Raw genomic sequence first — 45,222 nt, 5'->3', positions numbered from 1 at the left:
ACACTGGACGTCCGGAAGGCGTCCTTCCACGCCTGTCAAGCGGCCGCGGCCTGCGTGGCGAACTGGGTCCGGTACAGGTCTGCGTAGCGCCCCTCGGCGGCCAGCAGCGACTCGTGGTCGCCCCGCTCGACGATCCGCCCGCCCTCCACCACCAGGATCTGGTCCGCGGCCCGGACCGTGGACAACCGGTGGGCGATCACGATCGCCGTGCGGCCGGCCAGCGCCGAGGCCAGGGCCTCCTGGACCGCGACCTCCGACTCCGAGTCCAGGTGCGCCGTCGCCTCGTCGAGGATGACCACGCGGGGCTGCGCGATCAGCAGCCGCGCGATCGTCAGCCGCTGCCGCTCGCCGCCGGACAGGCGGTAGCCGCGCTCCCCCACCACGGTCTCCAGCCCGTCGGGTAACGACTCGACCAGGTCCGCCAGCCGCGCCTGCCGCAACGCCGCCCAGATCTCCTCGTCCGTGGCCGATGGCCGCGGGTAGGCGACGTTCGCCCGGATCGTGTCATGGAACAGGTGGCCGTCCTGGGTCACCACGCCCACGATGTCCCGCACCGAGTCGAACGACAGCTCCTGAACGTCTACATCGGACAGACGGACCGTGCCGGAGTCCACGTCGTACAGCCGCGGCACCAGGGACGCGATCGTCGACTTGCCCGCACCCGACGGACCGACGAGCGCGACCATCTGCCCTGCCTCCGCGCGAAACGACACGCCGTGCAGCACCTCCTCGCCGCCCCGCTGGTCGAGCACGGCCACCTCCTCCAGCGACGCCAGCGACACCTTGTCCGCCGCCGGGTACCCGAAGCGCACGTCCTCGAGCGAGACCGACACCCCGCCGCCGGGCACCGACCGGGGCGACGGCGACTCGCTGATCATCGGCTTCAGGTCGAGCACCTCGAAGACCCGCTCGAACGACACCAGCGCGGTCATCACGTCCACCCGCGCGTTCGCGAGCGCGGTCAGCGGCGTGTACAGCCGGGTCAGCAGCAACGCCAGCGCCACCACGGTGCCCGCCGCCAGCTGACCGGTGAGCGCGAGGTACCCGCCGAGGCCGTACACCAGCGCCTGCGCCAGCGCCGACACCAGCGTCAGGCTCGTCATGAACCACCGGGTCAGCATCGCCGTGCGCACGCCGATGTCGCGCACCCGCGCCGCGCGCCCGCCGAACTCGTCCGCCTCCTCGCGCGGGTGGCCGAACAGCTTCACCAGCGTCGCGCCGGGCGCGGAGAACCGCTCCGCCATCTGGTTGGTCATGGACGCGTTCAGCGTCGCCGACTCCCGCTGCAGGTCGGCCATCTTCCGGCCCATCCGCCGCGCGGGCAGCACGAAGACCGGCAGCAGGACCAGCGCCAGTGCGGTCACCTGCCAGGACAGCGTGAGCATCACCCCGACCGACAGCACCAGCTGGATCACGTTGGTCACCAGGCCCGCGAGCGTCGAGGTGAACGCCCGCTGAGCCCCCATCACGTCGTTGTTGAGCCGCGAGACCAGAGCACCGGTCCGCGTGCGCGTGAAGAACGCCACCGGCATCCGCTGTACATGCTCGAACACCGCGCGGCGCAGGTCGTGGATCAGCCCCTCCCCGATCCGCGACGACTGCCAGCGCTCGGCCAGCCCCAGCCCGGCGTCGAGGATGGCCACCCCGGCGATCGCCAGCGCCAGCCACACCACCATCGACGCGTCGTGCCCGCCGACGATCGTGTCCACCACCTGCCCGGCGAGCAGCGGCGTGGACACCGCGAGCACCGCCGAGATCATCGTCAGCAGCAGGAACACGACGAGCTTGCCCCGGTGCGTCCCCGTGAAGCCGAACACCCGCCGGATGGTGCCCTTGTGCAGGCCCTTGGGCACATTCGCGGCACGCATGGCGCCGTGCATGACCATCCAGGCGTTCTCGACCACGACCCACCTCTTCCTCACCCCGCCCACCGGCTCAACACCGGCCGGCGCGGCGGCCCTTCCCGGTTACCCGCAGAGCGAACACGCCGCCCTAGTAGCCTGTGCCCGCGTGGAGCAGACCGGGCAGCGCGCACGCCGCTTCGACCTGCTCTTCTACCTGGTGAGCCTCCTGTTCGCGGCCGCGAGCGCGCTGTTCTCCGAGTTCTACGGCTACCGCGTCTGGGGCAACTTCGCCTCGATCGGCTACCTGCTCGCCACCGGTCTCACCGGGCTCGCCCTATTGTCGCGGACACCCCCGACAGTCTCGTCGAGACTCTCCTCGAGACTGCTGCGCTCGCGCTGGACCCCGGTCGCGGTCACGGGTCTGTTCGCCGGTGTCGTGCCGTTGCTCGTGCTGATCTTCCGCCGCTCGCCGGCGTTCGTGTGGGGACAGTGGCCGTGGGCGTTCCCGTCCCAGCCGGAGGTATGGGTGGTCGAGCGGTCCGCGGACCTCCTACTCGCGGACGGCACCCCCTATCCGGACCTGAGCCAGCTCGACCGGCCGCCGCACCCGGACGACTACACGCCCTACGGCCCGTCGATGACCGTGTTCGGCCTGCCTCGCGCGCTGCTCGGCGACGGGGCGTTCACCGACGCCCGGGTGGCCTTCGCCGTCGCGACCGTGCTGATCATCGTGCTGGCGTTCGCCGTGCTGGGCTGGCCGCGGGTGCCGGTCCTCGCCGCGCAGTTCGCCGCGGTCAGCCCGCTCACGCTGCTGACGATCACGGTGGCGGGAGACGACATTCCGGTGATCGCCCTGATCGTGCTCGCGACCGCGCTCGTCCACCGCGCGCACCCGGCCTGGGCCGGCGGGGTGTGCGCGCTGGTGATCACGATGAAGCTGACCGCCCTGCCGGCACTCGCGGTCCTCGCGGTGGCCGTGCTCGTCCGCCGCGGCGGCCGGGGTCACCAGGACCTGGCGATCTTCCTCGGCACGACCGTCGCGGTGAGTGCGGTCGTCGTGCTGCCCGTGCTGCTCGTCAACCCGGCGTCGTTCGTCGAGCACGTGATTCTGTACCCGGCCGGACTCGGCCAGGCCGGCTCACCGGCGGAGAGCCCGCTGCCAGGGCATCTGATCGCCCGGCTGGGACCGGTCGGCCACGCCGTGTCGCTGGCCCTGCTCGCCACGGCGGCCTGCGCGATCATCGCCTGGCTCGTGCTTCGCCCACCGCGAGATCCCGCGGCCGCGACGCTGCGGATCGCCACCGGCCTCGGGATGGCGATCATCCTCGCGCCGGCCACGCGCTGGGGGTACCTGGTCTACCCGCTGGCGCTGCTCGGCGCGATGATCGGGTTCGCTTCCGTCGGCGGAGCGCACGTACGACGCCGGACGGTCCGGCCAACCGCGGGACCGACCGATGATCTGGTCGCGAACCCCGACACCCGCGGCAGCCAAGCCTGAGACGGAAAACCTACTTCTTTTTGGTACGGGTGGCTCCGCCGCGGCCCCGCAGCGTGACACCGGACTCCGACAGCACCCGGTGCACGAACCCGTAGGAGCGACCCGTAGACTCCGCGAGAGCGCGAATGCTCGCGCCCTTCTCGTACTTCTTCTTGAGGTCAGCGGCCAGCTTGTCGCGCGTGCTGCCCGTGATGCGCGCGCCCTTCTTCAGATCAGCCACGTCGTCCGCCTTCCATAGCGTGTGACGGAGGTCCTGGATATACCTGCCGACGCAATGATCGAACACGACCGCGTGGAATGCCAGACGAGATCGAAAATACCTGTGAACTCACTTGCACCCCGGACGAGGGATTAGGCCAGTTGAACGAGTTCCAGGTAGTCGGCAGACCAGTGATCTTCGGTACCATCAGGTAGCAAGATCACCCGTTCGGGCGCAAGCGCTTCGACCGCACCAGGATCGTGCGTGACGAGAACTACCGCGCCCGCGTAGTTGTGCAGCGCCTCGAGAACCCGCTCCCGGCTCGCCGGGTCGAGGTTGTTGGTCGGCTCGTCGAGCAGCAGCACGTTGGCCGCGCTGGAGACCAGTCCGGCGAGCGCGAGCCGAGTCTTCTCCCCGCCCGACAGCGTGCCGGCCGGCTGCTCGAGCTGCTCGCCGCTGAACAGGAACGTCCCGAGCAGCGAGCGCAGTTGCTGCTCGGGCGTGTCCGGCGCGGCGTGCCGCACGTTGGCCCAGACACTCGCCTGGTGGTCGAGCGTCTCGTGCTCCTGCGCGTAGTAGCCGATCCGCAGCCCGTGACCGGGCACGACCGAGCCCGAGTCCGGCGTCTCCATACCGCCGAGCAGGCGCAGCAGCGTGGTCTTGCCGGCGCCGTTGAGGCCCAGCACGACCACCCGGCTGCCGCGGTCGATCGCGAGGTCGACCCCGGTGAAGACCTCCAGCGAGCCGTAGCTCTTCGACAGACCCGCCGCGGTGAGCGGGGTCTTGCCGCACGGCGCGGGCTCCGGGAAGCGGATCTTGGCGACCTTGTCCGCCTGGCGGACCTCCTCGAGCCCGGACAACAGGCGCTCGGCGCGCCGAGCCATGTTCTGCGCGGCCACCGCCTTGGTCGCCTTGGCGCGCATCTTGTCCGCCTGCGCCTGCAGCGCGGACGCCTTCTTCTCCGCGTTGGCCCGCTCGCGGCGGCGGCGCTTCTCGTCGGCGGCGCGCGCGTCGAGGTAGCGCTGCCAGCCCATGTTGTAGAGGTCGACCTGGCCGCGCATGGCGTCGAGGAACCAGACCTTGTTGACCACGTCGGCGAGCAGCTCCACGTCATGGCTGATCACGACGAGGCCGCCGTGGTGTGACTTGAGGAAGCCGCGCAGCCAGGTGATCGAGTCGGCGTCGAGGTGGTTGGTCGGCTCGTCGAGCAGCAGCGTCGTGCCCGATCCGTTGCCGCCACCGGACTCCGCGGCGGCGAACAGGATCCGGGACAGCTCGACGCGGCGGCGCTGGCCGCCCGAGAGCGTCGCGAGCGGCTGGCCGAGCACGCGGTCGGCGAGCCCGAGGTTGGCGCAGATCCGGGCGGCCTCGCTCTCCGCCGCGTAGCCGCCGAGCGCGGCGAACCGCTCCTCGAGCCGGCCGTAGCGGCGGACCTCGCGGTCGCGGCGGCCCTCGTCGGCGTGCTCGGACATCGCCGACTGCGCCTTCTCCATGTCACGCAGCAGCTGGTCGAGGCCGCGCGCGGAGAGCACCCGGTCCTTGGCGGTGACCGAGAGGTTGCCCTCGCGCGGATCCTGGGGAAGGTAGCCGAGCGCGCCCGCACGGCGCAGGTCGCCCGCGTACGGATCGGCCTCACCGGCGAGCACCCGCAGGGTCGTGGTCTTGCCGGCGCCGTTGCGGCCGACGAGGCCGATCCGGTCACCGGGCTGAATGCGCAGGGTCGCGTCGGAGAGCAGGATGCGCGTGCCGGCGCGCAGTTCGAGATCGGTGACGGTGATCATGCGGAGACTCCGTGAGATGGTGATGGCAGGCCTCGTCGGCTCGCCGGTCATGACCGGCGAGCACGCCTGCGGCCTAGTCCGTACGAATCACCACGTCGCCGAGTCTACGGGTAGCCGGCAACCGAGATTGGTGACCCTGGCCTCGCGCCGATGCGCGCTAAGCATCCGCTTAGCTAGAGTCTTGGCCCATGACACCGCCTACGACACCGGACTTCCACGGCAAGGTCGCGCTGGTCACTGGTGCCAGCCGCGGCATCGGACATGCGATCGCGGCCGAGCTGGCCCGCGGTGGGGCGGCGGTGACGATCTCGTCCCGCAAGCCGGACCAGATCGAGGCGGCGGCCGGTGAGCTGCGCGCCGAGGTACCGGACGCGAAGGTGCTCGCGGTCCCCGCGAACACCGGCCGCGACGAGGACCGCGAGGAGGTCGTGCGGCGCACGATGGAGGAGTTCGGCCGGCTCGACATACTGATCAACAACACCGGCATCAACCCCACCTACGGTCCGCTGGCGGAGGCCGACCTGGCGGCGGTGCGCAAGATCTTCGACGTGAACGTGGTCGGCGCTCTCGGCTTCGTGCAGCTGGTGCTGAAGGCGTGGATGGCCGAGCACGGCGGCTCGATCGTCAACATCGCGTCTGTGGCCGGGCTGCGCTCGTCCGGGGTGATCTCCGCGTACGGCGCGAGCAAGGCCGCGCTGATCCGGCTGACCGAGGAGCTGGCCTGGCAGCTCGGGCCCGGCGTGCGGGTCAACGCCGTGGCACCGGCGGTGGTGAAGACCAAGTTCGCCGAGATGCTCTACAACGAGCGCGAGGAGCAGGCGGCGAGCGCCTACCCGATGAAGCGCCTCGGCCACCCGGAGGACGTGGCCCGGATCGTCGCGTTCCTGGCGTCGGACCGGGCGCAGTGGATCACCGGCGAGACCGTCCGGGTCGACGGCGGCCTGCTCGCCACCGGCACGCTCGGCTGACTCAGACCAGTGCGGCGAGCGCCGCGACCGACCTGTGCAGGTCCGCGCGAACGGCCCGCCCGATCACCCTGCCCACCGGCCCGAAGACGGGCGGCCCGGTGACCTCCGCGTCGATCGTGACCGTCGACTCGCCACCGTCGCCGCGGACGCGGAGCTCCAACGCGATCCGCACGCCACCCACGCCGCGGCCGGAGATCGTCAGGCCGTGGGGCGGCGCGTAGCGATCGACGTGCCATCGGACGCGGTTGCGCAGACCCAGCACCGTCACCACCGACGTCAGGTCCGTCCCCGCGGTGATCTCCGCCGGCACGTCGCCGCGCCAGCCCTCGTGCAGGGTCAGCCACTCGCCGAAGCGGGACAGGTCGGCCGCGGTGGCCCAGGTCCGGTCCGGCGGCGCCGGCACCGGCCCGGACGCGTGCACCTTGGCCACGACGCCCTCCTACGGGTCCCGCACCACGATCTCGACGCAGCGCGCCCGCCGGGCCGCGTCGTCGAGGACCGTGCGCCGTGGCTCGGGCACGTCGAGCACCCGCGGCTCGGCGAGCGCGAACAGCCGCCCGAGTCGAGAATCGGCGCGTAGGCCCTCGAGCGCCCGCTGGTCGCCGCCGAGCACCACGGCGTCCAGTTCGGACAGTCGGGGCACCAGCACCTCCGCCGCGTCGTCGGCGGCCGCCCGCAGCGCCACCCGCGCCTGCCCCTCGCGCCGCCGGGCGAACCGGTGCTGCGACCACCCGCCCGCGGCGCTGCGCCCGTGCACCAGCCGCCGGTCGGTTCGCGACGCCTCCACCACGCCGTCGCGCGCCACGCCGACGCTGTGCCCACCCAGCCGCACGAGCAGCAGCCCGATCCGCCGCGGCGCGTGCAGGTGCTCGACGAGCGCCTCGACGGCGAGCCCGTCGAACGAACCGGTGGACGCGAGCGGCCCGAACGGCACCGCGCACGTCGCGGTCGCGCCGTCGACCGCGGTGACGAGCACCGAGCTCGGCTCGCGGACGGTGCCGGCCACTCCCCCGTGCCGGGCGGCGAACCGGTCGTACCAGCCGGCCACCCGCTCCGGCTCGACCTCGACCGCGCGCCCACCGCCGGCCACCGTCCTCGCTCTGCCCACCCGCAGACCGTAACGCGAGCGCCGCGCTGTGAGCGGGAGCGACGGAGCGTTCGCCGTCTGGACTGAGGAGCGCGCGCAGGCGCGCCAGCGCCGAGCACGTGAGGAGGGAAGACGGCGAGTAGCGCAGGAACGAAGCGAACCATTCAACACCGTGAGCGGGAGCGACGCAGCGTTCGCCGTCTGGACCGACGATCGCGCGCAGGCGCGCCAGCGCCGAGCACGTGAGGAGGGAAGACGGCGAGTAGCGCAGGAACGAAGCGAACCATTCAACACCGTGAGCGGGAGCGACGGAGCGTTCGCCGTCTGGACTGAGGAGCGCGCGCAGGCGCGCCAGCGCCGAGCACGTGAGGAGGGAAGACGGCGAGTAGCGCAGGAACGAAGCGAACCATCAGCACGGTCCGGCCGCCACCGGCGACTACGGCGGCGGCCGGACCGTCAGGACGTCACGGCGTGACGTACCCGTTGATGTGCAGGGAAACCGCCCGGATCGAGCCGGTGTCGGCGCCGACGAGGTCGAACGCGCGCAACGTCCAGTCGCCGTCCGCCGGGCCGCGCAGGCCGCCCAGCGGGTCGTTCGGCTGCCAGGTTCCGGTGAACGGCGCCTGGCTGGACGTCACCGACGTGAACGGGTTCTCCGCCGCGTCGGCGAACACGACCTGGCACATGTTGTTCCCGCCGCCGCCGGAGCCGCTGAACACGGTCGCGCTGGCACCGGTCGGCGAGGTCAGGATGCCGACCAGGTCACCGACGAACGTGTGGTCCAGGCCGACCGTGGTCGACCCCGCCGTCGTGTCGCACGTCGCCCCGTCGACCGAGAACGTGACCTTCGACGCCGGCCCCATGCCGCTGACCGGGATCGTCACGCTCGCGCCCACGGTGCTGGCGTCGGGGATCGCCACCGGTGCACCCGCATACGCGAAGTCCACAGTGGTCGGTGACGGCTCGCCCACGTCGACCGAGAAGCTCGCGGTGCTCGGCGAGTAGGCCCCGGCGAACGTGACCCGGCTGTTCAGCACCAGCGGGACGCCCACCTGGTGCGTGGCCGGCACGGTGACCTGGAAGGTCCGGACCGCCGTGTCGCCCTTCTCGATCGTGCCGTACGACTGCGCCCGCGGGCTGACGGTCACGCCCGACGTCGGGCTGGTCAGCACCACGCTCGTCGACACCGAGGTGGCGTCGCCGAGGTTGGTCACCGGCAGCGCGACCGTCGCGGTGTCACCCGGGTTCAGGAACTCGCCGCCGCCCGGCGGCGTGATCTTGGGCGACTGCGCCCGTGCCAGCGGCTGCGGGCTCGCCCCGGTGAACCCCAGCACCCGGTCGGCCAGCACCACGCCGTGCCCGCTGCGCCCGTCCACGCCCGGCTCGGCGATGTCGATCGCCGTGCTGGTCAGCGCCTCACGCACCTCGGCCGGGTCGATGCCGGGGTTGCCGGACAGGACCAGACCGGCGATCGCCGCCGCGTGCGGGGCGGCCGCCGAGGTGCCGAAGAACGGTTCGAAACCGGGCACGCTGGTGAACACGCCGTCCGCGGCGGTGATGTCCGGCTTCTGCCGCACCTCGCCACCGGTAGAGCTGACGTCGCCCGGCGTGATCGGCGTGCCGTCCGCCTCGTAGAAGACCTTGCGCGGACCGTCGGAGGTGAACCGCTCGAGCGCCGAATCGGCGTCGAAGGCGTCCGGGAACGGGCCCCGCGGGTTCGGCGGGTCGCCCGGCTCGAGGTCGAACGGCAGTGGGTCGTTCGCCGGCGCCGCGGCCACGCTGAACGCGCCTCGCGCGGCCGAGTGGCCGAACGTGACACCCGGGGTGTTGAACGCCTTGAGCCCGTCGGCCGAGTCGGAGAACCGGCCGCGCAGCGCCGAGAGCGACAGGTACCGGTCGGCACCGGCGAACTTCACGACCGCCAGCCGCAGCCCGCTGCCGCCGAACAGCGGCGTGTCCACCCGCTCATGGGCGTCCTGGGTGCCGGTCTGGAAGTCCTGGCTCATCGAGACCACGTTTCCGTTGCGGTCCAACAGGTACAGGTCGTAGTCGTTACCCGATCCGCCGATCGGGTCCGACCAGTTCAGCAGGACCGGCACGCCCGCGGACGAGGCGTCCGAGATCGGCTGGAACACCTGGGTGCGCTCAGACGGGTCGAAGTCGTGCGCGTACCCGGCGAACTTGCCGATCACCTGGCCGGAGTTGACGAAGTCGCCCTCCCAGTGCGCGGCGGTGCCGTCGACGGTGTTGCCTTCGTTGCCCGCCGAGGAGAAGTACAGCGCCCCGTCGGCGATCACGTCGTTCACGGCCTGGGCGATGATCCAGTCCTGGAACGGCGCCTCCCGGAAGTAGATGATGTCGTCGACGATGATGTCGCAGTCCAGTTCGAAGCGCAGCGCACGGATGTTGTCCGCGAAGCTGGCGTCGCCGTTGAACGCGGTCGCGAACCCGAGCGACGCGCTGGGCGCCACGTCGTGGATGATCTCCAGCATCGCGGTGCCCTCGTCGCCACCGCCCGCCTGCGTGGGCAGCACGTCGACGTCCGGCAGCTCACCGGCGGCCTGCGACGCGGCCAGCGAGTCGACCCCGTCGGACAGCGCGCAGATCTTCACGCCCACACCGGTGACGCCGACCTGCTCGCGCGAGGTGTCCGCGTTGTGCGTGCGGTCGCCCTCGCTGTTGACCGGCCCGGCGCGGTCCTCCAGCGCCGCCCGGGTGCTCGCCGCGATCCGGGCTGCCTTGTCCTGTTTGGACTCGGGCTTCGCCGGCGCGGCGCCGCGGTCGAGCTCGCGCGCGGTCATGGCGCCGCCCGCCACCTCGATCTTCCGGACGTCCTTGCGCGCGGCGATCGTGTTGATCGCCGACAGCGGCAGGTCGGCCCGGATCGTTCCGTACCGAGTGGACACCGACTTGAGCGTGGCGCCCGCGTTGGTGAGCGCCTTGCGCAGGTCGTTCGACACCGTGGCACGAATGTCGACCATGGTCTCGCCGCCGCTGACCTTGACGCCGCTCTGCAGCCGCGGCACCGCGCTCGTCGCCGCCGCGCCGGCGCGCGCGGTCAGCTCGACGAGTAGCTTGCTGTCCACTTTGGTCTGATTCTTGCTGGCGCGCTTCTTGATGTCCTGCAGGGCGCCGATCTGCCTGGCGGCGTTGTCCGCGGCCGATACCTTCTGGTCCTCGGGCGCTGGCGCGGCGGCCGCCGGACTCGCCAGCCCGACGACGGTGAGCAGGCAGGCCGCTGATGTCAACAGGACTCGGGATCTTCGTGATGCGTGTGCAGGTTTACGCACGGATCGTCCTCCGCGAATCGGCCGTGCCCCGACACACGGACAGCCCAACCGGGTACTCCCGGCCGGGCCAACCTATGGTTCGGTGCTTTCCGACACAGCGGCCATTTGGCTCAACCGCGCCAGGATCGTGTTACCAATTGCCGGCTGTTAACGACTCACAGGACGAACGCGTCCGACCACGGTTGTGCGCTGCGCCCGGCGAGGGCGTCGAGGAGCGTGGCCGCCTGACTGTCCGTGAGCGACGCGACGAAGTCGATCACCGCCCGTCCCCGAGCCAGTTCCCGGATGCCGGCCGCGCCCTGCGGCGGCTCGCCTACCGCACCGACCAAAGTGGACACATCCGTGGCGGCGAGCGTGCCGTACTCGTGCTCGGCGAGCATGACCAGGTCCTGCAGCCTGCGCGGCAACCGGTTCGACTCGTACCGGTCGGTCAGCCACTGCTCGAGGGCCTGGACGAGCGAGGCGAGCAGCAGCGCCTGGCCGCGCTGGTGCAGGGCGAGGTCCGGGCGGAGCAGCACGAACCGCCGGTGCACGAACTTGAGCACCTGCACCTCGTGCCACTGCGCGGGTGCCAGCTGCACGTGCCCGGAGCGGGTCGGCGGCTCGGGCACGACGCGCATGTCGGTGGCGAACCGCACGGTCCACCCGGCGGAGAACGTGCCGACGGCCTGCTCGGACTCGACCGAGCCGTCGAACGGGGTGGCGAGCAGGGTGTCGACGAGCTCGGTGCGCACCCGGGACACGGCGGCGACGAACGCGTCGTCGTCGACGATCCACGAGTCACGGCGGTGCAGGCGGCGGCGCAGGATTTCCAGCGAGTAGCCGGGCCGTCTCGAGTGCCTGGTCAGCAGCTCGTCGTCCAGCTCCGCGAGCTCGAGCGCGCCGGTGAGCCAGCGGCCGAGCTCGGCGGCGACCGGGGCGTGCTGCAGGACGCCGATGCGGTGGAAGTCCTCGAGGTCGTGGATGGCGTAGGCGATGTCGTCGGCGGTGTCCATGATCGACGCCTCGACGGTCTGCTGCCAGCTCGCGAGCCGGCCGAACGGCTCGCGCGCCTGGACCAGGTCGTCGAGCTCGGTGACGTAGACGGAGAACTTGCTCGACCCGGTGTGTGGCTCGTCGGCCGGCTCGGACGCGCCGCGCGGCGGGTCGGGCAGGTCGCGCGGGTGCGGCACGGGGTGTGAACGGCGGGTCCACGGGTACTTCAGCATCGCGGCGCGCACCGCGGCGGTGAGGTCGAGCCCGACCGCGCCGGGCCCGCCGGTGTCGGTGGTGGTGACGATGCGCAGGCTCTGGGCGTTGCCCTCGAACCCGTCGGGCAGGCCGAACCGGTGCCGTGCGAGCCGGTCGAGCTCCTGCTCGCCGAGGTGGCCGAACGGCGGGTGGCCGAGGTCGTGGGCGAGCGCGGCGGCCTCGACGACGTCAGGGTCACAGCCGCCGAGCTCGTCGAGCAGCGGGCCGTGGCGCGGGTCGGTGGCGATCCGCTCGGCGATGGCACGCGCGACCTGAGCGACCTTGAGACTGTGGGTGAGCCGGTTGTGCAGCAGCCCGGAGCCGCTGACGCTGACGACCTGGGTGACGCCGCCGAGGCGGGCGAAGAAGGGCGACGCCACGATCCGGTCGCGGTCGGCGCGGAACGGGCTGGCGGCGAGGTCGCCGGACTCGCTCGCCGATCGCCGTGCCTCGCGCCCCTCGCCCATGCCCGTTGACCCTACTGTGCTGGGATCTTTCCCGTGACGAGCGGCGAGGCGGATGTCGTGGTGGCCGGGGCGGGTCCGGCGGGCCGGGCGGTCGCGCGGGCGTGCGCGCTGCGCGGCCTGCGCACGGTGCTCGTGGCGCCGCGACCGTCCGCGCCCTGGCCGGCGACGTACGGCATGTGGCTCGACGAGGCGGCGCTGCTGCCGCCGGGGGCCGGGTACGTGGTGGCCCGGGCCCGGGTGGTCGCCGGCTCGGCGCGGTGGCTGGCTCGGGAGTACGCGGTGCTGGACAACCCGTCGGTGCGGGCCGCGCTCACGCACCCGGACGTCGAGGTGCGCACGGGCCGGCTGGGGGACGTCGACGCCCCCGTGCTGATCGACGCGACCGGCGCCCGCCCCACCGGTGGGGCCGAGCAGACGGCGTTCGGGGTCCGGGTGCCGGCGCACGTCGCCTCGCCGATCGTCGGGCAGGGTGAGGCGGTGTTCATGGACTGGCGGCAGCCGCTGCCAGGTCCCGCGACGTTCCTCTACGCCGTCCCGCTGCCAGACGGCCGCGTGCTGTTGGAGGAGACCTCGCTCGCGAGCCGGCCGGGCCTGCCGTTCGCGGAGCTGCGCCGGCGCCTGCTGGCCCGCCTGGCCGGACACGGCATCGACCCCGATGACGCCGAGGTGGAGCGGGTACGCATCCCCCTGGACTCGCCGCCCGCCGCCCCGGACCTGCCCGGGCCACCGCTGCCGCCGGGCTCGCGCGCGCACGTGCGGTGCCCCACCCCCACCCGTTCCCGGGGGGCGCCCCTGAGGCCATTCTATCGGGGGTGGGGGACCAAATCGGGGCGTGCGGGCGGGTTGTGGACAACTTCGGGCCGCGAGTGGCGCGTCGTGCCGTTCGGGGCGGCGGCCGGACTCACACATCCCGCCACCGGGTACGGCATCGCCGACGCGTTGCGGCTCGCGCCCGGGGTGGCCGAGGCGATCGCCACCGGAGGCGCCGCGGCGGCCCGGCGGGTGGTGTGGTCGGCCCGGGCCCGGGCGGTACACCGGCTGCGCCGCACGGGGCTGCGTACGCTGCTCGCCCTCGCGCCGGAGCAGGCCGAGGAGTTCTTCACGCTGTTCTTCGCGCTCCCGCCCGGACTTCAGCACGCGTACCTGTCCGGCCGTGCGGATCTCGCCGCCACCACGGCGGCGATGGCCCGCCTCTTCCGCGCGGCCCCGTGGCCGCTGCGCCGGACGATGCTCGGCGTTCCGGCGCGCCGGACCCCGGCGGCGAAACGAACAGTGCGATGAGCACGCCGGCATAGACTCGGCCAATGCAGCGCTACTCACCCGGCCAGGTCGCCGAACGGACGGGGTTCAGCATCGACACCCTGCGCTACTACGAGCGGATCGGCCTGCTCGACGACATCGAACGCAACCCGGGCGGCCAGCGGGTGTTCACCGAGGACGACGTGTCCTGGCTGATGATCCTGCGCTGCCTGCGCGAGACCGGGATGCCGATCCAGCGCATGGTCCGCTTCGCCGAGCTGGCGCGCGACGGCGAGTCGACCATCCCGGACCGGATCGAGCTGCTGGAGGAACACGACCGCGACGTCGACGCGAAGATCGCGCAGCTGCGCGAGGAGCAGGAGCACATCCGCGGGAAGATCGGGTACTACCGGGGCGTGCTACGCGACCGGAGCGCCAGCCCGGCGTGACGAGCTGGTGCGGTGGCGCTAGATCGTGAAGCCGAGCGCGCGCAGCTGCTCGCGGCCGTCGTCGGTGATCTTCTCCGGGCCCCACGGAGGCATCCAGACCCAGTTGATCCGGAAGTCACCCACGAGGCCGCCGCCGGGGCCGGCGGTCAGCGCCGCGCGCGTCTGGTCCTCGATCACGTCGGTCAGCGGGCAGGCCGCGGACGTCAGCGTCATGTCCAGAGTCGCGGTGTTGTCCTCCTCGATCCTGATGTCGTACACCAGGCCGAGATCCACGACGTTGATGCCGAGCTCGGGGTCGACGACGTCCCGCATGGCCTCCTCGACGTCCTCGATCGCGGCCACGTCCGCATTGGGCGCGGGTGGCTCGGGCAGCGACTCCACGCCCCGCTCCATGTTCTCGACCTCACTCATGATGCTCCCTCGCAGGCTCGGTCGCGCTCGCCCTGTATTTGATGATTCGCTCCGCAAGCTCCGCTCATCGGACAGCACCTCCATCGGCCCGGGCCACGGCGTCCTTGAACGCCATCCATCCGAGCAGCGCACACTTCACACGGGCCGGGTACTTCGCGACGCCGGCGAACGCGACGCCGTCCTCCAGCATGTCCTCGTCCGGCTCGACCTGGCCGCGGCCCTGCACCATGGTCACGAAAGCGTCCATCGTGGACAGTGCCTCCCCGACCGACCGGCCGGTCACCAGGTCGGTGAGCACCGACGTCGACGCCTGGCTGATCGAGCAACCCTGCCCCTCGTAGGACACGTCCTTGACCTTGTCATCGGTGAGGGCGACCCGCAGCGTCACCTCGTCCCCGCAGGTCGGGTTGACCTGGAAGGACTCGGCGTCGTACGGCTCACGCAGGCCGCGCCCGTGCGGGTTCTTGTAGTGGTCCAGGATGATCTCCTGGTACATCGACTCGAGGTTCACCCGGCCCGCCTCTCCGGCTTCATCCGAAGACCTTCTTCACGTGCGCCAGTCCCGCCACCAACGCGTCCACCTCGGCGGTGGTGTTGTACAGGTAGAACGACGCCCTCGTGGTCGCCGCAATTCCGTAGCGCACGACGGCCGGCCGCGCGCAGTGGTGGCCGACCCGCACGGCGACGCCCAGGTCGTCCAGGACCTGGCCGACATCGTGCGGGTGGATGCCCTCGACGGAGAACGACACCTCCGCGACGCGCCCCTCGGCGGTGTTCGGCCCGATGATCCGCACGCCATCCACGTCGGCCAGCGCGGCCAGCACGTACGTCGTCAGCTCGTGCTCGTGCGCGGCGATGGCCGGCATGCCGACCGCGGTGAGGTAGTCGACCGCGGCGCCGAGCCCGACCGCCTCCGCGATCGGCGGGGTGCCGGCCTCGAACTTGTGCGGCGGCGGGGCGAACGTCGACCCCTCCATCGTCACCAGCTCGATCATCTCGCCGCCGCCGAGGAACGGGGGCAGCTCGGCCAACAGCGGCAGCCGGCCCCACAGCACGCCGATCCCGGTCGGGCCGAGCATCTTGTGCCCGGTGAAGGCGACGAAGTCCGCACCGAGCGCGTCGACGTCGAGCGGCAGGTGCGGCGCGGACTGCGACGCGTCCAGCAGCACCAGGGCACCGACCTCGCGGGCGCGGGCGATGACCCGCTCGACCGGGTTGATGGTGCCGAGCAGGTTCGACACGTGCACCATCGACACGATCTTCGTCCGCTCGGTGACCACGGAGTCCAGAGTGGACAGATCGAGCCGGCCGTCGTCGGTGATCCGGAACCACTTCAGGGACGCGCCGGTCCGCTGCGCGAGCTGGTGCCACGGCACGATGTTCGAGTGGTGCTCCATCTCGGTGATGACGATCTCGTCGCCAGGGCCGACCCGGTAGCCGGGCCCGGCGTCGCCGAGCACCCGGGCCACCAGGTTCATGGCCTCGGAGGAGTTCTTGGTGAACACCACCTCGTCACGGCTGGGCGCGCCGATGAACTGCGCGACCTTGTCCCGGGCGCCCTCGTACAGCGCCGTGGCCTCCTCGGCCAGCGTGTGGATGCCGCGGTGCACGTTGGCGTTGTGCTTCTCGTAGTACTCGACCAGCGCGTCGAGCACCTGGCGCGGCTTCTGCGAGGTGGCCGCGTTGTCCAGGTACACCAGCGGCTTGTCGCCGTGCACGAGCCGGGACAGGATCGGGAAGTCCTTGCGGATCGTCTCGACATCCAGTGGCGTGGTGGTGGTCATCCGGGAACCCTCGATTCTCAGCCGATGCCGGCCGGCTCCTGCTTGCCGGTGAACCGCACGTAGCCGTGCTCCTCGAGCTGCTCGGCCAGCTCGGAGCCACCGGACTCGACGATCCTTCCCCCACTGAAGACGTGCACGACATCAGGGGTGATGTGGCGCAGGATTCGGGTGTAGTGGGTGATCAGCATGATGCCGACCTCGCCGCCCGCCTTGACCCGGCCGATGCCCTCGGACACGACGCGCAGGGCATCCACGTCGAGGCCGGAGTCGGTCTCGTCGAGGATCGCGATCTTGGGCTTGAGCAGCGCCAGCTGCAGGATCTCGTGCCGCTTCTTCTCGCCTCCCGAGAAGCCCTCGTTCACGCTGCGGTCGGCGAAGGCGGGGTCGATGTCGAGGTCGGACATCGCCGTCTTGACCTCCTTGACCCAGTGCCGCAGCTTCGGCGCCTCGCCGCGCACTGCGGTGGCCGCGGTGCGCAGGAAGTTCGACATGGACACGCCGGGCACCTCGACGGGGTACTGCATGGCGAGGAACAGGCCGGCCCGGGCGCGCTCGTCGACGGTCATCGACAGCACGTCCTCGCCGTCCAACAGCACCTCGCCGGAGGTCACCTCGTACTTGGGGTGCCCGGCGACCGCGTAGGACAGCGTGGACTTGCCGGACCCGTTCGGGCCCATGATGGCGTGCGTCTCGCCCGCCCTGATGGTCAGGTCGACCCCGGACAGGATCTCCTTCTTCGTCTCGTCGGTGTTGACCGAAACGTGCAGACCCTTGATCTCCAGCGTGGCCATCTCTCGTGTTGCTCCTCAGTAGTTCTTGGTGGTGGTGACGTCCACGTGGACCTCACCGTCGCGGATCTCGACGGCGAACACGTCGACGGGCTCGGTGGCCGGAGGCGACGACGGCGCGCCGGTGCGCAGGTCGAAGCAGGAACCGTGCAGCCAGCACTCGATGCCCTTGGGCGTCACCTCGCCCTCGGACAGCGCCAGCTCCGCGTGCGAGCACTCGTCGCGCAGCGCGTGCACCGTGTCGCCCTGGCGCACCAGCACGAGCTCCACGTCGTCGACCTCGACGGCGAACGGCTTGCCGTCGTCGAGGTCGGACAGTGCACACGCGCGCATCATGCGCCGACCGCCTCGAGCTCTTCCTCGATGGCCGCCTCAAGGCGGTCCCGGATCTCCGGGACGGCAATCTTCATCAGCAGCTCGTGGAAGAAGCCCCGCACGACCAGCCGGCGCGCGGCGTCCTCCGGGATGCCGCGGGCCTGCAGGTAGAACAGCTGCTCGTCGTCGAACCGGCCGGTGGCGCTGGCGTGCCCGGCGCCGGCGATCTCGCCGGTCTCGATCTCCAGGTTCGGCACCGAGTCGGCGCGCGCGCCCTCGGTGAGCACCAGGTTCCGGTTCAGCTCGAAGGTCTCGGTGCCCTCGGCGGCCGCCCGGATGAGCACGTCGCCGATCCACACGGTCCGGGCGCCGTCTCCCTGCAGCGCGCCCTTGTAGACCACGTCGGACTTGCAGTTCGGCTCGGCGTGGTCGGCGAACGTGCGCAGCTCGATGTGCTGCCCAGCGTCGGCGAAGTACAGCCCGTTGAGCTGGGCGTCGCCGCCCGGCCCCGCGAACACGACGGTCGGGCTGACCCGGACCAGGTCGCCGCCGAGTGCCACGAGGTGGTGCTTGAGCGTCGCGTCCCGGCCGAGCCTGGCGTGGTGCGCGCAGACCTGCACCGCGTCATCGGCCCAGTCGTGCACGCTGACCACGGTGAGCCGCGCGCCGTGGCCGACGACGAGCTCGACGTTGTCCGCGACGGTGCCGCTGCCCCGGTGATCGACCACGACCACGGCCTCGGCGAACGGCTCGGCGCGAACCTGCAGGTGCCCGTAGGCGACCTGGCCCTCTCCCGGCCCGGTGACCGTCACCGTCGTGGTGGCCGACGTCCGGGTCTCCTTGGGCACGGTCACGACCGTGGCCTTCGGGAACGAGCTGTAGGCCTGTGCGGCGATCCGGTCACCGGGGGTGCCCGCGGCGCCGAGCCGCTCATCGTCCCGGCCGACCGTCTCGACGATGACCTCGGGCGCGGCGTCGACGTCGACCGTCAGCTCGCCGGTGGCGATCGCGGTGCCGTCGTGCAGTCCGCGGAGGCGCTTCATCGGCGTGAAGCGCCAGATCTCCTCCCGGCCACCCGGGACCTCGAACGCCTCGACGTCGAAGGCGGAGAACCGCTCGGCGCGGGACGCCTCCGGGACCACCGCACCATGGGAGTGCGGTGTCTGTGCGACGGTTGTCATCTAGCCGACGGCCCCTTCCATCTGCAGCTCGATGAGCCGGTTGAGCTCGAGCGCGTACTCCATCGGCAGCTCACGCGCGATCGGCTCGACGAAGCCGCGGACCACCATCGCCATCGCCTCGTCCTCGGTCAGGCCCCGGGACATGAGGTAGAACAGCTGGTTCTCGCTGACCTTGGACACCGTCGCCTCGTGGCCCATCGACACGTCGTCCGTGCGGATGTCCACGTACGGGTAGGTGTCGCTGCGGCTGATCTGGTCGACCAGCAGCGCGTCGCACTTCACCGTGGACTTCGAGTGGTGGGCGCGTTTCGCGACCTTCACCAGACCCCGGTAGGAAGTCCGGCCGCCGCCGCGGGCCACCGACTTGGACACGATCGTCGAGGACGTGTGCGGCGCCAGGTGCTCCATCTTCGCGCCCGCGTCCTGGTGCTGGCCCTCGCCCGCGAACGCGATCGAGAGGACCTCGCCCTTGGCGTGCTCGCCCATCAGGAACACCGACGGGTACTTCATCGTGACCTTGGAGCCGATGTTGCCGTCGATCCACTCCATGGTCGCGCCCTCTTCGGCCTTCGCGCGCTTGGTGACCAGGTTGTAGACGTTGTTCGACCAGTTCTGGATGGTCGTGTACCGGCAGCGGCCGCCCTTCTTCACGATGATCTCGACGACCGCCGAGTGCAGCGAGTCCGACGAGTAGATCGGTGCGGTGCAGCCCTCGACGTAGTGCACGTAGGCGCCCTCGTCGACGATGATCAGCGTCCGCTCGAACTGGCCCATGTTCTCGGTGTTGATCCGGAAGTAGGCCTGCAGCGGGATCTCGACGTGCACGCCCGGCGGCACGTAGATGAACGAGCCGCCGGACCACACGGCGCCGTTGAGCGCGGAGAACTTGTTGTCCCCGTGCGGGATGACCGAGCCGTAGTACTCCTCGAACAGCTCCGGGTGCTCCCGCAGCGCCGTGTCGGTGTCGAGGAAGATCACGCCCTGCTTCTCGAGCTCCTCGTTGATCTTGTGATAAACCACCTCGGACTCATACTGCGCGGCGACGCCCGCGACGAGGCGCTGCTTCTCCGCCTCCGGGATGCCGAGCTTGTCGTAGGTGTTCTTGATGTCCTCGGGGAGGTCCTCCCAGCTCGCGGCCTGCTGCTCGGTCGAGCGCACGAAGTACTTGATCGTGTCGAAGTGGATGCCGGACAGGTCCGCGCCCCAGTTGGGCATCGGCTTGCGGTCGAACAGTCGCAGCGCCTTGAGTCGGGACTCACGCATCCACTCCGGCTCGCCCTTCTTATCGGAGATGTCCCTGACGACGGCTTCGGACAGGCCGCGCTGGGCGCTCGCGCCGGCGACGTCGGAGTCGGCCCAGCCGAACTGGTACTTGCCCATGGAGGCAAGCGTCTCCTCCTGGGTCAGCGGCGGCGAACCCGCGCGTTCCGGGGCGGTGGTCATGAAGGCGTCCCTTCGGTCGTGGTGGGAGCGGTCTGGTTCGGGTCGGTCGGATTCGACCCGGTCGCGCCCGGCCCGGCGGGTTCGGTGCCGCCGAGCGGTACGTGTGTGGTGCACACGGCGTCGCCGCGTGCGATGGTCGCGAGCCGCTGCACGTGGGTGCCGAGCAGGTCGGCGAACGCCGCCGTCTCGACCTCGCACAGCTGGGGGAACTCCGCCGCGACGTGGGCGACCGGGCAGTGGTGCTGGCAGAGCTGCTCCCCTGTCCCGACGCGCCGCGTCGACGCAGCGTATCCCTCCCGCGTGAGCGCGGCCGCGAGAGCCTTGGTCCGGTCCGCGACCTCGTGTTGTGCGGCCACCGCGGCGCGGTGCCGGTCGACCAGCGTGGCCGCCCGGCGCTGCGCGAAGGCACGCACGGCGGTCTCGCCGCCGCCCTCGGCGACGAACCGGATGGCCGCGATGGCCAAGTCGTCGTAGGCGTGGCCGAAGCGTGCCCGGCCGGTCTCGGTGAGCAGCCAGAGCTTGGCCGGCCGCCCGCGCCCGCGCTGGCCGCGGCGGGGGGCGTCGCGGAACTCGGCCTCCCCGTTGGCGACCAGCACGTCGAGGTGCCGGCGCACGGCGGCGGGACTCAGCCCGAGGGTCTCGGCGACAGCGGCCGTCGTGATCGGCCCTTCCTCCAGCAGCAACCGCGCCACACCATGCCTGGTGCGACCCTCGGCGTGCTGCTCGTTTTTCACAACATCAGTGTGTCGTATTTCGTCGCGGCACGCAAAGACGGGGTCCCGGTGAGGTGAGCGGGGTCACTGCCGGCGCCACTCGATAGTCTTCCCAGCGTGGCGGCGGGTAGCGCGGTGCGTGGGGACGTGGACGAGCAGTCCGGCGCGCCGGCGGCCTCAACCGGCCCACTAGACGAACGCGAGCGCAAGCAGCTCGACGTGGTCCGCCGGTTCGGCACGGTCGGCTCGCTGCTGCTCGCGGTGGGGTCGCTCGGGGCGGGGGCGGCACCGGTGTTCAACCCGGTGTGGAGCCTGCCGCTCTTCAGCCTGTTCAGTCGCATGCCCACGGTGTCCATCGCGCTCGCGTTCACCGGCGTGTTCATGATCGTGCTGGCCTGGCTGGGTCTGGGCCGGCTGTCGCTGCCCGGCCGCGAGCGGATGGTGTCCTCGCCGCAGATGGCTCGCACACTGATCATGTGGACCGCGCCGCTGGTGTTCACGGTCCCGATGTTCTCCAAGGACGTCTACAGCTACCTCGCGCAGAGCGAGATCGCCGCGCGCGGCCTGGACCCGTACACGATCGGCCCGGCCGAGGCGCTCGGCAACGCGGACCCGCTCACCCGCGCGGTGCCGACGATGTGGCGGGACACGCCGTCGCCGTACGGGCCGCTGTTCATCACGATCAGCAAGGGCATCACGTGGGTCACCGGTGACCACGTGGTGATGGGTGTGGGGTTCCACCGGCTGCTGGCGCTCATCGGCTTCGCGATGATCGTGTGGTCGCTGCCGCGGTTGGCCCGGCGGTTCGGCATCAACCCGGTCAGCGCGCTGTGGCTCGGCGCGGCCAACCCCCTCGTGCTGTTCCACCTGGTCGTGGGCGTGCACAACGAGGCGCTCGCGATCGGTCTGATGCTGGTCGGCGTGGAGCTGGCGCTGAAGCGGATGCCCCGGGTCACACCGGACGGGCCGTTCCCGCCGTGGCAGCAGGGCGAGCTGCTCTGGTACGGCATCGGCGCCACGGTGATCACGCTGGGCGCCGCGGTGAAGATCCCGGCGGCGCTGGCGCTGGGCTTCCTCGGCGTGATGATCGCGCGCCGCTGGGGCGGCCGCTGGACGCACCTGCTCAACACGGCCGCGGTCCTGATGGTGCTGTTCCTCTCGGTGCTCACGATCGCGTCGCTGGGCAGCGGGCTGGGCTACGGCTGGGCGACGACGCTGACCACGGCCAACTCCATCAAGAGCTGGATGGCGCCGATGACCGCGCTCGGGTTCGGCGCCGGCGGCCTGGGCATCCTGCTCGGCCTGGGCAACCACATCGACGCGGCGATCATGGTGAGCCGGATGGTCGGCACGCTGATCGGCCCGTTGCTGGCGGCGAAGCTGCTGCTGGACGGCTTCCGGTGGCGGCTGCGCCCGATGATCGGCCTGGGCGCCGCACTCGGCGCGGTGCTGGTGTTCGGCGCGACGGTGCAGCCGTGGTACCTGCTGTGGGCCGCGCTGCCGCTGGCGGTGGCGGCCGGCAACATCCGGTTCCGGACGATGGCCACGGCGATCAGCGCGGCGTTCGCCGTGGCCCTGCCGCCGACCGGGACCACGTTCGACGGGCGTACGTACCAGCTGCCGTACACGTACGTGGCCGCGGCGCTCATCGTCCTGCTCGCGCTGTTCCTGGTCAGACACCACATCCCGGGCCGGCCGCCCAGGGTCGCGTCGTGGTGACGGACGAGAAGAGCACCCGGCGGAGTCGTCTTTCGCTGGGCCTGGCGCTGACGATGGGGCTCTACGTGCTCGTCTCGCCGTTCGTGTTCATCATGGGCGGACTGATGGTGATGGCGAGCGACGCGTGCAGCAGCGACTCCGACCGGCCGATCTGCTCCCCGGCGACACAACAACTGGTCTGGCAGTTGCCCGCTGGCTGCCTGGTCGTCGGGCTGATCATCGGCTGCGTGCTCGGCGGCCGGGCCATCAAACGTGATCGCACCCCGTACCCGTGGATCGTGCTGGCGTGGGCCCTGCCGTTGGTGGCGCTGGTCGTCTCCGCCAACATCGCGAACGCCGAATAGCCGGACAGGAACCTCGGCGACCCGGAATTGTCGGTGCCCTCGCCTAACGTGCGGTGCATGGTCACCTTCACCGAGTCCGACATCCGCTACGTGCTCAGCGAGTACCGGACGCTGGACGAGCTCTGCGAGGGCCGCGCCGAGAGCGTCGCCGAGATCCGTGCGCTGATCGCCGGTGGCCGCTTACCGAAGGCCACCTACGAGCTGCCCTCCGGTGAGGCCCGCTACCCGCCCGACTACTTCGCGCTGGTCGACGAGGCGGGCGGGGTCGACGCGCTGCCCGCGCGTTTCCGTGCCCGGTACCTGGCCGCCGCGGGACCGCCGGCGACCGCCGATGCCGACGAGGACTGGGCGGGCTACCTGAGCGGCCAGTTCGGCGTGTGCCTGCGCTCGGTCACGCCGGAGTCGATGGCGGGGAAGAACAGGCTGGTCCGCCGGATCGAGCAGCTGGTCACCGCGCCCCACGAGGACGATCCCGCGTGGCGCTCGGAGTTACGCACCACGGTGGACGCCCTCGACTCACTCGAGCGGCCGTTCACCGAGTTCGACCGGCAGCGCTGGGGCGATACCAGCCGGATCCGGCACATCGACCGCGTGCGGGAACGGTTCCCGGCCGCGTTCGAGGAGGCTCGCGAGCCGATGGTGGACGCCACGTCATAGCCTTACCGTCGTGAGCGCCAGCACCCCTGTTCCCGCCGTTGACGTGTCGGGACTGGTCAGGCGCTTCGGGGCGACCGTCGCGGTGGACGGGCTGGACCTTCGCCTCGAATCCGGCCAGGTGCTCGCGTTGCTGGGCCCGAACGGCGCGGGGAAGACCACGACGATCGAGATCTGCGAGGGTTTCCGGCGCCGCGACGCGGGTTCGGTGCGCGTGCTCGGCCTCGATCCGGCCACGGACGGCGAGCGGCTGCGCCCACGGATCGGCGTGATGCCGCAGGGCGGTGGCGCGTACCCGGGCGTGCGGGCCGAGGAGATGCTGGCCCTGGTCGCGGCGTGCGCGGCGAACCCGATCGACCCGGCGTGGCTGATCGACGTGCTCGGCCTCGGCTCCGCGCGGCGCACGCCGTACAAGCGGTTGTCGGGCGGCCAGCAGCAGCGGCTGTCGCTGGCGTGCGCGCTGGTGGGCCGCCCGGAGCTGATGTTCCTGGACGAGCCGACGGCTGGCCTGGATCCGCAGGCACGCCGGCTGGTGTGGGAGCTGGTGACCGCGCTGCGGGCGGACGGCGTCTCGGTGCTGCTCACGACGCACGCGATGGAGGAGGCCGAGGAGCTGGCCGACCACGTGGTGATCATCGACCGCGGCCGCGTGGTGGCCGAGGGCAGCCCGCGCCAGCTCACGACCGAGCAGCCGGACGTGGCGCAGCTGCGGTTCCGTGCCCGGCCGGGCATGGACACGAGCAAGCTCTGTGCCGCACTGCCGGCCGGCAGCCGGATCGACGAGCCGACACCGGGCGCGTACCTGCTGTCGGGCAAGGTGGACCCCGAGGTGGTGTCGGCGGTGACCGCGTGGTGCGCGCAGGAGGGCGTGCTGGCCGAGGAGCTGCACGTGGGCCGCCGCAGCCTGGAGGACGTCTTCCTCGACCTGACGGGACGGGAACTGCGCTGATGACCACGTTCCCGGCCGGCACGTTCACCCCGGCACCCGGCCGCGGCCGGGTCGGCCGCATGCTCGCCGTCCACGCGCGGACCGAGGCGCTGCTGACCCTGCGCAACGGCGAGCAGGTCCTGCTGACACTGCTGATCCCGCTCGCGCTCCTGGTCGGCCTGACCGTGCTCGACGTCTTCCCCGTGCCGCAGCCGCGCATCGACTCGGTGGCGCCCCGGATCTTCGCGCTCGCGGTGATGTCGTCCGCGTTCACCGGCCAGGCCATCGCACTCGGGTTCGACCGCCGCTACGGCGTCCTCAAGCGTCTCGCCGCGACCGCGCTCCCCCGCTGGCTGCTGGTCGGCGGCCGCGTGATCGCCGGTGTCGTGATCGTGGCCGTGCAGCTCGTGGTGCTCGGCGTGGTGGCGGTGCTCCTCGGCTGGTCCCCGTCGGCGGCGGGGGTCGGCTGGGCGGTCCTGCTCGTGGTCCTGGGCACCCTCGCCTTCGGCGCGCTGGGCGTCCTGCTCGGCGGCGCCCTGAAGGCCGAGGTCGTGCTGGCGCTGGCGAACATCGTGTGGTTCGTCCTGCTGCTGGCCGGTGGCATCGCGGTCCCGGCGGCCTCGATGCCCGACGCGCTCGGGACCGTCATCGGCCTGCTGCCGTCGGGTGCGCTCGCCGAGGGCCTGCGCGTGGCGCTCGTGGACGGAGAAGCGCCAGGCTGGTCTGCCGTCGCGGTTCTGGCCGGTTGGGGCGCGGTCGCCGCGCTCGTGGCCACGCGCACCACGAAGCTGTCCTGACCGGCACGGGCCGGCACGGGTCCGACCAGGGCCCTCGACCCGGGTTGCCTACGATCGGACGGTGCCGTTCGATTCCGTGAAGGCTCGCGTCGACCGCCTGCCCAGTCCCGGCCGCCGGCTGCAGCTGGGGGTCGCGATCACGGTCGTCGCCACGCAGGCGCTCATCGCGATGACCGGCGCTATCGTGCGGGTCACCGGGTCCGGGCTCGGCTGCCCCACCTGGCCCGAGTGCTTCCCCGGCAGCATGGTGCCGGTCTCGCACCCCGAGTACGCCACGCTCAACCAGTGGATCGAGTACGGCAACCGCCTCTTCACGGGCATCGTCGGGATCGTCGCGGGCGTCGCGCTCGTCCTCGCCGTGCTGAACAAGCCGCGCGACCGGCGCTACCTCCGCCTCGCGGTCGCGATGCCCGTCGGTGTCGTGATCCAGGCCGGGCTCGGCGGGATCACCGTCCGCCTGGACCTCGTCTGGTGGACCGTCGCCATCCATCTCCTCGCGTCCACGGTGATGGTGTGGCTCGCGACGCTGCTCGTGCACGCCGTGCCGCGCGCGGACGCCCGCCCGGGTGCGCGCAGCCGGACCGTCGAGACCTGGCTCTACGTCCAGACCGCGCTCCTCGCCGGGATCCTCGTCACCGGCACCATGGTCACCGGCGCCGGCCCGCACGGCGGCGACCCGCAGACCCCGCGGCTCGGCATCCCGGTCGAGACCCTGGCCCACGTGCACGCGGCGGCCCTCTACACGTTCCTCGGCTCCCTCGTGCTGCTCGGCTTCTGGCTGCGCGGCGTCACGAACCCGCCCTGGCGCCGCTACCAGGTGCTGGTCGGCGTGGTGCTCGCGCAGGGCACCATCGGGTTGGTGCAGTTCTGGACCGGCGTGCCGGAGCTGCTCGTGTCACTGCACGTGCTCGGCGCCATGGCGGTCATCGTCGCCACGGCCTCGCTGTGGTGCGGGGTCCGCGGTGACGGCCGGACGGCGCATCCGCGTACGGACCGGACCGCGACAGTAGCGCCGGAGCCCCAGACGACTTAACGTGGACCACGAGCCTACGGCTACGTAACCGTAGGTTGCGTTGACAGGCCGCGTCCCGGCCAAGTTACGAGGTCGAACACCATCACCGCCACTCTGTCGCCGACGCGCGAAGAACCCCGTCCCCAGTCGAAACCCCTGATCGGTCGCCGGCGCTCGCTGCCGGAGGCGTTCGTCGTCAAGTTGTTCATCCTCATCCCGTTCCTCGCGTTGGTCGCGGCCGTTCCGATGCTGTGGGGGTGGGGGCTCGGCTGGACCGATGTCGGTCTCGCCGCCGCCTTCTACGTGGTCTCCGCTCTCGGCGTGACCGTCGGCTACCACCGCCACTTCACCCACGGCTCCTTCAAGGCGAAGCGCCCGCTGAAGATCGCGCTGGCCGTCGCCGGCGGGCTGGCCTCGCAGGGCTCGGTCATCGCCTGGGTCGCCGACCACCGCCGCCACCACGCCTTCTCCGACCGCGAGGGCGACCCGCACTCCCCCTGGTTGTTCGGCACGTCCGCACGCGCCATCGCGAAGGGCTTCTGGCACTCGCACATGGGCTGGCTCTTCGAACGCGACCAGACCAACGTCGACCGCTTCGCCCCCGACCTGCTCGCCGACCGCGACATCCGCGTGCTGGACCGGCTTTTCATGCCCCTGACCGTGGTCACCCTGGCGCTGCCGGGCGTTCTCGGCGGGCTCATCACGTGGTCGGTGTGGGGTGGGGTCACCGCGCTGTTCTGGGCCGGGTTCGTGCGGGTGGCCTTCCTGCACCACGTGACCTGGTCGGTCAACTCGATCTGCCACATGGTCGGATCGCGGCCGTTCGCGAGCCGGGACAAGGCGGCGAACTTCTGGCCGCTCGCGATCCTTTCCATGGGCGAGTCCTGGCACAACTCCCACCACGCGGACCCGACCGGTGCCCGGCACGGCGTGCTGCGTGGACAGCTCGACATCTCCGCGCGGCTCATCTGGATCTTCGAGAAGCTCGGCTGGGCCACCGCGGTCCGCTGGCCGAGGCCCGAACGGCTCGCCGCGAAAAGGGTGACCGCAGCGGGATAAGGTCCCGTACAGGCCTGGACGAACGCTGGACCAACGCGGAGGACAACGTGGTAGACGCGGTCGTGGTACGCGCCACCGGCGGGCCGGAGATGCTGGAGTTCACGCAGGTCGACGTGCCGGCGCCTGGCCCCGGGGCGCTGCTGGTCGACGTCGCCGCGGCCGGCGTCAACTACCTCGACACCTACCACCGGCGTGGGCTCTACCCGAAGGATCTGCCGTTCACGCCGGGCAACGAGGGCGCGGGCGTGGTGCGCGCGGTCGGCCCGGACGTCACCGACTTCTCGGTCGGCGACCGCGTCGCCTGGGCCGACGTGGCGGGCTCCTACGCGCAGCAGGCCGTGGTGCCGGTCGACAAGGCGTTCGCCGTTCCCGCCGGGATCGACGACGAGGTCGCCGCGGCCGCGATGCTGCAGGGGTTGACCGCCCACTACCTCGTGACGTCGACCTACCCGGTGAAGCCCGGCGACACCGTGCTCGTCCACGCGGCTGCGGGCGGGGTGGGGCTGCTGCTCGTCCAGGCCGCGAAGTCCCGTGGCGGCAAGGTGATCGGCACGGTGTCCACCGCGGAGAAGGAGGAGCTCGCCCGGTCCGCCGGCGCGGACGAGGTCATCCGCTACACCGAGACCGACTTCGCGGCGGAGATCGACCGGATCACCGGCGGCGTGGGCGTCGCCGCGGTCTACGACGGCGTCGGCAAGGACACGTTCGACCGCAGCATGGACTGCCTCGCCACGCGCGGCATGCTGGTGCTGTTCGGCCAGGCCAGTGGCCCGGTGCAACCGGTCGACCCGCAGCGGCTCAACACCGGCGGCTCGCTGTTCCTCACCCGGCCGATGCTCGCCCACCACCTCGCGACGACCGAGGAGTACCGCTGGCGCTGCGACGAGCTGTTCTCCGCGATCTCCGCCGGCCGCATCGACATCCGGATCGGCGCCCGCTACCCACTCGCGGACGCCCGCAAGGCCCATGAGGATCTCGAAGGCCGGCGGACCACCGGGAAGCTCCTGCTCATCCCGTGATCCGCCGGCTCACTCGGTCTAAGCCGCCGGCGTGACCTTCACGGCGTCGATGACGAACACCAGCGTCTCGTTCTCCAGCTCGTTGCCGGACCCCGCGTAGGCCAGCTCCGGCGGCGCGACGATCAGCCGCCGGCCGCCCTGCTTCATGCCCACCAGCCCCTGGTTCCACGCCTCGATGAGCCCGGACCCCACGGTCGGCACGTCCAGCGGCCCCTGGCCGGACGGCGGGTACGAGGTCTCCACCTCCTGGCCGGTGGACCAGGCGGTCAGCGCGTAGTGAGCCTGCAGCTGGGCACCCTCGGCGGCCGCCGGACCGGTGCCCGGTGTCAGGTCCTCCACGACCAGCTTGGTCGGCGCGGAGCAGTTCTGCGGCACGGTGATCCGCGGGTGCTGGCCGGCCGCACCGGTGACCTCGATGTCGTCCGCCGTGCACTCCACCGCCGTGCTGACGCCCGAGCTCCGCGGCGCGCTGGTCGTCGACTCTGGTGGCGCCGTCGTCTCTTCCGTCTCCTCCGGCGAGCTCGGTGGTGGGAAGCTCACGGTGTCCCCGGGCGGTTCGGTGGACGCTTGGTCGCTGCTGACGCACCCGGCGAGGGTCGCGACCGACGCCACCACCGCGACGAGGATCTTGCTCACGTTGCGCATGGTTCGCGAGCTTAAAGGGCGCGTTCCGGCGGCGGGCGGCGGCTATCGGCAACTGTGCCGGTCACTCGTTTCGCCTATTTCTCGCGACCATCCGGCAAAGGTAGAGTAACTCCCCGCGCTCGTTCAAATACACAGAGCATTCGTCCGATCGGGCGCCCGCCAAGGAGGTGAATACCTTGCCCGCGGAAGCCAAGGGCCTCCGCAAGAACCCGATTCAAGAGATCTTCTGGACGAGAACCGGCCTCCTACTCCTGATCTTGTTGGTGACTTCGGGCGTGGCGATGATCGCCACCAGCGGCATGGCTCCCGGTTTGGGAAAGAACCTGCTCACCGCCGTGGCCACCGGCACCCTGGTATCGGCGATCGTCGGTTTCGGCCAAACACTCATCACGGCGAGCGCCACCCAGCGCGCGATGCTCACCCCGCTCATCGACGAGAGCCGCCAAGCGCTCCACGACCTCTCCGCCGAATACCGCTCGATGAACCAGGAGTTCTTCCCCACCCACATCTTCGAGCCGACCGCGGAGCCGAACCCGGCGCTGAACCGGCTGCTGATGCAGGACCTCCACCACGCCCGGCAGTACCTGTTCCGCGGCTTCTCCGGCCGGCACGCGGCCGCGCGGCTACTGCTGTCGAAGGCCGAGTGGGAGTTCCGGGCCGTGATCGCCGACCCGCGCAACGCCAGCGGGATCAGTGGCCGGGCCCGGTACCTGCTGCGGCACTCCGCGACCGACGCCGACTACGACACGGTCTACGACCGGTTGCACGAGGAGATCCACATCGGGCTCGTCGGCCTGTACCTCGCCCGCAGCCGGTGCAGCAGGCTCGAGGTCACCGTGATCTCCGACCCGCCGATCGACCGGCTGGAGATCTTCGACGACAGCGTCTGGGTGACCCTCTACAGCGACGTCCGGGCCACCGCCGAGTTCCCGCGCACGCTGCGCTTCTCCGAGGGCTCGTTCATCTACAACATGGAACGCGCCGAGTTCGCCCGGATCTCCGCGTCACAGCACGCGCACCACCTGGAGATCACGCCGAACACCTCGCGTGAGGACTTCATCGAGCAGTTCCAGAAGATCACCGGCACGCCGCTGTCCGAGGAGAAGTTCCTCGAGCTGAACGGCGAGTTCTACAACCTCCTCCGGGAGTTCTCCGTCACCGCCGAGTTGGGGAGCTGATGTCTCGTGCCTCACCGGGTCGACGCGCTGGGCGAACTGGCCGAGCAGCTGAGCGCGGCCGAGTTCGACCTGTCAAACCGCTGGGACACCGTGGACGAGTGGTTCGAGCCCTGGGCCGACCAGCCGGGGCTGCGTGCCAACCTGCGGCACCACCTGCTCGAGTTACCCGACGAGAAGGCCGCGGCCGTCATCAGCCGCTCGCGCGAGACGACGACCCACTTCGCCTGGTGCCTGCGCGACGTGCCGGGTGAGCCGTTCACGTTCTGGCTGCACGAGTACAAGGAGCAGCGGGACTGGCGGCAGGGCTACGCCGACTCCGTGCACAACCACCGCTACCACTTCTGCACGACGATCCTGCGCGGTGGCTACCTGCACGAACGCTACGCGGCGACGATGACCCCCGGCAGCAAGCTGATCAACTCGGCCGAGCTGGTGACCAGGACGCCGTGCCCGGTCGGCGCGACCGCCTTCCTGCTCGCGTCGGACTTCCACCGCATCCCGCGTGCGGCCGAGGGCACCATGACGTTCCTCGTGAAGTCCCGCGAGGTCACGCCGTGGAGCCTGTCCTACGACCCCGACACCCACGAGAGCCACCGGCACGTGCCGGTCGAGGCCCGGCTGGGAAACCTGGCCAGCCGGCTCTGACACGGCTCTGAAACGGCACTGACACGATCTTGACCCGGCCTACATCAGACATCTGGAGGCTTCCCGAGAGCAGACACGGGCCGCGTGCGGCGTTTACCATCAGCCGGGCAACCATGCCAACTGGCACGGTCGCTGGGGAGGCTCGATGCACACGGAGGACATCGCACCGGTACGCACGGCCGCGCCGGCCGTACCGCCGGGGGCGTTGGCCAGCGTCGACGCGCAGGTTCGGCGCCTGTGTGTGCGCTACGCCGGACGGCTGCCGTTCCACGGCTGGCACCACGTGAGCTTCGTCCGCTCCAAGGCCGTGCAGTTCGCCCGGTCCAACGGCGCCGAGGTCAGCGTCGTGGAGACCGCGGCCCTGGTGCACGACGTGAACTACCTCGTACGGCGCAACTCGGCCGCGGCCGCCGGCGCGCCGCTGCGGATGGACATGCTGGCCCGTGCCGGCGTGGTGCCGGGGACCGCGCGGTGGATCGACGACATCGTGGTCGAGGCGGAGATGGCCAACCGCGGTCCGGACATCTCCGTGGAGGCGCAGGCCCTCTCCGACGCCGACACGCTGTTCAAGGCGTTGCCCGTGACGCCGGTGATGCTGTCGCACCGCTACCTCGCGGAGAACGGCATCACCCTGCGCGAGCTGGCCGACAAGATCCTCGGCGAGCAGCAGACCGCGCACGACGCCGGCTACTACTTCTACAACCCGGACGCGGCGGCCGCCTACTCGACCTGGGCGACGACGAACCTGATGCTGTGGCAGCACATCCGCGAGTCGCTGGACGACCACGACGTGGCGCAGCTGCTGGACGCGGTGACCGCGCTCGGCATCATCGGCCTGCCCGGACCGCCCGCGCCTTCCCGGCCGGGTCACTGAGTACGACCAGCAGGTCGGCGAGGCGCTCGAAGCCCTCGGCGACGCCGTGTTCCATACCGGAGGCGAGGACGGCGTCGCGGATCTCCCGTGTGGGGAAGCGGACGGTGTTGGTCAGCGTGGTGCGCCCCGCGTGCTCGGTGAGCACGACGGTGGCGAGCGTCTCGTGGTCGGCACGGGCCTCGCAGTCCACATTGGACTCCGTGGTGACGATCCGCTCCGGCGCGGCGATCTCGACGTATGTGCCGCGCAGGGTCATCCGCGCGCCGCGGGGGCCGTGCAGCAGGTAGTACCAGGCGCCGCCGGGGCGCAGGTCGATCTCGCAGACGGCGAGGCGCCAGCCGTGCGGGCCGAACCACCGCTTGAGCAACTCGGGCCTGGTGTGTGCCTCGAACACGAGGCGGCGCGGGGCGGCGAACTCCTTGGCGAGCACGATCTCGCGGTCGGTCGGCGTGGTGACGATCATCGTTCCTCCTGTAGGTCGCCGAGCAGCGACTCGAGTCGTTCGTAGCTCTCGGCCCAGAACCGTCGGTAACCGACGAGCCACTCGGCCGCGTCGCGCAGTGGCTCGGCCTCGAGGCGGCATGGGCGGCGTTGCGCGTCGCGGCCGCGGGACACGAGGCCGGCGCGTTCGAGGACCTTGAGGTGCTTGGAGATCGCCGGCTGCGTCATGTCGAAGGGCTCGGCCAGCTCCTTCACCGAGGCCTCGCCCCGCGCGAGCCGCGCGAGGATGGCGCGCCGGGTGGGGTCCGCGAGCGCGGCGAACGTCGCGTCCAGCCGGTCGAGGGTCGCGGTCAGCTCCATCACCTCCAGGTTCAATAACCGGACGGTAATGGAGTGGTCGGTGGAAAGTCAACTACCGTGGGCGCCATGGTCGCGGCGGTCCTGATCGACATCGACGGCGTGCTGACCCTGTCGTGGAAGCCGCTGCCCGGTGCGGTCGAGGCACTGAACAGGCTGCGCGTCCCGTACGCACTGGTGACGAACACGACCTCGCGCACCCGCGCGTGGATCGCCGGCGCGCTTGCCGACGGCGGGTTCCGGGTGCGGCTGCGGGACGTGTTCACCGCGCCGGCCGTGACGTCCGGGTACCTCGTCGAGCACCACCCCGGCGCCCGGTGTCTGCTGCTGAACAGCGGCGACATTCTCGAAGACCTGACCGGGCTGACGCTCGCCCCGCCCGATGCGTCCACCGTGGACGTCGTGCTGGTCGGCGGGGCGGGGCCGGAGTTCGACTACGCGACGCTCAACGCGGCGTACCACCACCTGCAGCGGGGCGCCACGCTGGTGGCGATGGCCCGCAACCTGTACTGGCGTACCGAGGACGGCCTGCGGCTGGACGGTGGCGCGTTCCTGGTCGGCCTGGAGCAGGCGGCGGGTGTCGAGGCGACCGTGGTGGGCAAGCCGGCCCCGGAGTTCTTCGAGACGGCACTGCTCGGCCTGCGCACCCCGGCGGCCGACGCGGTGATGGTCGGCGACGACCTGGACACGGACGTACTGGCCGCCCAGCGCGCGGGCCTGACCGGCGTACTCGTCCGGACGGGCAAGTTCCAGCAGCGGAGGCTCGACGCGTCCGACGACCAGCCGGACCACGTGATCGACTCCTTCGCCGACCTACCGGCCCTGCTGGACGAGCTGACCTGACGGCATCAGCCCCTCGGGGAACAATCGGAAGGCTGCACAGTGCGCCGGGCGGACGACCGAAGTGCCGCCGGTCGACCGTGGCGATCTCCATGATCCGCAGCCGCTCGGCCAACGCGACGATGGATGCGTCCGCCCCGCCGAGACCGGCTTTCGTCAGGTGGGCGTACTGACGCACCAGCTCGGGCCATGCGGTTCATGTCCCGCTCCGTCGGTTTGGCGAGCACCACATGCCCGGCGGCAAATGACTCCAGGAAGGATGCCTCGACCTCCGGACTGCGGTCCCGCGCCAGGAAATAGGAGACCTCGGTCACCACCAACGGCGAGACCAGAAAGTGCGTACGCGACTGATCCCACAGTTCGACGCAGCGGTCATGGAAGTCGTCGTCGGCGTTGTAGAGGGCGATGAGCACGCCCGCGTCGACAAGGATCACGCGTCTCGCTGGCCCAGCTTGTCGCGGAGCGTCTCCTTTGCGCGGGATGCGAAATCAGGTCCCAGGTGACCCGCCCCGATCCATGCCGGCCGCGGCGTGTCCACGTCGCTCAGTGTACGGCCCGGGTCAGAACGGCCAGCCGATGACCGGGAGGCCGAGGGCGGAGTCCACGGCGAGCGCGACGAACACCAACATCAGGTACGTGTTCGACATGTGGAACAGCCGCATCGGCCTGCCCGGCTCGCCTCGCCGCACCGCCGCGTAGAGCCGGTGTGCCACCACGAGGAACCAGCCGCCGGACACGGCCGCGAACGTCGCGTACACCCAGCCCGTCGCCGGGACGAGGAGGAAGGTCCACAGGACCATCACCCACGAGTACGTGATGATCTGGCGCACCACGCGCTCCGCGGTGGTCACCACCGGGAGCATCGGCACGCCGGCCCGGGCGTAGTCGTCGCGGAACTTCATCGCCAGGGCCCAGAAGTGCGGCGGCGTCCAGAAGAAGATCACGCCGAACATGACCAGCGCGGGCCATTCGACCGACCCGGTCACCGCCGACCAGCCGATGACCACCGGCATGCAGCCGGCCGCGCCGCCCCACACGATGTTCTGCGCGGTCCGTCGCTTGAGGAACATCGTGTAGACGAAGACGTAGAACAGGATCGCGCCGACCGCCATGGACGCGGCCAGCAGGTTCGTCGTCGGCCAGAGCCAGGCGAACGAACCGACGCCGAGGAGCACGCCGAAGGCCAGAGCGTTGCGCACCGGCACGCGGTGCCTGGGCAGCGGGCGCGAGCGGGTGCGCTTCATGACCGCGTCGATGTCGGCGTCCACGACGCAGTTCAGCGCGTTGGCCGAGCCGGCCGCCATGGTCCCGCCGAACAGCGTGGCGAACACCAGCCACGGCGACGGGATCCCGCGCGCCGCGAGCATCATGGCCGGCACCGTCGTGACCAGGAGCAGCTCGATGATCCGCGGCTTGGTCAGCGCGATGTACGCCAGCAGCACGTCCCTGCGGCGACGCGTGCCGCGAGCGGCATCGGCGGCAACGCTCACCGGCGGCATGGAGCTCCCCATCGTCAGTCTCGGCAACAGCTGAATCGTAGCCGCGCGACCATGACCGGCCGCCCTCGGGTGGCTTCGTTAGTCTTGGGCGCTGACGAGGTACTACGAGGTGAGACGCGCGCGTCGACCGGTCGAGGGGCCGCGACTCGCGAGCCGCTCGCACGTCCACGCAGTCGACTCAATGGGAGCCTTGGTCCGTGTCCATCAGCAGTGACGAACTCGCCCGCCTGACCGCCCGGAACGTCCCGGAAGACTGGACGGATCTCGACACCCGCGCGGTCGACACGATCCGGGTCCTGGCCGCGGACGCGGTGCAGGAGACGGGCAACGGCCACCCCGGCACGGCCATGAGCCTCGCGCCGACGGCCTACGCCCTCTACCAGCGGGTCATGCGCCACGACCCCAACGACCCCGACTGGATCGGCCGGGACCGCTTCGTGCTCTCCGCCGGCCACTCCAGCCTCACGCTCTACCTGCAGCTCTTCCTCTCCGGCTACGGCATGGAGATCGGGGACATCAAGGCGTTGCGCAAGTGGGGCTCCACGACGCCCGGCCACCCCGAGCACGGCCACACCAAGGGTGTCGAGATCACCACCGGACCGCTCGGGCAGGGCATCGCCTCCGCGGTCGGCATGGCCATGGCCAGCCGGCGCGAGCGGGGCCTGTTCGATCCCGACGCCGCCCCGGGCAGGAGTGTCTTCGACCACTTCGTCTACGTGATCGCCTCCGACGGCGACATCGAGGAGGGCGTGTCCTCCGAGGCGTCCTCGATCGCCGGCCGCCAGGAGCTCGGCAACCTCGTGGTGATCTACGACGACAACAAGATCTCCATCGAGGACGACACGAACATCGCGCTCTCCGAGGACACCGCCAAGCGCTACGAGGCGTACGGCTGGCACGTCCAGGTCGTGGAGAGCGGCGAGGACGTCACCGGCATGCTCGCCGCCATCGAGGCCGCGAAGGCGGAGACGACCCGGCCCTCGTTCATCCTGCTCCGGACGGTCATCGCCTACCCGGCGCCCAACAAGATGAACACCGGCAAGTCGCACGGCTCCGCGCTCGGCGCGGACGAGGTCGCCGCGGTCAAGAAGATCCTCGGCTTCGACCCGGACCGGAAGTTCGTGGTCGAGCCCGAGGTGCTGGCCCACACCCGGATGGTGGCCGAGCGCGGCAAGCAGGCCCGTGCCGAGTGGGAGGTCGCGTTCGACGCCTGGGCGCGGGCCAACCCCGAGCGCAGGGAGCTGCTCGACCGGGCCACCGCCTACCGGCTGCCGGCCGGCTGGGCCGAGAAGCTGCCCGCCTGGGACCCGGATCCGAAGGGCATGGCCACCCGCAAGGCGTCCGGCGAGGTGCTGAGCGCGCTCGCGGACGCCCTGCCCGAGCTGTGGGGCGGCTCCGCGGACCTGGCGGAGAGCAACAACACCACCATGAAGGGGGCCGACTCCTTCGGCCCGCACCAGGCGTCCACAAAGGAATGGAACGCCAACCCGTACGGGCGCACGCTGCACTTCGGCGTCCGCGAGCACGCGATGGGCTCGATCCTCAACGGGATCGTGCTGCACGGCCCGACCCGCCCGTACGGCGCCACGTTCCTGGTGTTCAGCGACTACATGCGACCGGCGGTGCGGCTCGCGGCACTGCAGCAGCTGCCGGTCACCTACGTGTGGACGCACGACTCGATCGGCCTCGGCGAGGACGGCCCGACCCACCAGCCGATCGAGCACCTCGCCGCGCTGCGGGCGATCCCGGGCCTGGTGATGCTCCGCCCGGGCGACGCCAACGAGACCGCGGCCGCGTGGCGGGCGATCCTCGAGCAGTCGTCCCACCCGGTCGGCCTGGCACTGACCAGGCAGAGCCTGCCGGTGCTGGAGGGCACGAAGGACCTGGCCGCGCAGGGCGTGCGGCGGGGTGGCTACGTGCTCGCGGACGCGTCCGGCGGGACGCCGCGGGTGGTGCTCATCGGCACCGGCTCGGAGCTGCAGCTGGCGGTCGAGGCACGGAAGATCCTCGAGGCCGACGGCGTTCCCACGAGGGTGGTCTCGATGCCGTCCGTCGAATGGTTCGACGCGCAGGACGAGCCCTACCGCGACGAGGTGCTGCCGCCGTCCGTGCGGACGCGGGTCGCCGTGGAGGCCGGCGTCGCGCAGCCGTGGCACCGGTTCGTCGGTGACGCGGGTGAGGTCGTGTCGATCGAGCACTTCGGCGCGTCGGCGGACTACCAGACACTGTTCCGCGAGTTCGGCTTCACGTCCGACGCGGTCGTGACCGCCGCCCGCAACTCACTACAGCGAACGGAGGGGTGACCAGTGATTGAGCCGTGCGGCTCCCGACCGCACCCAAGGAGAACGGGACGCAACCCAGCCACAAGCACGCGCCGAAGCGAAGGGCGCCAACCGAAGGCGACCACAAGGGTTAATTCCGGGGAGGCGGAACAAGTATGAGCGACAATCTCGCTACGCTGTCCGAGGCTGGAGTCTCCATCTGGCTCGACGACGTGTCCCGGCGGCGGCTCACCACCGGCAACCTGGCCGGGCTGGTCCGCGACAAGCACGTCGTCGGCGTCACCAGCAACCCGACCATCTTCGCGAAGGCGCTCTCCGGCGCGGCTGACTACGACGACCAGGTCCGCGAGCTCGCCGCCCGCGGCGCGTCGCTTTCCGCCGCGGTCAAGGAGATCACCACGACCGACATCCGCAACGCCTGCGACCTGTTCCGCGACGTGTGGCAGGCCACCGGCGGCGTGGACGGCCGGGTGTCCATCGAGGTCGACCCGCGGCTCGCGAACGAGACGGACAAGACCGTCGCCGAGGCGCTGGACCTGGCCAAGACCGTGGACCGGCCGAACCTGCTGGTGAAGATCCCCGCCACGAAGGCGGGCCTGCCGGCGATCACCCGCACGCTCGCCGAGGGCGTCAGCGTCAACGTCACGCTGATCTTCTCGCCCGCGCGCTACCGCGAGGTGATGGACGCGTTCCTCGCCGGCCTGGAGCAGGCGAAGGCGAACGGGCACGACATCTCGACGCTCGCCTCGGTCGCGTCGTTCTTCGTGTCCCGTGTGGACACGGAGGTGGACAAGCGGCTGGACGCGATCGGCACGGACGAGGCGAAGGCGTTGCGGGGCAAGGCGGCCGTGGCCAACGCACGGCTGGCCTACGCGGCGTTCCAGGACGTCTTCGGCACCGAGCGCTGGCAGGCGCTGGCCGCCGCGGGCGCCAAGCCGCAGCGTCCACTGTGGGCGTCCACGGGCGTGAAGAACCCCGACTACGCCGACACGATGTACGTCGACGAGCTCGTCGTGGCCGACACGGTCAACACGATGCCGGAGAACACGCTGCACGCGGTCGCCGACCACGGCAAGATCGACGGCGATACGGTGACCGGCACCGCGGGCGAGGCCCAGCAGCTGTTCGACGCCCTGTCCGCGACCGGGATCGACGTCGCCGACGTCTTCGTCACGCTCGAACGGGAGGGCGTGGAGAAGTTCGAGAAGTCGTGGCTGGAGCTCCTCGAGACGGTCGACGGCCAACTGAAGGCAGCGACGACAAACCCGACAGGGAGCTGATCACACATATGACACAGCCGGACGAACGGCCCGCGGAGCCGGCCGGGACGGCGCAGGAGCGGTTGCTGGCCGAGGCCATGCCGCTGATCGGGCAGCTGGTCGCGGAGAAGGTGGCGTCCCGGCTCTTCGCCCAGGACGCCACGCTGTGGGGTCCGGAGGCGGAGCCCGAGGCGTCGATCCGCCTGTCCTGGACGACCCTGGACGAGACCTCGGTGCCGGTCGTCCGCGAGGTCGAGGCGCTGCGCGACGAGCTGCGGGCCGAGGGCCTGGACCGCGTCGTGCTCGCCGGGATGGGCGGCTCGTCGCTCGCCCCCGAGGTGATCACGAACACCGCGGGCGTGCCGCTGGTCGTCCTCGACACCACCGACCCCGGCCAGGTCGCCGACGCGTTGGAGGGCGACCTGGCGCGCACGGTGCTCGTCGTGTCGTCGAAGTCGGGGTCCACGGTGGAGACCGACAGCCACCGGCGGATCTTCACCGAGGCGTTCACCGCGGCGGGCATCGACGCCGCGTCGCGGATCGTCGTGGTCACCGACCCGGACTCGCCGCTGGAGAAGGCGGCCACGGAAGCGGGCTACCGCAAGGTGTTCCGGGCCGACCCGCACGTGGGCGGGCGCTACTCGGCGCTCACCGCGTTCGGCCTCGTGCCCGCCGGTCTCGCCGGCGCCGACCTCCGCACGCTCCTCGACGAGGCACACGTCACCGCGCCCAAGCTCGCGAGCGACGTCGAGGACAACCCGGCGATCCTGCTGGCCGCCGCGCTCGGCGCCGCACACACCCGCGGCGCGGAGAAGATCGTGCTGGCCGACACCGGCTCGGACATCACGGGCTTCGGCGAGTGGGCCGAGCAACTGATCGCCGAGTCCACCGGCAAGAACGGCACCGGGCTGCTGCCGGTCGTGGTGGAGGGCCCGGACAGCCCCGGGTTCGCCGACGCCCGCGAGGACGCCACGGCGGTCGCCATCGGCCCGCCACCGAAGGGCGTCCTGCTGGCCACCGAGGGCACGCTCGGCGGGCTGTTCCTGCTGTGGGAGACCGCCACCGCGATCGCCGGGCGGCTGCTCGCGATCAACCCGTTCGACCAGCCCGACGTCGAGGCGGCGAAGCAGGCGGCCCGCTCGCTGCTGGACGCACCGTCCGCGGACACCACGGCCGCGTCCTTCGTGGACGGTCCGGTCGAGGTGTTCGCACCGGAGGGCCTGCTGCCGGCGGGCACGAGCACGCTGGCCGGGGCGCTCACCGCGTTCCTCGGCACCATCCCGGACTTCGGCTACCTCGCCGTGCAGGCCTACCTCGACCGGATCGCCGACGCGTCCACGGTGGTGCTGCGGGGCGAGCTCGCCCGGCGCACGGGCGTGCAGACCACGTTCGGCTGGGGCCCGCGGTTCCTGCACTCGACCGGCCAGTACCACAAGGGCGGTCACCAGAACGGCGTGTTCCTCCAGCTCACCGGCGCGGTCACCGACGACCTGAAGGTGCCGGGCCGGCCGTACACCTTGGGCACGCTCCAGCGCGCGCAGGCGATCGGCGACGGCCAGGTGCTGCGTGAGCACGGGCGCCCGGTGCTGCGGCTGCACCTCACCGACCGGCCCGCCGGCCTGGCCCACCTGGTCAACGCGATTCAGGAGGTAGGCGCATGACACTCTTTGCGTCAGCCCCAAGGTCAAATCAACCCGAGCGCTTGCCAACCGCACCTCAGGGGAACGTGACGCAAACCAGCCACAAGTACGTGACCCAACAGAACCTCTCGTCCCCCAACGCGACCACAAGGGTTAAATCCGGGGAGGCGGGATGACTTGGCAGAATCCGCTGCGTGACGAGCGGGACAAGCGGCTGCCCACGATCGCCGGGCCGTGCGGCCTGGTGATCTTCGGCGTCACCGGCGACCTGTCGCGCAAGAAGCTGATGCCGGCGATCTACGACCTGGCCAACCGGGGCCTGCTGCCACCGGGCTTCTCGCTGGTCGGCTTCGCCCGGCGGGACTGGGCCGACGAGGACTTCGGGCAGGTCGTGCACGACGCGGTCAAGCTGCACGCGCGGACCCCGTTCCGCCAGTCGGTCTGGGACCGGCTGGCCGAGGGTTGCCGGTTCGTGCAGGGCTCGTTCGACGACGACGGCGCGTTCGACAACCTGGTCACCACGGTCACCGACCTCGACCGCATTCGCGGCACGGCCGGCAACCACGCGTTCTACCTGTCGATCCCGCCGGCCGCGTTCCTGAAGGTGATCAAGCAGCTGGCCCGCACGGGCTTGGCGGCGCCCACGCCGGACCAGTGGCGGCGGGTGGTCATCGAGAAGCCGTTCGGCCACGACCTGGCGAGCGCCAAGCAGCTGAACAAGATCGTCAACGACGTCTTCCCCGAGGAGTCGGTGTTCCGCATCGACCACTACCTCGGCAAGGAGACCGTGCAGAACATCCTGGCGCTGCGCTTCGCGAACCAGCTCTTCGAGCCCATCTGGAACGGCAACTACGTCGACCACGTGCAGATCACCATGGCCGAGGACATCGGCCTCGGCGGCCGCGCGGGGTACTACGACGGCATCGGCGCCGCGCGCGACGTGATCCAGAACCACCTGCTCCAGCTGCTCGCGCTGACCGCGATGGAGGAGCCGATCTCCTTCGACCCCAAGGCCGTCCGCGCGGAGAAGGCGAAGATCCTGGCCGCCACCAAGACGCTCGGCCCGTACTCGGAGACGACCGCGCGGGGCCAGTACACCGGCGGCTGGCAGGGCGGGCAGAAGGTCCCCGGCCTGCTCGACGAGGAGGGCTTCGCGAAGGACTCGACCACCGAGACCTTCGCCGCGATCGAGCTCGCTGTCGAGACCCGCCGTTGGGCGGGCGTGCCGTTCTACCTGCGTACCGGAAAGCGGCTGGGCCGGCGGGTCACCGAGATCGCCGTCGTGTTCAAGCGCGCCCCGCACCTGCCGTTCGACAAGACGGCCACCGAGGAGCTCGGCGAGAACGCGCTGGTGTTCCGGGTCCAGCCGGACGAGGGTGTCACCATGCGGTTCGGCTCGAAGGTGCCCGGCTCCACCATGGAGGTCCGGGACGTCAACATGGACTTCAGCTACGGCCACTCGTTCACCGAGTCCTCGCCCGAGGCCTACGAGCGACTGATCCTGGACATGCTGCTCGGCGAGCCGTCGCTGTTCCCGATGAACGACGAGGTCGAGCGGTCCTGGGAGATCCTCGACCCGGTCATCAAGTCGTGGCACGCGAGTGGGCGGCCCGAGCCCTACGCGGCGGGCACGTGGGGACCCGACTCGGCCACGAAGATGCTCACCCGCACCGGCCGGCACTGGAGGCGTCCGTGATCATCGACCTGCCCGCCACCACGACGTCACAGGTGAACAGCAAGCTCGTGACCCTGCGGGAACAGGGTGGCGCGAACACGATCGGCCGCGTGCTCACGCTGGTGATCGTCACCGACGACAGCGAGCGCACCGAGGAGGTCATCGACGCGGCCAACCACGCGAGCCGTGAGCACCCGTGCCGGGTGATCGTGGTGGCGCGCGGCGCGAAGAAGGCGGCGACGCGGCTGGACGCCCAGATCCGCGTGGGCGGCGACGCGGGTGCGAGCGAGGTCGTGGTGCTGCGGCTGTACGGCGCGCTCGCGAACGAGGGCGCCTCGTGCGTGGTGCCGATGCTGCTGCCGGACGCACCGATCGTGGCGTGGTGGCCGTTCGAGGCGCCGCCCGTGCCGGCGGAGGACCCGATCGGCCGGCTCGCCACGCGGCGGATCACCGACTCGGCGGCGTCCCGGAACCCGAGCAAGGCCCTGGAAGCACGCGTCAAGTCCTATGTGGACGGTGATACGGATCTCGCGTGGACCCGGCTCACGTTGTGGCGCGCGGTGCTCGCGTCCGCGCTGGACCTGCCGCCGTACGAGCGGGTCACCGCGGCCACGGTGACCGGCGAGGGCGACTCGCCGTCGGCGGACCTGCTCGCGGCGTGGCTGGCGTCGCGGCTGCGGCTGCCGGTGCGACGCCAGCGGGCCCGCTACGGCGAGGGCATCGTGAAGGTCGAGCTGGAGCGCAAGTCGGGCGCGGTCGAGCTGCACCGTCCGGATGGGACGGTCGGCGAGCTGACGCAGCCGGGCCAGCCGGCCCGGCGCGTGGCTCTCCAGCGCCGCCCGGTGCGCGACTGCCTCGCCGAGGAGCTGCGCCGCCTCGACGCGGACGAGATCTACGAGCTGGCGCTGAAGGGATTGGGCAAGGTCGAGCGGCGCGCCCGCACGAGCAGCGCCACGAAGTCCGCCAAGACACCGGCCAAACCGAAGGCCAAGGCCGGGACCAAGACATGACACCCCGTTGCCAACCGCACCTCAGGGGAACGTGACGCAAACCAGCCACAAGTACGTGACCAAACAGAACCCTCCATCCCCAACGCAACCGCAAGTTTGAATTCCGGAGAGGCGGAACAGTCATGGCCACGCAGATCGTCGCGTACCGCAGCCCGGAGCTGCTGGCGGCGGCGACTGCGGCACGCCTGGTGACCCGCCTGGTCGACGCCCAGGCCGCCCGCGGCTGGACGTCGGTGGTGCTGACCGGCGGCCGTACCGGCGTCGCCGTGCTGGAGCAGCTGCGCGCGGCGCCGGCCCGGGACGCCGTCGACTGGTCCCGGATGGACATCTACTGGGGGGACGAGCGCTTCCTGCCGTCCGGCCACCCGGACCGCAACGAGACGCAGGCGCGCGCGGCCCTGCTGGACCACGTGCCGGTGGACCGGTCCCGGGTGCACGCGATGGCCCCGTCGGACGCCGGGCAGACGCCGGAGACGGCCGCCGAGGCGTACTCGGAGCTCCTGGCCGCGGCCGCGCAGCCGGAGGACCACTACCCGGTGCCGAGCTTCGACGTGTGCCTGCTGGGGGTCGGCGAGGAGGGCCACACGGCGTCGATCTTCCCGGGCTCGCCGGCGGTCTACGAGACCGAGCGCTCGGTCGTCGCCGTGCACGGGTGCCCGAAGCCCCCGCCGGTGCGGATAAGCCTGACGCTGCCCGCGATCCGCCGGGCCGCGGAGGTCTGGCTCGTCACGACCGGCGAGAGCAAGGCCGCGGCAGTGGCGATGGCCCTGGGCGGCGCCGGCGAGGTGGCCCTGCCGGCCGCCGGCGCGCGGGGACAGCGGCGCACGCTGTGGCTGCTGGACCGGGCCGCGGCCGCGAAGGCCCCCGGGATGTCCTCTCCTCCGCTGGCCTGACGCCCTCGGCCGCGGAGTCAACAGCCGAGTCGACGGCCGACTCATCGGCCGGCTCCCGAGATTCGGTGCGGAAATGACGACAGGGACGTCGAATTATCGCCACAAAATGGAGCGAATCCATTTTCGGACGGCCGTCCCATCCCCGATGAGCTGCAAAAATACGCTCACCCGACCGGACCAGTCATACTCCTCGATTCGGCGTCCACGCACGTCCGAATGACGCAAACCGGTAACTGGTGATTTGCTCCAGCACAGTTATCTGTAATGAAACGTCCCAAACGGACGATGCTTCTGTCTTCAATAGTGCGGAGCAACTCTCCGGAGGGAGGTCGACCATGTCGCCACGGCAACAGCACCACCCTGCCACAGCCCGCCACAGTGTGCTCGCCGGGATGCAGCTGCCGCGACAACGCGGCGGCAACCGCGAGCCGCCCGTGCGAGACTCCGCCGCCGAGGGAGAGGCTAGTACCCAGACAGGAGGTAGTGACCTGGCTGCGTCACCGCTCGTCTCGCCGATCGACGAGTTCCGGCTCATTCCCCGCCCCCGGCTCATCAACCGTGCGCTCCCGCGCTGGGTCACCGCCTTCCGGGCGAGCGAGCGTGCCAAGAACATCGCCTCCGACGTCGTCGCGGTCGTGCTCGCCGTGCTCGACGTGTGGCTGGTGATCCCCGAGGAGGCCCCCGGGTACTCCCTATGGCTTTCCGGTGCCGCGGTGGCCGCCATGGTCATGCGCCGGCACGTGCCGTTCCTGGCCGTGCTGGTGACCGTGCCCGGCTTCCTCACCGGCTGGTCGCAGCTCGCCGCGATGCTCGCGCTCGGCACGCTCGCCAAGCGCCGCGGCTGGGGCTGGCAGCTGGTGGTCAGCTCGATCCTGGTGTTCTGCTGCTACTTCATCATCTGGCCGCTCGAAGAGTTCGTCATCATGACGTGGCGCGAGCATGCCCTCGACGTGATCTGGGGCGTCATCGTGGCCGGCATGCCGGTGGCCATCGGCCTGTTGATCACCGCGCGCAAGGAGCTCTCCGAGCGGATCACCGACCTGGCCAACAGCCGGGAGCGGGAGAAGGCGCTGTACGCGGAGACCGTGCGAGCCGCCGAGCGGACCAAACTGGCGCGGGAGATGCACGACGTCGTCTCCCACCAGGTCACGCTCATCGCCATGCAGGCCGGGGCACTGCAGGTGGCGTCGAACGACCAGGAGTCGAAGGAGACCGCGACGACCATCCGCCGCCTGTCCACCCGCACGCTCGAGGAGCTGCGCAGCCTGGTCGGCGTGCTGCGCTCGGAGGACAGCGAGAAGCAGCAGCCCGGCCTGGCCGAGCTCGGCGACCTGGTGCGCAATTTCCGCAGTGAGGCGGTGCCGGTGGCGTTGGACGTCAAGGCCGTGCCGTCCCGGTTACCGCGTTCGGTGTCGCACGCGGTGTACCGGACGGTGCAGGAGGCCCTGACCAACATCCGCAAGCACGCGGCCGGCGCTCGCGCGTCGGTGAAGGTGATGGCTCAGCACGACACGCTCGTCGTCGAGGTGCGCAACGGCCGGGCGGGCGCCCGGCAGCCGACGCTGCCGTCCGGCGGGCACGGACTGATCGGCCTCCGGGAGCGAGCGGGGCTCCTTGGCGGCACGTTCCAGGCGGGACCAACCTCCGAAGGCGGGTTCCGCGTGTCGGCCACGTACCCACTGGCCGGCTGACAGCCCGGGCCCCGGCAGCTGGCCTCCCCCCTCACCGGCTGCCGGGGCCCGCTCCACACGTACGGAGAAGGGCG

General features: G+C 71.1%; 43 protein-coding genes. 23 read left to right on the top strand and 20 right to left on the bottom strand.

The window, feature by feature from the left end; translation table 11 throughout:
• Window positions 1-35: 35 nt before the first annotated feature.
• Window positions 36-1,880 carry an ABC transporter ATP-binding protein gene (locus ACRDTB_RS16875; RefSeq protein ID WP_431431297.1) on the bottom strand — a complete coding sequence of 615 codons (1,845 nt, stop codon included), beginning with the start codon at window positions 1,878-1,880 and terminating at the stop codon, window positions 36-38.
• Here ACRDTB_RS16875 and ACRDTB_RS16870 point away from each other — a divergent pair.
• Window positions 1,879-3,342, top strand: a complete 1,464-nt coding sequence (locus ACRDTB_RS16870) for a glycosyltransferase 87 family protein (protein ID WP_431431286.1) — start codon at window positions 1,879-1,881, stop codon at window positions 3,340-3,342. The two genes, ACRDTB_RS16875 and ACRDTB_RS16870, sit on opposite strands and share 2 nt — an antisense overlap.
• A gap of 10 nt (window positions 3,343-3,352) precedes the next feature.
• Here the strand turns inward: ACRDTB_RS16870 and ACRDTB_RS16865 are convergent, their stop codons facing one another.
• Both ACRDTB_RS16865 and ACRDTB_RS16860 read right to left on the bottom strand, forming a co-directional pair.
• Window positions 3,353-3,562, bottom strand: a complete 210-nt coding sequence (locus ACRDTB_RS16865) for a helix-turn-helix domain-containing protein (protein ID WP_133909271.1) — start codon at window positions 3,560-3,562, stop codon at window positions 3,353-3,355.
• Between the two features lie 131 nt (window positions 3,563-3,693).
• A complete protein-coding gene (locus ACRDTB_RS16860; RefSeq protein ID WP_431431284.1) occupies window positions 3,694-5,322 on the bottom strand; it encodes an ABC-F family ATP-binding cassette domain-containing protein in 1,629 nt (542 codons plus the stop codon).
• A gap of 188 nt (window positions 5,323-5,510) precedes the next feature.
• On the opposite strand from ACRDTB_RS16860, the gene ACRDTB_RS16855 reads away from it, so the two are divergent.
• Window positions 5,511-6,290 (top strand): SDR family oxidoreductase, encoded by a 780-nt coding sequence (locus tag ACRDTB_RS16855; protein ID WP_431431283.1) that lies wholly within the window; start codon window positions 5,511-5,513, stop codon window positions 6,288-6,290.
• A gap of 1 nt (window position 6,291) precedes the next feature.
• Here the strand turns inward: ACRDTB_RS16855 and ACRDTB_RS16850 are convergent, their stop codons facing one another.
• From ACRDTB_RS16850 to ACRDTB_RS16835, 4 genes are all read right to left on the bottom strand, one after another.
• The gene (locus ACRDTB_RS16850; RefSeq protein ID WP_431431281.1) at window positions 6,292-6,720 is read right to left on the bottom strand and encodes a type II toxin-antitoxin system Rv0910 family toxin; all 429 of its coding nucleotides are present in this window, start codon (window positions 6,718-6,720) and stop codon (window positions 6,292-6,294) included.
• A 9-nt stretch (window positions 6,721-6,729) separates the two neighbouring features.
• Window positions 6,730-7,398: an acVLRF1 family peptidyl-tRNA hydrolase gene (locus ACRDTB_RS16845; RefSeq protein WP_431431279.1), complete on the bottom strand. Its 669-nt coding sequence runs from the start codon at window positions 7,396-7,398 to the stop codon at window positions 6,730-6,732.
• Window positions 7,399-7,841: 443 nt separating this feature from the next.
• A complete protein-coding gene (locus ACRDTB_RS16840; protein WP_431431278.1) occupies window positions 7,842-10,625 on the bottom strand; it encodes a S8 family serine peptidase in 2,784 nt (927 codons plus the stop codon).
• A gap of 197 nt (window positions 10,626-10,822) precedes the next feature.
• A complete protein-coding gene (locus ACRDTB_RS16835; protein WP_431431276.1) occupies window positions 10,823-12,364 on the bottom strand; it encodes a deoxyguanosinetriphosphate triphosphohydrolase family protein in 1,542 nt (513 codons plus the stop codon).
• 33 nt (window positions 12,365-12,397) lie between these two features.
• On the opposite strand from ACRDTB_RS16835, the gene ACRDTB_RS16830 reads away from it, so the two are divergent.
• Both ACRDTB_RS16830 and ACRDTB_RS16825 read left to right on the top strand, forming a co-directional pair.
• Complete coding sequence (locus tag ACRDTB_RS16830; RefSeq protein WP_431431275.1) at window positions 12,398-13,645, top strand: lycopene cyclase family protein; 1,248 nt, start codon at window positions 12,398-12,400, stop codon at window positions 13,643-13,645.
• A 23-nt stretch (window positions 13,646-13,668) separates the two neighbouring features.
• The gene (locus ACRDTB_RS16825; protein WP_431431273.1) at window positions 13,669-14,052 is read left to right on the top strand and encodes a MerR family transcriptional regulator; all 384 of its coding nucleotides are present in this window, start codon (window positions 13,669-13,671) and stop codon (window positions 14,050-14,052) included.
• A gap of 18 nt (window positions 14,053-14,070) precedes the next feature.
• Here the strand turns inward: ACRDTB_RS16825 and ACRDTB_RS16820 are convergent, their stop codons facing one another.
• From ACRDTB_RS16820 to ACRDTB_RS16785, 8 genes are all read right to left on the bottom strand, one after another.
• Entirely contained in the window at window positions 14,071-14,463 is a 393-nt protein-coding gene (locus ACRDTB_RS16820) for a metal-sulfur cluster assembly factor (protein ID WP_431431272.1), read from the bottom strand.
• A gap of 64 nt (window positions 14,464-14,527) precedes the next feature.
• Window positions 14,528-14,974, bottom strand: coding sequence for a Fe-S cluster assembly sulfur transfer protein SufU (sufU, locus tag ACRDTB_RS16815; RefSeq protein WP_431431270.1), 447 nt, complete (start codon window positions 14,972-14,974; stop codon window positions 14,528-14,530).
• Window positions 14,975-14,993: 19 nt separating this feature from the next.
• A complete protein-coding gene (locus ACRDTB_RS16810; protein WP_431431269.1) occupies window positions 14,994-16,247 on the bottom strand; it encodes a cysteine desulfurase in 1,254 nt (417 codons plus the stop codon).
• Between the two features lie 17 nt (window positions 16,248-16,264).
• Window positions 16,265-17,038, bottom strand: coding sequence for a Fe-S cluster assembly ATPase SufC (gene sufC / locus ACRDTB_RS16805; protein ID WP_431431267.1), 774 nt, complete (start codon window positions 17,036-17,038; stop codon window positions 16,265-16,267).
• A 15-nt stretch (window positions 17,039-17,053) separates the two neighbouring features.
• Window positions 17,054-17,371 carry a non-heme iron oxygenase ferredoxin subunit gene (locus ACRDTB_RS16800; RefSeq protein WP_431431265.1) on the bottom strand — a complete coding sequence of 106 codons (318 nt, stop codon included), beginning with the start codon at window positions 17,369-17,371 and terminating at the stop codon, window positions 17,054-17,056.
• Window positions 17,368-18,531 (bottom strand): Fe-S cluster assembly protein SufD, encoded by a 1,164-nt coding sequence (gene sufD / locus ACRDTB_RS16795; RefSeq protein WP_431431263.1) that lies wholly within the window; start codon window positions 18,529-18,531, stop codon window positions 17,368-17,370. The genes ACRDTB_RS16800 and sufD overlap by 4 nt, the downstream gene beginning before the upstream one ends.
• Window positions 18,532-19,911 (bottom strand): Fe-S cluster assembly protein SufB, encoded by a 1,380-nt coding sequence (gene sufB, locus ACRDTB_RS16790; protein ID WP_431431295.1) that lies wholly within the window; start codon window positions 19,909-19,911, stop codon window positions 18,532-18,534. It abuts the gene before it with no gap.
• A 59-nt stretch (window positions 19,912-19,970) separates the two neighbouring features.
• The gene (locus ACRDTB_RS16785; RefSeq protein WP_431431260.1) at window positions 19,971-20,708 is read right to left on the bottom strand and encodes a helix-turn-helix transcriptional regulator; all 738 of its coding nucleotides are present in this window, start codon (window positions 20,706-20,708) and stop codon (window positions 19,971-19,973) included.
• 96 nt (window positions 20,709-20,804) lie between these two features.
• Between ACRDTB_RS16785 and mptB the strand changes: the two genes are divergently transcribed.
• The 8 genes from mptB to ACRDTB_RS16745 all read left to right on the top strand — a co-directional run bounded on the left by mptB (window position 20,805) and on the right by ACRDTB_RS16745 (window position 28,219).
• Complete coding sequence (mptB, locus tag ACRDTB_RS16780) at window positions 20,805-22,406, top strand: polyprenol phosphomannose-dependent alpha 1,6 mannosyltransferase MptB (RefSeq protein ID WP_431431258.1); 1,602 nt, start codon at window positions 20,805-20,807, stop codon at window positions 22,404-22,406.
• Window positions 22,400-22,750, top strand: a complete 351-nt coding sequence (locus tag ACRDTB_RS16775; protein WP_431431256.1) for a hypothetical protein — start codon at window positions 22,400-22,402, stop codon at window positions 22,748-22,750. The genes mptB and ACRDTB_RS16775 overlap by 7 nt, the downstream gene beginning before the upstream one ends.
• A 57-nt stretch (window positions 22,751-22,807) precedes the next feature.
• Window positions 22,808-23,407 (top strand): DUF6058 family natural product biosynthesis protein, encoded by a 600-nt coding sequence (locus tag ACRDTB_RS16770; protein ID WP_431431253.1) that lies wholly within the window; start codon window positions 22,808-22,810, stop codon window positions 23,405-23,407.
• Between the two features lie 10 nt (window positions 23,408-23,417).
• Window positions 23,418-24,353, top strand: a complete 936-nt coding sequence (locus ACRDTB_RS16765) for an ABC transporter ATP-binding protein (protein ID WP_431431252.1) — start codon at window positions 23,418-23,420, stop codon at window positions 24,351-24,353.
• Window positions 24,353-25,129 (top strand): ABC transporter permease, encoded by a 777-nt coding sequence (locus ACRDTB_RS16760; protein WP_431431251.1) that lies wholly within the window; start codon window positions 24,353-24,355, stop codon window positions 25,127-25,129. Before ACRDTB_RS16765 ends, ACRDTB_RS16760 begins: the two co-directional genes overlap by 1 nt.
• Before the next feature lie 61 nt (window positions 25,130-25,190).
• Window positions 25,191-26,162, top strand: a complete 972-nt coding sequence (locus ACRDTB_RS16755; RefSeq protein ID WP_431431249.1) for a COX15/CtaA family protein — start codon at window positions 25,191-25,193, stop codon at window positions 26,160-26,162.
• 81 nt (window positions 26,163-26,243) lie between these two features.
• Window positions 26,244-27,200, top strand: a complete 957-nt coding sequence (locus ACRDTB_RS16750) for an acyl-CoA desaturase (protein WP_431431294.1) — start codon at window positions 26,244-26,246, stop codon at window positions 27,198-27,200.
• Between the two features lie 47 nt (window positions 27,201-27,247).
• The gene (locus ACRDTB_RS16745; protein ID WP_431431247.1) at window positions 27,248-28,219 is read left to right on the top strand and encodes a quinone oxidoreductase family protein; all 972 of its coding nucleotides are present in this window, start codon (window positions 27,248-27,250) and stop codon (window positions 28,217-28,219) included.
• Window positions 28,220-28,237: 18 nt separating this feature from the next.
• On the opposite strand, the gene ACRDTB_RS16740 is transcribed toward ACRDTB_RS16745, so the two are convergent.
• A complete protein-coding gene (locus ACRDTB_RS16740) occupies window positions 28,238-28,864 on the bottom strand; it encodes an FKBP-type peptidyl-prolyl cis-trans isomerase (protein WP_431431246.1) in 627 nt (208 codons plus the stop codon).
• 167 nt (window positions 28,865-29,031) lie between these two features.
• Between ACRDTB_RS16740 and ACRDTB_RS16735 the strand changes: the two genes are divergently transcribed.
• From ACRDTB_RS16735 to ACRDTB_RS16725, 3 genes are all read left to right on the top strand, one after another.
• Window positions 29,032-30,042, top strand: coding sequence for a hypothetical protein (locus tag ACRDTB_RS16735; RefSeq protein ID WP_431431244.1), 1,011 nt, complete (start codon window positions 29,032-29,034; stop codon window positions 30,040-30,042).
• A gap of 6 nt (window positions 30,043-30,048) precedes the next feature.
• Window positions 30,049-30,687, top strand: coding sequence for a hypothetical protein (locus ACRDTB_RS16730; RefSeq protein WP_431431242.1), 639 nt, complete (start codon window positions 30,049-30,051; stop codon window positions 30,685-30,687).
• Window positions 30,688-30,832: 145 nt separating this feature from the next.
• Window positions 30,833-31,561 carry an HD family phosphohydrolase gene (locus ACRDTB_RS16725; protein WP_431431241.1) on the top strand — a complete coding sequence of 243 codons (729 nt, stop codon included), beginning with the start codon at window positions 30,833-30,835 and terminating at the stop codon, window positions 31,559-31,561.
• Here the strand turns inward: ACRDTB_RS16725 and ACRDTB_RS16720 are convergent.
• Together ACRDTB_RS16720 and ACRDTB_RS16715 are read right to left on the bottom strand one after the other, a co-directional pair.
• Window positions 31,515-32,024: an SRPBCC family protein gene (locus tag ACRDTB_RS16720; protein WP_431431240.1), complete on the bottom strand. Its 510-nt coding sequence runs from the start codon at window positions 32,022-32,024 to the stop codon at window positions 31,515-31,517. The genes ACRDTB_RS16725 and ACRDTB_RS16720 overlap by 47 nt on opposite strands.
• Entirely contained in the window at window positions 32,021-32,362 is a 342-nt protein-coding gene (locus tag ACRDTB_RS16715; RefSeq protein WP_431431292.1) for an ArsR/SmtB family transcription factor, read from the bottom strand. The genes ACRDTB_RS16720 and ACRDTB_RS16715 overlap by 4 nt, the downstream gene beginning before the upstream one ends.
• A 66-nt stretch (window positions 32,363-32,428) precedes the next feature.
• On the opposite strand from ACRDTB_RS16715, the gene ACRDTB_RS16710 reads away from it, so the two are divergent.
• Complete coding sequence (locus tag ACRDTB_RS16710) at window positions 32,429-33,202, top strand: HAD-IIA family hydrolase (RefSeq protein WP_431431239.1); 774 nt, start codon at window positions 32,429-32,431, stop codon at window positions 33,200-33,202.
• 5 nt (window positions 33,203-33,207) lie between these two features.
• Here the strand turns inward: ACRDTB_RS16710 and ACRDTB_RS16705 are convergent, their stop codons facing one another.
• Together ACRDTB_RS16705 and ACRDTB_RS16700 are read right to left on the bottom strand one after the other, a co-directional pair.
• Window positions 33,208-33,612 (bottom strand): PIN domain-containing protein, encoded by a 405-nt coding sequence (locus ACRDTB_RS16705; protein ID WP_431431290.1) that lies wholly within the window; start codon window positions 33,610-33,612, stop codon window positions 33,208-33,210.
• 147 nt (window positions 33,613-33,759) lie between these two features.
• Window positions 33,760-34,698: a heme o synthase gene (locus tag ACRDTB_RS16700; RefSeq protein WP_431431288.1), complete on the bottom strand. Its 939-nt coding sequence runs from the start codon at window positions 34,696-34,698 to the stop codon at window positions 33,760-33,762.
• 197 nt (window positions 34,699-34,895) lie between these two features.
• Between ACRDTB_RS16700 and tkt the strand changes: the two genes are divergently transcribed.
• From tkt to ACRDTB_RS16665, 7 genes are all read left to right on the top strand, one after another.
• The gene (gene tkt / locus ACRDTB_RS16695) at window positions 34,896-37,001 is read left to right on the top strand and encodes a transketolase (RefSeq protein WP_431431238.1); all 2,106 of its coding nucleotides are present in this window, start codon (window positions 34,896-34,898) and stop codon (window positions 36,999-37,001) included.
• Window positions 37,002-37,135: 134 nt separating this feature from the next.
• Window positions 37,136-38,260: a transaldolase gene (tal, locus tag ACRDTB_RS16690; RefSeq protein ID WP_431431237.1), complete on the top strand. Its 1,125-nt coding sequence runs from the start codon at window positions 37,136-37,138 to the stop codon at window positions 38,258-38,260.
• A gap of 8 nt (window positions 38,261-38,268) precedes the next feature.
• Window positions 38,269-39,900 carry a glucose-6-phosphate isomerase gene (locus ACRDTB_RS16685; protein ID WP_431431236.1) on the top strand — a complete coding sequence of 544 codons (1,632 nt, stop codon included), beginning with the start codon at window positions 38,269-38,271 and terminating at the stop codon, window positions 39,898-39,900.
• A 151-nt stretch (window positions 39,901-40,051) separates the two neighbouring features.
• Window positions 40,052-41,575, top strand: a complete 1,524-nt coding sequence (gene zwf / locus ACRDTB_RS16680; RefSeq protein ID WP_431431235.1) for a glucose-6-phosphate dehydrogenase — start codon at window positions 40,052-40,054, stop codon at window positions 41,573-41,575.
• Window positions 41,572-42,564: a glucose-6-phosphate dehydrogenase assembly protein OpcA gene (gene opcA, locus ACRDTB_RS16675; protein WP_431431234.1), complete on the top strand. Its 993-nt coding sequence runs from the start codon at window positions 41,572-41,574 to the stop codon at window positions 42,562-42,564. Before zwf ends, opcA begins: the two co-directional genes overlap by 4 nt.
• 122 nt (window positions 42,565-42,686) lie before the next feature.
• Window positions 42,687-43,457, top strand: a complete 771-nt coding sequence (gene pgl, locus ACRDTB_RS16670) for a 6-phosphogluconolactonase (RefSeq protein WP_431431233.1) — start codon at window positions 42,687-42,689, stop codon at window positions 43,455-43,457.
• A 335-nt stretch (window positions 43,458-43,792) separates the two neighbouring features.
• Window positions 43,793-45,148 carry a sensor histidine kinase gene (locus tag ACRDTB_RS16665; protein ID WP_431431232.1) on the top strand — a complete coding sequence of 452 codons (1,356 nt, stop codon included), beginning with the start codon at window positions 43,793-43,795 and terminating at the stop codon, window positions 45,146-45,148.
• Window positions 45,149-45,222: the final 74 nt, after the last annotated feature.

The sequence above is a fragment of the Actinophytocola sp. genome (assembly GCF_050699935.1).
Lineage (GTDB): Bacteria > Actinomycetota > Actinomycetes > Mycobacteriales > Pseudonocardiaceae > Actinophytocola.
Note: the sequence above shows the minus strand (reverse complement) of the source record. Positions and strands in the feature narration are given on the sequence as shown.

Excerpts from the sequence above, each read along its gene's own strand:
- ACRDTB_RS16870 (WP_431431286.1), top strand. The coding sequence starts at position 1,879 with ATGACCATCCAGGCGTTCTCGACCACGACCCACCTCTTCCTCACCCCG.
- ACRDTB_RS16875 (WP_431431297.1), bottom strand. The coding sequence starts at position 1,880 with ATGCACGGCGCCATGCGTGCCGCGAATGTGCCCAAGGGCCTGCACAAG.
- ACRDTB_RS16860 (WP_431431284.1), bottom strand. The coding sequence starts at position 5,322 with ATGATCACCGTCACCGATCTCGAACTGCGCGCCGGCACGCGCATCCTG.
- ACRDTB_RS16855 (WP_431431283.1), top strand. The coding sequence starts at position 5,511 with ATGACACCGCCTACGACACCGGACTTCCACGGCAAGGTCGCGCTGGTC.
- ACRDTB_RS16835 (WP_431431276.1), bottom strand. The coding sequence starts at position 12,364 with ATGGGCGAGGGGCGCGAGGCACGGCGATCGGCGAGCGAGTCCGGCGAC.
- ACRDTB_RS16825 (WP_431431273.1), top strand. The coding sequence starts at position 13,669 with ATGCAGCGCTACTCACCCGGCCAGGTCGCCGAACGGACGGGGTTCAGC.
- ACRDTB_RS16820 (WP_431431272.1), bottom strand. The coding sequence starts at position 14,463 with ATGAGTGAGGTCGAGAACATGGAGCGGGGCGTGGAGTCGCTGCCCGAG.
- ACRDTB_RS16810 (WP_431431269.1), bottom strand. The coding sequence starts at position 16,247 with ATGACCACCACCACGCCACTGGATGTCGAGACGATCCGCAAGGACTTC.
- sufC (WP_431431267.1), bottom strand. The coding sequence starts at position 17,038 with ATGGCCACGCTGGAGATCAAGGGTCTGCACGTTTCGGTCAACACCGAC.
- ACRDTB_RS16800 (WP_431431265.1), bottom strand. The coding sequence starts at position 17,371 with ATGATGCGCGCGTGTGCACTGTCCGACCTCGACGACGGCAAGCCGTTC.
- sufD (WP_431431263.1), bottom strand. The coding sequence starts at position 18,531 with ATGACAACCGTCGCACAGACACCGCACTCCCATGGTGCGGTGGTCCCG.
- sufB (WP_431431295.1), bottom strand. The coding sequence starts at position 19,911 with ATGGGCAAGTACCAGTTCGGCTGGGCCGACTCCGACGTCGCCGGCGCG.
- ACRDTB_RS16770 (WP_431431253.1), top strand. The coding sequence starts at position 22,808 with ATGGTCACCTTCACCGAGTCCGACATCCGCTACGTGCTCAGCGAGTAC.
- ACRDTB_RS16760 (WP_431431251.1), top strand. The coding sequence starts at position 24,353 with ATGACCACGTTCCCGGCCGGCACGTTCACCCCGGCACCCGGCCGCGGC.
- ACRDTB_RS16740 (WP_431431246.1), bottom strand. The coding sequence starts at position 28,864 with ATGCGCAACGTGAGCAAGATCCTCGTCGCGGTGGTGGCGTCGGTCGCG.
- ACRDTB_RS16725 (WP_431431241.1), top strand. The coding sequence starts at position 30,833 with ATGCACACGGAGGACATCGCACCGGTACGCACGGCCGCGCCGGCCGTA.
- ACRDTB_RS16720 (WP_431431240.1), bottom strand. The coding sequence starts at position 32,024 with ATGATCGTCACCACGCCGACCGACCGCGAGATCGTGCTCGCCAAGGAG.
- ACRDTB_RS16715 (WP_431431292.1), bottom strand. The coding sequence starts at position 32,362 with ATGGAGCTGACCGCGACCCTCGACCGGCTGGACGCGACGTTCGCCGCG.
- ACRDTB_RS16710 (WP_431431239.1), top strand. The coding sequence starts at position 32,429 with ATGGTCGCGGCGGTCCTGATCGACATCGACGGCGTGCTGACCCTGTCG.
- ACRDTB_RS16700 (WP_431431288.1), bottom strand. The coding sequence starts at position 34,698 with ATGCCGCCGGTGAGCGTTGCCGCCGATGCCGCTCGCGGCACGCGTCGC.
- tal (WP_431431237.1), top strand. The coding sequence starts at position 37,136 with ATGAGCGACAATCTCGCTACGCTGTCCGAGGCTGGAGTCTCCATCTGG.
- ACRDTB_RS16685 (WP_431431236.1), top strand. The coding sequence starts at position 38,269 with ATGACACAGCCGGACGAACGGCCCGCGGAGCCGGCCGGGACGGCGCAG.
- zwf (WP_431431235.1), top strand. The coding sequence starts at position 40,052 with ATGACTTGGCAGAATCCGCTGCGTGACGAGCGGGACAAGCGGCTGCCC.
- pgl (WP_431431233.1), top strand. The coding sequence starts at position 42,687 with ATGGCCACGCAGATCGTCGCGTACCGCAGCCCGGAGCTGCTGGCGGCG.
- ACRDTB_RS16665 (WP_431431232.1), top strand. The coding sequence starts at position 43,793 with ATGTCGCCACGGCAACAGCACCACCCTGCCACAGCCCGCCACAGTGTG.